The organism is Pseudomonas fluorescens, assembly GCF_902497855.1.
GTDB lineage: Bacteria > Pseudomonadota > Gammaproteobacteria > Pseudomonadales > Pseudomonadaceae > Aquipseudomonas > Aquipseudomonas fluorescens_BI.
In genome coordinates, this window is sequence record NZ_CABVHU010000001.1 from 667,961 (window position 1) to 725,631 (window position 57,671).

Below are 57,671 nucleotides of genomic sequence, written 5' to 3' on the forward strand. Positions count from 1 at the left end.
ATAGGCGCAAACTTGAGCTATTCATCGGATCCACAGGAACATTCCTTGCTTAGTTGTCCGTAGCCGCTAATAGTTAGTAGTTAGAGTGGCTCGACGGTGAACTCGAAGAGGACGTGAAGATGGCCTTGAGATTCGGAGTTGTTCCTGCATTACCCACGGAGACGGAATCCATGCGCAACGGAATGCGCTCTTACTGTAAAACCGCAACCGAAGGTTTTAACCTCTACGACAACGAGAAAAAGCTGCGGCTGCAGACCACTTATCAAACCCGGGCAGAGGCGGAGTATGAGTGCCAGCAGCGCAACATGGAACGGCTGCAAATCGTCCATTCGGAAGGGGAGGCGCAGCTCGGTCGATAGACGCCTGCTCTTCTGCCTGTGGGGCAGGTGGCGCTTGAGTCGATCATCGCGACTATGGTCACTTCGACGGTGAGCGAAGAGTCGCAGGTGGTTCGGTTAAGCACGACGGATCTGTAGGACGACAACAAAATTTCGCCATTACCCAAACCTCACCGACGGGCCGGCGTTTCATTTCTGCGCCAGTAAAACCCTGCAGGCCGCTCCGCAGAGCGGTCCATGGGCTATTCCGGCCATTCAAATCCGCGCCGTGATCCACATCCTCCCTACCAAAAAAATCGCACATGGCGAAATTTTGATACTACACGTCGAGTTGGCGGGAGCGACGAAGCACTGACGACGATTATTGTTTTCGCACAAAAGCAGGAAACAATAATCATGCTGCCGTCGACCAAAAGAACAGACAGTCACGTTCATTTTTATACTTCGCAAGATCTGCGTCGGGTGGCCGGTTCGCTTCCCTATACGTTGCCTGAGCCGCACCCGCTGACGGCTTACCTGGATACATTGATCGATGCCGGAATCACCCCGACGCTCATCAATAACGTCCATCTCAGTATCCTGCCGGATTCGGAAAACGTGTTCGCGTCCTTCGAGGAACTGAAGAACCTCCAGGCAACAGACCCTTTGCGCTATGGGGACGTCAAACTGGTGGGTACGATCAAGGCGGAACCTGCTTACGCCACACAGGCACGTCTCTGGCACCCGCAGGTTATTGGCGCCCGAATCGTCCTGCACGATGCAAGGCCTGAAACGGTCTCTGATACCCAGTTCAGCGATGGGCAATGGTCGGCGCTTTATGCCCGCCTGCTGCCGCATCAGCACCTGCACATCTACGCGAAAGAAGCCGAGACCAATCTGCGCGTGTTGCGCCAGATTCCACGGAATGTGCGGGTCATCATCGATCACCTGGGCACCTGTCACCACGAGCGGGACATCACTGAGCCGGCTTACATCGCGCTACTCACCGAAGCGAGGGAGCGGGGCAACGTCTGGTTCAAAGGCCCCGGCTATCGCACCTCTGTTCACCCCGAGGAAACCGCTCGATTCGTGATGCAGATTGTTTGCGCAGTCGGCGCAGACAAGATTCTTCTGGAAGCAACGGATGCCCCTCATGTCGGCACTGACAACAAGGGTGTGCCGTATTCCGCCCTCTTTAATCCAAACAACGCTTTTAGCTTTGTTGATGCCGTTGCACAGCATGTTTCAACAGAAACCCGAATCCCTGTTGGCCAACTTCTCCGAGGAGCCTCTGGCCAATGGGTACGTTGATCTACGCCCACGCTCCAACTTCGAGATATCCAGCGATGACGAACATTACAACAAAAGAAATCAACTTTACCGTTAAGTACGGCGACGAAACCCTGAGCCTCAAAGGCACAGTATTCCAGCCAGAACAACCAGACGCTGCGTCGAAAAAACTGCCACCGGTCATTTTCAACTCTGGCTTCACCGGCGGGGTCACGATGTACGGCCAGCTGTTCGGTCGCGCCCTGGCAGCCCGCGGTTATCGCGTCATGACCTACGATGTGGCGGGTTTCTTTTCCAACAAGCACATCCGCAATACGATCCAGGCGGGAGACATCGAGATCACCAACGTCATCCTCGAAGACCAGAAAGATGAAGTCCTCGGTGCCGTAGACTGGGCACGCGAGCATTTCGGTGAGATGCCGGTGGTCGCCTCGTGGGCGATGGGCTCGGTCGCAAGCCTCGGTGCAGTGGCTGAGCTGGCCGCGGCCGGCGGTGAACAGATCCGCTTCTGGGTGCCGATGAGCTACACCAATATTCGTAAGCTGCAAGCCTTGCGCGCTGATCAGGGTGCTGCTGACGCCGCCATCCAGCAACTCGCGGATGACGCACCCATCCCGCCGTTCGACACCGGGACTGACGGGACCCGCCTTGGCTACTATCCGCTGGACCCTGAGACCCAGGCTTATGTTGATCAGCAACTGGGCGGCTACACCGAAGCGGGCGGCGCGGACCGTTGGCCGGGCTGCACCCACGTGACCGCGAAGTCCTACAAGTCCTATGTGGCGTATGACCCGGAGCAGTCCATCGAAGGTGCAAAAGGCTTCCCGCCGGCACTGATCATCCACGGCGCCGACAACACCCTGCACATGCCCTCGGAATCCGTGCGTCTGCACCAGAACTATCCGGGCGATGCCGGCCCGAGCGCGCTGATCATTTCGCACATGCAACATGGCCAGCAGAATCAGGTCGACAGCCCTGTGTTCCAGTCGATGATCCAGAGCATCGATGAGGCTATCCGCGCGCGCGGCTGATCCTTTGGGCAATAGCCTGAGAGACCTCGTGCACCGAGGTCTCTCAGCGACTTTTAGCGTCGCGGTACATTCCCCGAGCGACGTTCCCCGGTCACTCCGATCCGTCGCCATGCGTAGGGATTGTCCTTCGCTTTCCAAATCTGGCTGAATGCGTACCCAGGCCTTAACATAGCGTGTCCAAAGCCACTCCCTCGGGCTGGCCTGAGCTGTTCACTTGAACGGCTGGAACCACCCATGACAAGGATCTGGCGATGACGGCCCCCAGAGAATCAGCGACGTCTGTGACTAGCTACGCAACCAAGCGAATCGGGCTGCTTATTCTCCCTCAGTTCTCCATGATGGCCCTGGCCGGAGCCAGCGAGCCTTTGCGGGCGGCGAACAGACTGTCCGGCAAAACACTGTACGAGTGGACCCTGCTCACGGAATCCGGTGGGCCGGTCAGCTCCAGCAGCGGTATCGAAATCCAGTCCGTGCCGGTTGATCAGGCCCCGGAGCTGGATCGCGTTTTTGTCCTGGCAAGCCTCGACATCGAACATCAGAAACCGCCGAAAATCCTGCGCTTCCTGCAGCGCGCAGCGGCTCGCGGGATCACCGTAGGTGCATTGAGCACCGGTACGTTCATCCTCGCACGCGCCGGGTTACTGGAAGGAAAGCGCTGCACCTTGCACTGGGAGTCCATCGGTCAATTTTCGGAGGAATTCCCCACGATCGAAGTGACCAAAGAACTGTACGTCAACCATGGCAACCGCTGGACCTGTGCCGGCGGGACAGCGGCCATCGACCTCATGCTGGCGCAAATCGCGCTTGATTTCGGCAATCAGCTGGCCGCAAACATCGCCGAGCAATTTCTGCACGCCAGGATAAGAGCCCCGGAAGAACATCAGCGGATGTCGATTCAGTGGCGGTTCGGGATTCACGATCGCAGGCTGACGGCCGCCATCGGCTTCATGGAAGACAATCTGGAGAACATTGTCGGCATCGAAGAAATCGCCGACCGCTGCAATCTGTCCCATCGTCAACTGGAGCGGCTGTGGCATCAGCACTTCGGCATGACGCCGAAGAAATTTTATCTGGAGCTCAGGCTGAACGAAGCGCGGCGCTTGCTGCGTGAAAGCACCCAGCCCATTGCTTCCATCGCCTACAGCTGCGGATTTGTCTCGGCGTCGCATCTGGGCGCTGCCTACCGTCGGGTGTGGGGATGCACGCCCGGTGAAGAGCGGCGGAAATTTGATGATGCTCATTCCTGATTGCAGTCGTTGAACAGGCGGGTCAATTAACCCTAAGCCCCTGAAAAATCACTGAGCCGATCCTGCCTGTAAAACCGCATAGCTAGCTAATGACTCGGCCCGACAGGCGGAACGCTCCGGCTGGCCTTGGGGATTTGGCGATCCTGCATACTTCCTTCTTCTATCAACGATTGCACGCTGGCGTGCCACGTGACGTCGATTTTTTGATAGAAATCGTCGAGCTCAAAGCTCAGGCTGACTACGGTAGCGCGGTAATGTTTCCTATAGATCCGGCGTTCACTTCCAGATGCACGACCGACAAAAACAACAATGACGTACAGAAGGCATATCAACCATGGAAACCTTGAGTTTCATTCTGGAAAACGGCGGGCTGATCAGTCTGTTGCTCGGGCAGCACCTGCTCATCGTGGGGTTGGCGGTGGGGCTGGCGATCCTGACCGGCGTGCCTGTCGGAATCGCGATATCCCAGCACCCCAGAACGCGCCGTTGGGTCCTGGCGTTCGCCGCTGTCCTGATGACCATTCCTTCTGCCGCGCTGTTCGGGCTGATGATTCCGGCCCTGTCGCTGATCGGCTATGGGATCGGCGTTGTACCCGCGGTGATTGCGCTGTTTCTCTACTCCCAATTACCCATCATTCGAAACACCACCACCGCGATCTCCAACATCGATCCCGCCTTGCGCGAAGCGGCGATCGGCATGGGCATGTCCACCTGGCAGCGCCTGCGCAAGGTTGAGTTGCCGATTGCGGTGCCGCTGATCATGGCGGGCGTCAGGATGGCGACCGTCATCAACATCGGCATCGCGGCCATCGCGGCCTACATCGGTGCCGGCGGCCTGGGCAGCCTCATCATTCGCGGCATCGCTCAATCGGATACCCGACAGCTGTTGGCCGGCGCGATCGTCATCAGTGTGATTGCCATTGCGGCCGATTACGCACTGTACGGCTTGCAGCGCCTCCTGACGCCAAAAGGCTTGAACAAGAACAAAGTGGCCACTGGCCGAATGAAGGAAGCTACGACGTGATCCAGATCGAAAACCTGAACAAGCAATTCGGCTCAATCACTGCAGTAGAAGATGTCTCATTCAATGTTGAAGAGGGGCAGATCTGCGTACTGCTTGGGCCGTCGGGCTGCGGTAAAACCACGACGCTGAAAATGATCAACCGACTGATCACGCCCACCTCCGGCACGATCCGGATCGGTGGTCGCGACACGTCCGAACTGGACAGCGTCACCCTCAAGCGCTCGATCGGCTATGTGATCCAGCAAGTCGGGTTGTTCCCGAACATGACCGTCGAGGAAAACATCTGCGTCGTCCCCAATCTGTTGGGATGGGACAAAACCAGGAGCCGCAAGCGCGCCGCGGAGTTGCTGGAAGTGGTCGCGCTGGACCCGTCCAAATTCCTCAAGCGCTACCCCTGCGAACTGTCGGGTGGCCAGCAGCAGCGAGTAGGGGTGGCCCGGGCCTTGGCAGCGGATCCGCCGGTCATGTTGATGGATGAGCCTTTTGGCGCGATCGACCCGATCAACCGGGAAGTGATCCAGGACGAGTTCATGCGCATCCAGCGCCTCGTCAACAAGACCGTGCTGTTTGTCAGTCACGACATCGATGAAGCGGTGAAGATGGCGGACTGTGTCGCGCTGTTCCACAACGGAAAAATCCAGCAGTTCGGCACCTCGGATGATCTGCTGGCCCGGCCCAACAGCGAGTTCGTGGCGAACTTCATGGGCGGCGACCGGATCATGAAACGCTTGCGTCTGCTGCGCGCGGCTGACGTGGCCAGCAAGGTCCCACCACGGGAACACATGCAGATCGTGGGCGGCAACAGCGGTGTTACTTCGCACACGCACCTGATCGTCAAGCCCGGGGATGACCTGCGCCAGGTGCTATCGCAACTGCTGGGACGCGGCCAGGACTGGGCACTGTGCAACGACAGCAACGGACGCTTTATCGGCTATGTCCACCAGGCCGACATTCTGGCGCGACTTGTTGAAAACATTACTCCGGTGGTGCACTGACAATGTCTGACTTACTGAGCAGATTGTGGGAAGGGCTGCAGTTTTACTGGGGCGACATCAGCTACCTGACGGTCCAGCATCTGCAGCTTGTGGCGATCAGCGGGGCGCTGGCCCTGGCCATCGCGCTGCCGTTGGGCGTGTGGATGAGCCGTCCGGCGAACCAGCGTTATGCCATGGCCAGCATGCAGGTGCTCAACGTCGGGCAGGCAATCCCCAAGCTCGCGTTGCTGGCGTTGGCCATGAGCTTTATCGGCGTCGGCAGCGGCGCGGCCATCATCGGCTTGTTTGTCGCGACCTTGTTACCCGTGGCGGTCAACACCTATGAAGGCTTGCGCGCCGTGCCGCAGCACTTGGTCGAAGCGGCCGAGGCCATGGGCATGACACCCCGCGAAACGCTGTGGAAGGTCGAAATTCCGAATGCGATGAACGTGATTTTCGCAGGCATCCGCACGGCGCTGGCGATCAACGTCGGTACCGCACCGCTGGCCTTCCTGGTCGGTGGCGGCGGGCTGGGCGAGTTGATCTTTACCGGCATCGACCTGAACGACTTCGGCATGATGCTGGCCGGCGCCATAGCGACTGCGCTGTTGGCGATTGCAGTCGATCTGGGCTGCGGCTTGATTCAAAACATTGCAGTGTCACGGGGCTTGAGGTTGGCCGGGCGCGAATGAATCTGAAGACCATAGACAAAAATCAATAATATGAGGTGCACGATGATTTATCGAATGCTAGCCAGTCTGATCTTTACCCTGAGTCTTGTTTCAGGCGTTGTGGGCAGTGCTTCTGCCAACAGCACGATTGTGGTCGGCGGCAAGAAATTTACCGAGCAGCAATTGGTTGCCGAGATGACCACTCAACTCCTGCGCGCCAATGGCTACAGCGTCGATAAACGCCCGGACCTGGGCTCCTCCGTCTTGCGCGCGGCGCAAGAGAATGGGCAGGTCGATGTGTATTGGGAATACACCGGCACTTCGCTGATTACTTACAATAAAGTCACGGACAAACTCGACGCTGAACAGACATACAAGAAGATCAGCGAGCTTGACGCGCAAAAGGGCATCACCTGGTTGAACCCTTCCAAGGCCAATAACACCTACGCCTTTGCCATGCGCAAGGACGAGGCCGAGAAGGATGGCATCGTCTCCATCAGCGATCTTGCGAAGAAGATTGAAACAGGCAAGTCCTATAAATTCGCCTCCAACGCTGAGTTCTTTTCGCGACCCGATGGCTTGCGTCCTCTGCAAGAGACGTACAAGTTTGAATTCGAGCGCAAGAACATCGTTCGCATGGACGGCGGGCTGACCTACCAGGCGCTCAGGGATGGGCAGGTCGACCTGGCCTTGGTCCTGTCGACGGATGGGCGAATCCCGGCCTTCGGCTTCGTGGTGCTGAAGGACGATAAAGGCTTCTTCCCCAGCTACGCGCTGACGCCAGTGATTCGCACTGAAGTGTTCAAGGAGAATCCAAAGATCGGCGAGTTGCTTAACGCCCTGTCGTCCAAGCTGGACGACGACACCATTGCGGGGCTCAATTCCCGGGTCGACGTCGGCCGTGAGTCCATCGAGAGCGTGTCCAAGGAATTTCTTCAGAAGAATAAGCTGCTCTAGTGAGTTCGCGGTGGCGTTGAAGTCACCCGGTTCGATCATGACTGTCCGGGCCAGCTGAATATCGCTGGCCTCTTTTTATCCTGCCTATTTGTATCGCTCACCCCATTAGCCCGGGGCATGAGCTCATTTCGTTCGTCTGTACTTATTAGGTGACTACCCATGCAGTTGAATAAGAAGTTCGTGGCGTGTTCGTTTTTGCTGGTGGCGGCAAGTGCTCAGGCAGATGGCGGTATCGAGCGCATGACCCTTGCCGATATGCGTCATGCGTTGAATAACGGGACCCTCAGTTCCGAGCAGCTGGTCCGGCACTATCTGGATAACATTCAGGCGAACAATCATCAGGGCCAAAACATCAATGCGTTGGTGACCGTCAATGAACAGGCGATCGATCAGGCCCGCCAGTGGGATGCTGAACGGGCGAAAAATCCCAATGCCCGGTACGCACCACTGGCCGGTATTCCGTTCGTGGTGAAGGACAACTTCGACACCGCCGGTATGGTCACCTCCGGCGGGTCCTACGTGCTGCGTTCTTCTGTGCCGAGCCAGGATGCCTTCGCCGTCAAGAAGCTGATCGACGGGCAAGCCATTCTGCTCGGCAAGGCCAACCTGTCGGAACTGGCCGCGTCGTTTGGCTGGTTTGGCTACAGCTCGTTTGGCGGCCAGACGCTGAACCCGAGAAACACCAAGCGTGATGCGTCGGGCTCCAGCAGCGGTTCTGCCGCGTCGGTAGCGGCGGCGTTTGCACCCTTTGCCCTGGGCTCGGACACCAGCGGCTCGATCCGCGCGCCGGCCAGCGTCACCGGCACGGTGGGTTTGCGACCTTCGCTGGGGCTGATCAGCCGTAGCGGCATTATCCCGCTGTCGCTTGCGTTCGATACCGGTGGTGTCATCACCAACAGTGTGCTGGACCAGGCCATCGTGCTGGACGCGATCAAGGGTCAGGACAAAACCGACCCGGCGACCCTGGATATTGCCGCAGACAAAATACAGTTCGAACCCGCGCTGAGCGCTACCTCGTTGCAAGGCAAGACCATCGGGGTGATCACCAACTTCACAGGCGCCAACCCGGAGGTGGATGCGGTCTTTAAAACCGCCCGGGAAACCCTCGGCAAACGCGGTGCGAAGGTCGTCTCCATCGAATTGCCAAAAGCCTTTGAAACCCTATGGGGCGACGTGCTCGGCCCTGTGGGGGAGAGCGAATTCAAACCGCAATTCGAACGCTATCTGGCTACCCTCAACCCGAGCCAACCCCGAACGCTGGCGCAGTTTCTCGACCTGGCGAAGAAAAATCAGGCGCAAAACGGTGCGCATGGCATGAACCCGGCACGCTTGGCCGGCCTGGAAACAGTAGCGAATGCCACGAGCACCGATTCGCCGCAGTACATCTCCATCCTTTCCCGGAAGATTCCGCAGCTGCGTGCGGAGCTGATGGGCATCATGAAGAAGAATAACGTGGACAGCCTGTTCTTCGCGACCATCAACTGCCCGGCTTCGGTGGTCCAGGGCGTGACCGATGACAGTTACGTGTGCACATCCGGCGATACCTACGCTGCGTCGTACATTGCCTCCGCGACTGGATTCCCCGAGATCACCGTTCCGGCAGGCACGATCAAGGGCAACCTGCCGGTCGGTGTTTCGTTCCTCGGCGGCTACGGCGAAGACGCCAAGGTGGTCGGTTTTGGTTACGCGTTCCTCGGGCGGTAGTTCCACAGATTCAGCGCAGCCCTGTAGGAGCCGAGCTTGCTCGCGATGGACGCGAACGATAACGCGGGGCACCAGAATGCCCGCGTCGGCTGAACGTTTTTTCGCGGGCAAGCCACGCTCCCACAGGTTCTGCGCGGTTCAGGCGGCATCGTTCAGATCTGTTCCAGCAACCAGGTACGGAACGCGACGAGCGACGGCAGCATTTCGTTGCGCGGCGGGTAGGCCAGGTAGTAACTGCGCTGGCTGGCGAAGGGCTGGTCGAGGCTGATCAGCTCGGCGTTGGCCAGCTCGTCGGCCACCAGAATACGCGGCACCAGGCCGATGCCGATACCGGCCCTGACGGCCTGGATCAAATGCGAGGTCAGTTCGAAACTCGGCCCCAGCCGCATCATTCGATGGGGCAGGCCGTGGTGGCTGAACCACTCACCCCAGACGTTGGCGTTGCTTGCGACGTTGAGTAGCGTCTGGCTGCCAATACGCTCCGCGGTCCATACGTCATGCAGCTCGGCCGCTTCTGGAGAAATAATCACCATCAGTTCTTCGGTGTGCAGGCGATGGCTGATCAACCCCGGCAAGTCGGCGCTGCCAACGACGATTGCGGCATCGATGCCGCTGGTTTCGAAGTCGATGGCGTCGATCCGCGAGTTGATGTGCACCAGCATGCCGGGATGGGTCTTGTAGAAGTCATGCAGGCGTGGCAACAACCACTTCGAGCCGAAGGTTGGCAACGTGGCCAGGCGCAAGGTGCCGCTGCCGGACTGATAGGCCATCGCCTGCAAGGTGGCACTGCGGATGCGTCCGAGCGCTTCAGTCATCTCCCGCTGGTACAGGCGACCGACATCGGTCAATTGCACTTGCCGGCCTTCACGGCGAAACAGCGTCAGGCCCAGTTGTTGTTCCAGCGCCTGGACTTGGCGGCTCACGGCGCTTTGGGTCAGTGACAGTTCCAGCGCGGCGCGGGTGTAGCTCTCATGGCGGGCGGCGGCTTCAAAGGCCAGCAGCAACGACATCGAAGGGGTGAGGTGACGGTAATTCATTCGTAAAAGTCATCGATAGCGGCAGGATTATCCGTTTGTCCCACGCCAGAGCCTGCAGGATCATTGGCGTAGCCGAAAACCTGAGGCTGAGCCATTAATGCTCAGACGACAAGTGTTTTGAATTTTTCCATGATTAGACCGACAAGAGAACAGCCTGCGATGATCGCCCAGTTGCCCACCGTTGCACTCGCGGCAGACTACCCGCAATTCCTGCAAGCCCTGCGGGCCAGCGGTTTTCGCGGTCAGCTCAGCGCCGACTACGCCACCCGCACCGTGCTGGCCACCGACAACTCGATTTACCAGCGTCTGCCGCAAGCGGCGGTATTCCCTCTGGACGCGGACGACATCGCGCGCATTGCGACCTTGATGGCCGAACCACGCTTTCGCCAGATCAAACTGACCCCGCGCGGAGGTGGCACCGGCACCAACGGCCAGTCATTGACCGATGGCATCGTGGTCGACCTGTCGCGGCACATGAACACCATCCTCGAAATCAACGTCGCCGAGCGCTGGGTGCGGGTGCAGGCGGGCGTGGTCAAGGATCAGCTCAATGCCGCGCTCAAGCCTCATGGGCTGTTTTTCGCCCCGGAGTTGTCGACATCCAATCGCGCCACTGTCGGCGGCATGATTAACACCGACGCCAGCGGCCAGGGCAGTTGCACCTACGGCAAGACCCGCGATCACGTCCTGGAACTGCATAGCGTACTGCTCGGCGGTGAGCGCCTGCACAGCCAGCCGCTGTCCGACGCGGAACTGCAAGCAGCGTGCACCCAGCCCGGCCGAATCGGCGAAGTGTACCGGGTGGCGCGGCATATTCAGGAAACCCAGGCTCACCTGATCGAAGCCGTGTTCCCCAAGCTCAATCGTTGCCTGACCGGCTATGACCTGGCGCACCTGCGCGATGAGCACGGGCGTTTCAACCTCAACAGCGTGCTGTGCGGCGCGGAAGGCTCGTTGGGCTACATCGTCGAAGCCAAACTCAACGTGCTGCCGATCCCGAAATATTCGGTGCTGGTGAACGTGCGCTACGGCAGCTTCATGGATGCGTTGCGTGACGCCAATGCCTTGTTGGCGCACAAGCCGTTGTCCATCGAAACCGTGGACTCCAAGGTGTTGCTGCTGGCGATGAAAGACATCGTCTGGCACAGCGTTGCCGAGTATTTCCCGGCCGACGCCGGGCGCGCGACGCTGGGCATCAATCTGGTGGAGTTCAGCGGCGATGACGTGGCGCAAGTGAACGCTCGGGTGGCGTCGTTTGTGCAGCACCTGCAATCAGACACCAGGATCGAGCGCCTGGGCCATACGTTGGCCGAAGGCGCCGAAGCCGTAAGCCGTGTCTACACCATGCGCAAACGCTCGGTTGGCCTGTTGGGCAACGTCGACGGCGAGGTTCGTGCGCAGCCTTTCGTTGAAGATACCGCTGTGCCGCCAGAAAAACTGGCCGACTACATCGCCGAGTTTCGTGCGTTGCTGGACAGCTATAACCTGGCGTACGGCATGTTCGGTCACGTCGATGCGGGCGTGTTGCACGTGCGCCCGGCGCTGGACATGAAAGACCCGGCCCAGGCCGCGCTGGTCAAGCCGATTTCCGATGCCGTGGCCGAGTTGACCCGGCGTTACGGTGGGCTGCTGTGGGGCGAGCATGGCAAGGGATTGCGTTCGGAATATGTGCCCGGGTTTTTTGGCGAGTTGTATCCGTCGCTGCAATTGCTCAAGGGCGCGTTCGACCCGCACAATCAGCTCAATCCCGGCAAGATCTGCACCCCGCCGGATGCCGCCCAGGGCTTGCTCAAGGTCAACGAAGTGACGTTGCGCGGTGATCTGGATCGGCAGATCGACGAGCGCGTCTGGCAAAGCTTCGGTACCGCCATGCACTGCAACGGTAACGGCGCCTGCTACAACTACGACCCCGACGATGCGATGTGCCCGTCGTGGAAAGCCACCCGTGAACGCCAGCATTCGCCGAAGGGCAGGGCGTCATTGATTCGCGAGTGGTTGCGCCTGCAAGGCGCGGCCAATATCGATGTATTGCAAGCGGCCCGAGGCAAGTTGTCGTGGTTGAGCGGGTTGCCGACACGGTTGCGCAATAACCTGGCGCGCTCCCGTGGCGAGGCGGATTTCTCCCACGAAGTCTACGACGCGATGGCCGGTTGCCTGGCCTGTAAATCCTGTGCCGGACAATGCCCGGTCAAGGTCAATGTCCCGGAATTCCGCTCGCGTTTTCTCGAGCTGTACCACGGTCGTTATCAGCGCCCGCTCCGTGATTACCTGATCGGCTCGCTGGAGTTCACCATTCCTTACATGGCTTACGCGCCGGGCCTGTACAACGCGGTGATGGGCTCGAGATGGGTGAGCCGTCTGCTTGAGCGACAGGTCGGCATGCTGGACAGTCCGCTGATCCACCGCCATGACTTGCAGGCCACCTTGACCCGTTGCAAGGTCGCTGTCGCCAGCGTGCCAGCCCTGCGCGAACTGACTGCAGCACAACGTGAGCGCAGCGTGGTGCTGGTGCAGGACGCCTTCACCCGTTACTTCGAAACCCCGTTGCTGGCGAGCTTTATCCAGTTGGCGCATGCGATGGGCTTTCGGGTGTTTTTGGCGCCCTATAGCGCCAACGGCAAGCCTTTGCACGTGCAGGGTTTCCTCGGCGCCTTCGCCAAGGCAGCGATCCGCAACGCCACTCAGCTCAAGGCGCTCGCCGATTGCGGCGTGTCGCTGGTAGGACTGGACCCGGCGATGACGCTGGTCTACCGCCAGGAATATCAGAAAGTACCAGGACTCAACGATTGCCCGAAGGTCTTGCTGCCTCAGGAATGGCTCGTCGACGCGCTACCCGAAAACCCGCACACCGCGACCGGGACCTTCCGTTTGTTGGCGCACTGCACCGAGAAAACCAATGTCCCGGCCAGTTCTGCGCAATGGGAAACCGTGTTCGCCCGGCTAGGGCTCAAGCTGATGACGGAGGCAAGCGGCTGCTGCGGCATGTCCGGAACCTATGGCCACGAATCCCGGAACCAGGACACCTCGCGGACCATTTTCGAGCAGTCATGGGCCGGCAAGCTGGACAAAAAAGGTGAGGCGCTCGCTACGGGGTATTCCTGCCGCAGCCAGGTGAAGCGTCTGGCCGACAGGCAGCTGCGTCATCCGCTGGAGGTGGTGTTGGAGCATTATTCGGGATGAGGGCGACGGCCCCGTCACTGCCCATCTGCCCACCCCGGCTGCCGCCCGAATTCCTCGAACAGCTCGAAAATGGTCGATTTGACCTTCTGCACGGCATTGCTCTCTACAACCGTGTCATGCCAGCACAGCGACAGATCCCGCTTGAACAGTCGATGATCGATCCTGGCCAGCTTAAGCCTGTGCTGCCCAAGCTCAACATGGGCAGCAGCCCACGGCAGGATCGTGACACCGAGCCGCGCCTTGACGGCTGAGAACAACAGGTCGGTGGAATTGGCTTCGAATTCAACCTCGCATTTCAGGCCGGCCTCCTGCAGTGCAAATTCGACCCGACTGCGAATGGTGTTCGGGGCACAGGGCAGCACCAGCGGCATCTTCGCCAATGCCTCAATCGATACCGGTTCATCCGCTAATGCAAATTCCGGCCACGCCACCAGGTACAGCGTTTCGGTTAACAGCTTGCGCAAAGCCATGCCCCGGGTTTCGACCGCATCGACATTCACCGCCAATGCCACTCGTCCTACCGTGATCAGGCGTCCGAGTTCGGCGCTCGGGGCATCGATCAATTCCAGCTTGATCCCCGGATAACGGCTACGAATCGTGCGCGCGAGCGGAATTGCCAACAGGCGCGCCGTACTCGACGGCATGCCGACCGAGACTTTGCCTTGCGGGAAATCGGCGTCCTGGCGCAGCAATTCCTGGGTGCCGTCGGCCTGGCGCAGCAGCTCGATGGCATGCCGATAAAGCGTTTGCCCTGCCGCCGTGGGAACAACGCCATGCACGCTGCGCTCGAGCAGTTGCATGCCCATGTCCTGCTCCAGGTTGCGCATCTGCTGGCTGATGGCTGGCTGCGCGATATGCAGCGCTTCACTGGCGCGGGTGATGTTCCCGTGCTCGACCACCTTGATGAAATACCGCAACTGGCGCAGGTCCATGTGTCCCCCTTTCAAGCCATATGATTTTACGATGAATACAGAGGAATATCATATTTGAAGGATATGAGATACGACGCCTAGACTCGCTTCACAACAAACGAAGCGCTAACGGCCGTCAAAGGCAATCAGCGCCTCAACAGGCCTTGGCGCCCGTATTCAACCCTTCACTGGAGAACCCTATGCAAGCTTTGCAAGGCGTGAAAATCGTCGATCTGAGTCGCGCATTGTCGGGGCCGTTCTGCACCATGGTGCTGGCAGACCTCGGTGCCGATGTAATCAAGATCGAGCCCGGCCCGAATGGCGACATGAGCCGCACCTGGGGTCCCTTCGACCGGGGCGTGAGCACCTACTATTTATCCTGTAACCGCAACAAACGCGGCATGTGCATTGACTTGCGCAATCGCGAAGGGTTGGCCACCATCGAGCAACTGATCGATGACGCCGACGTCGTCATCGAGAACTTCAAACCCGGCACGCTGGAAAGCATGGGCCTCGGTTATGAGGTGCTCAGCGCCCGCAATCCGCGACTGGTAATGGGCAGCATCAACGCCTTTGGCGCCGACGGGCCGATGAGCGGTTGGCCGGGCTTCGACCAGATCGCCCAAGGCTACTCGGGGCTGATGAGCCTGACCGGTTTCGTCGATGGCGACCCGACACGCACCGGCACCGCCATCGGCGATTTGACCTCGGGCATGTGGTTGGTTACAGCGGTGCTGGCCGCGCTGCTCGAGCGCGAGCGCACCGGGCGCGGCCAGCATGTCAGCACGTCGCTGCTGGCCAGTCTGGTCGGGCTGTTGAGTGTGCACGGCCAACGCTACCTCAGCCTGGGGGATGTGCCGCGTCGCACCGGCAACGCCCATTCGGTGATTGCGCCTTACGGCGTGTTCCAGACCAAGGATGGCCCGCTCAATCTGGCGCCGATCACCTCGGCCATGTGGGGGCGCTTGTGCGTACTGCTCGATTTGCCCGAGCTGCCGGACGATCCGCGCTTCGCCACCAATGAAGCGAGGGTCGAACGTCGTGACCAATTGAGAGAGATTCTGGAGAGTCGGTTGAAAACCCGCAGCAAACGCGAGTGGACCTCGCTGTTCGTCGACGCAGGATTACCCGCCGGCCCGATCAACACACTCGATGAGGTCTTCGACGACCCGCAGGTGTTGCACAGCCAACTGACCGAGACACTTGCGCACCCAACACTCGGTGCACTGCGGCAGGTAGTGACCCCGGTGTTCGGCGCCACTGCCAGCGTGGTCAGCCGTCCACCGCCACTGCTGGGCGAACACACCGTCGAAGTATTGCGCGAAGCCGGTTTCGACGCTGCATCGATCAACGCACTGCTCGCCGCTAACATAGTGTTCCAGAACACCGATGACATGACCGGCGCGCAATCGACAGGAACCGCACAATGAATCCAGCCTCTTCCACCACCGTGACCGTCAACCACGTCGATGAACGCATCGCGCGGCTGGTCTTCAGCAACCCCACACACCGCAATGCACTCAGCGCGCAACTGCTGACGGCGCTCGACGAAAGTCTCGTCGCCCTGGCGTCACAACGCGTCCCGGTGGTGATCCTCGGCAGCGAAGTCGGCCAATCCGTGTGGAGTGCCGGCCACGATATCCGCGAACTGCAACACGACCGCGACCCGATTGCCTATGGCAAACCGCTCGAACAGGTATTGCGCCGCATCCGCGCCTATCCCGGCGTGGTGATTGCCCTGGTGTCCGGCTCGGTGTGGGGCGGCGCGGTGGACCTGGTCATGAGCTGCGACATGGTCGTCGCGGACCACAGCGCAAGCTTTGCCATGACGCCAGTGAACATTGGATTGCCGTACACCACCAGTGGACTGCTGCGCTTCTTCAACAATTTGCCGATTCATGTGTTGAAGGAGATGTTTTTCACTGCACAGAAGCTCGATGCGCAGCGGGCGGAACGGTTTGGCCTGGTCAACAGGCTGGTCGACACTGATGTACTGGAAGCCACCGCGCTGGAACTGGCACACGGCATCGCCAGCAAAGCGCCGTTGGCCGTTGCGGCGGTCAAGGAACAGCTGCGTATTCTCGAAGACCTGCAACCGATTCCGGTGCAGGCGATGGAGCAGATTGCCGAACTGCGCCGACAAGCCTGCAAAAGTGCTGACTTTAGCGAAGGGCTGGCAGCCTTTGCCGAACGCCGGCCGCCGGTGTTCAGTGGCAATTAGCACGACAGATTCCTATCGCAATCGTTTCGGCACGCCCGGCCTGACGCAAATCGGTTGCTAAACATCCCGGAAAAATAACAACAAGGACGGTACCTGCGGGACCGTCCGAATGCGGGGAGTCAGATTGAAATGAATAATGAGATTCTGTCGATTTTAGTACTGGTGGTCATTTTCGGCATCGCCAGCGTGTTGCCCATCAACATGGGCGCGCTGGCGTTCGCGGCGGCGTTCATCGTCGGTTCGGTGATCATGGACCTGACATCGGCGACCATCTTTGCCGGCTTTCCCAGTGACCTGTTCCTGACGTTGGTCGGTGTCACCTATTTGTTCGGCATCGCCCAGAACAACGGCACCATCGACTGGCTGATCGAACGGGCCGTGTTGATGGTGCGTGGCCATGTCGCCTGGATACCCTGGGTGATGTTCGTGGTGGCGGCGCTGCTCACCGGTTTCGGTGCGCTGAGCCCTGCAGTGGCAGCGATCCTTGCGCCTATTGCGCTCAACTTCGCCGTGCAGTACCGCATCAACCCGGTACTCATGGGACTGATGGTGATTCACGGTGCCCAGGGCGGCAGCTTCTCGCCCGTGAGTATTTTCGGTGGCATCACCAATCAGATCGTTGCGTCCTCCGGGCTGCCTTATGCACCGCTCACGCTGTTCATCACCAGCCTGCTGTTCAACCTGGGGATTGCCATGGTGGTATTCGTAGTCTTCGGTGGTTTACGCAGCGCTCGCCTGTCGCTGGTGCCGGTCTCGCCCGGTCCAGCGTTGCATGCTGGCGGTGCATCGCTGGCCATTCTTGGCCACGGCGGTACGCCGGCGTCCCCGGCGTATCACCGCGCTGACCTGACGGGCGCCGGTGCGCCGCTGCAGACCGTCAGCGGCCTGGACGGGGCCAAGCTGTCGACACTGGTCGGACTGTTGGCCCTGGCGATCTCGGCATTAGTGTTCAAGTTCAATATCGGGTTGGTGGCCATGACGGTCGCGGTAGTCCTGGCCATGTTCGCGCCTAAGGCGCAGAAGGCGGCCATCGACAAGGTCAGTTGGTCGACCGTTCTGCTGATCACCGGGATCATCACTTACATCGGCGTGATGCAAACCATCGGTACCATCGACTATGTCGCCCATGGCATCTCCGGCTTGGGTGAACCGCTGCTGGTGGCCTTGCTGCTGTGCTTCACCGCCGCAATCATCTCGTCCTTCGCCTCGTCCACGGCGTTGCTGGGGGTGATCATTCCCCTGGCCGTGCCATTCCTGAGCCAGGGCCACATCAGTGCGGTCGGCGTGGTCGCGGCCATCGCCATTTCCACCACCATCGTCGACACCAGCCCGTTCTCCACCAATGGTGCGCTGGTGGTTGCCAATACACCCCAGCAGGAGCGGGAAAAAGTGTTGCGCAGCCTGCTGATCTACAGCGCGGTGATAGCCCTGGTGGGACCCTGTGTCGCCTGGTTGACCCTGGTGGTGCCCGGGGTGCTTTGAACTATCGGATCAGGCCTGATCAGCCTGATCCTGATGAGGGACGAAACCTGCGGATTGCCAGCAGACCTGAGGATACTTCAGGCCTTCAAGATTTTTCGCCCGCCCGCCCTGGATAGTTCAGCACAAACTGGACATGGGCCTTCACCCCTGTGGCCAGGGTCGCATCGTCCGCGGTGAAGTAGGGGCTGTGATTGTTCGGGACCTTTTGCATGTCCTGGTCTGCAGGCGTTGCCCCAAGGAACACGAACAGCCCCGGCACCTTTTCTGCGTAAAAGGAAAAGTCCTCGCTCGGTGACAGCGATGATTCCAGCCGCTCGACCTTGCCCGGCGCAGCCAGCTCCAGCGCGGGCACCATGGCTTCGGTCAACGCAGGGTTATTGGTGGTCACCGGGGCAATGTTCACCAGCAACAGGTTGGCCTTGGTCTCATAGGCACTGGCAATGCCGTTCACCAGCGGCGGCATCTTCTGCAGGATGGTGTCGCGGATCGAGGCGTTATTGGTGCGAATGGTGCCGGTCAGTTCGGCAGTCTCGGGAATGATATTGCTCGCCGAGCCGGCGTTGACCGTGCCGACACTGATGACGCCCATGCCCTTGGTCATGTCTATCCGCCGACTGACCAGGGTCTGCAGGCCGCCGATGATGTTCTCGCCGGCGATGATCGGGTCCACGCCGCTCCACGGCGCCGAGCCGTGGGTCTGCTGGCCTGTGAGGGTGATGCGGAAGGAGTCGTTGCTGTTGAGGACAGTCCCGGATTTGTAATACAGGTGGCCGGTCGGGTAACCGGCCATGACATGCACCCCGAATATGGCTTCGACCTTCGGCGAGTCCAGTGCCCCGTCGCGGATCATCGCCTGCGCGCCGATCACCGCGTCTGCCTGGAACTCATCCACGTCGGCGGCGCCTTCTTCAGCCGGCTGGAACAGAAAAACCACGGTTCCGGCAACCTCGTTGCGATGCTGCGCAAGCACCTTGGCCGCGCCCAGGAGCATCGCCGTGTGGGTGTCATGCCCACAGGCATGCATGACCGGCACCGTTTTGCCCCGGCGTACGCCGGTTGCCGTGCTGGCGAACGGCAAGCCGGTCATTTCCTTGACGGGGAGGGCATCCATGTCGGCGCGCAAGGCCACCACAGGGCCGGGTTTGCCACCCTTGAGTACGCCGACCACGCCCGTCTTGCCGATGTGGGTGCGCACCTCCAGTCCCAGTGCCTTGAGCTGCTGCGCCACCAGTTCCGAGGTTTTGACCTCCATATTTCCCAGCTCGGGGTTCTGGTGAATGGTATGGCGCAGCTCGATGACTTCTTGATTGACGGAGGCGACGGCCGGGTCGACCCAACTGAAATCGGAAGCCTGGCAGAGGGCTGCCGAAAAAGTACTCAAGAGAGCAATAGCGAAAGGCAGTGAGGGTGTGCGCATGGTTGTGACTATGCTCTTTGGGTATGAGATTGGTTGAAGGGAGTTTGCTATAGCTGGATTAGGTCGTCTAATAGCTAGCAAGTATTGAGTGATACTTACAAGGTATGCCCGGCGGCACGCCGGGAACACGTCTGTCAACGAGGTGGGACCCGCCAGAACAGCGGGTCCGAAAGGGGATCAGAGTTTCGGCAGCTGCCCGATGCGCCCCAGCATTTCGGTCACGATCTGCAGGTCCAGCAGGAACTGGTCGACGGTCTTGAACTCGTTGTCGGTGTGGCCGGTGTACTTGAGCTCGGGCCGGGCCAGGCCGAATTGCACGCCGTTGGGCAGTTCATGGACCGAGGTGGCGCCGGCCGAGGTGCCGAACTCGTGTTTCATGCCCAGGTTTTCGCTGGCCACGGCCAGCAGGGCCTTGACCCATTCACCCTCGGGGTTGCGGTACATCGGCTCGGCGATCGAGTAGTCGAAGGCCGGCGCAATACCGGACTTCTTGCTCCAGGCGTCCAGCTTGTCGGCGATTTCAGCCTTGAGCACTGCTGGCGACTTGCCCTTCGGCACCCGCAGGTTGATCGCGAGCTTGAAGGCTTTTTCATCCATCCCGACATAGGTCAGGGAGGCCGTCAGCGGTCCCATGAAGGCATCGGAAAAGCCCACGCCCAATTTGCTGCCGAGGTAATCCAGTCCCCAGTTGTCGGCGGCGTAGCGAGCGGCGTCGGTGATGTGGTTGTGCTTGAGCGCGACCTTGCCGTCGAGGCTGTTGATCAACTCCAGCATCCTGGCCACCGGGTTGACGCCGGATTCGGGTTCGGAGGAGTGGGCGGAAACGCCGGTGACCGTCAGCTGGACGTCCTTGCCGACCACCTTGGCAGTCACCTCGAAGTTGCCGTCATTGCGCCGGGCATAATCGGCACCGGCTTTCTGCAGGCTGGCGGCCAGTTCCGCGGCTTGGTCCGTCACGAGTGTGGCGACCGAAGTCGACGGAATCTGGTTGGTGGCCAGCCCGCCCGTCATTGAAGTGATTTCGGCGCCTTTGCCTTCGGCGGCACGCCGGGTAAAACTGGCCATGACGGTGCCGTAGCCTTTTTCGGCGATCACTACCGGGTAGCTGCCATCGAGTGCCAGGTTGTAGTTGGGCGTGGGGTTGCGTTCGAAGTAGTAGGGGATGGCGTCGCCGGTGGTTTCCTCTGTGGTGTCTACCAGCAGCTTGAAATTCCTCGCCAGCGGCAGCTTTTCTTCCTTGATCACCTTCATCGCATAGAGCGCCACGACGATGCCGTTCTTGTCATCCTCGGTGCCCCGACCATACATACGGTCGCCGATCAGGGTGACCTTGAACGGATCGAGGCGGGTACCATCTTTCAGGACCCAGTTTTCCGGGGTCACGGGCACCACATCGGCATGGGCGTGAATGCCCACGACTTCGTCGCCACTGCCCTCGAGGGCTATTTCATAGACGCGGTTATCGATGTTGCGAAAGTTCAGGTCGAAGGCCTGGGCAAGGCCCTTGAGTTTGTCGGCGATCTTGATGAATTCGGGGTTCTCGTGCTGGGCAACGCCGTCCACGCGGAAGGTCGGGATGGCGACCAGTTCGCGCAGGGTCTCGTTGGCCGCGTTGCCGTATTTCACCCGTGCATAAAGCCCCAGCAGGCGATGGATCTCGTTCTGCTGTTCAGGGGCAAGGGTCTTGTTGCCCAGGAAGGCACTGATGGCCGCGCCGAGGTCGGCGGTTTTAACAAGGTCGCTTTTGGCCAGGTCTCCCAGGAACTGCCTGAAATCCGTAACAGATGCGTTATCGAAGCGCTTGAGGATCGCCGCGCTCTGCTGCGGGGTGATGTTGGCGTACGCTGGCGTGGTGATCGACGAAAGGCCGGCCAGTATCAGGGTGGCTGCGGCCAGGTGCTTGAGTGAGTAATTCATTGCTGGGGCATTCCTTTGCAGGCTGGTGGTGGGAGTGTCTGATCGAAGTAACAGAACATTTCCAAAATTAACACCATTCGTCAGCCCGAGGGCACCCAGCGCTGCATTTTCGATTCAATCAGCCGGGTAGCAGCCACCCGACAATCGGCAAACTGCGCATTCTGCTCTTTCGATATGGAATAAGTGAAGGCACAATGCGCATCCTTTTTTGGCTGGCCTTGCCGGAGGCGCCTCGAAATGATCAAAACGCCGTATTACCTCATCGATAAACAGAAGCTGCTGGCGAACATGCAGAAGATCGCCTACGTGCGCGAACAGTCCGGGGCCAAGGCCCTGCTGGCGCTCAAGTGCTTCGCCACCTGGTCGGTGTTCGACCTGATGCAGCAGTACATGGACGGCACCACGTCGTCGTCGCTTTACGAACTCAAGCTCGGTCGACAGAAGTTCGCCGGCGAGACCCACGCCTACAGCGTGGCCTGGGCCGACGACGAGATCGAGGAGATGCTCGAGAACTGCGACAAGATCATCTTCAACTCCATCGGTCAGCTGCAGCGCTACACCGAAGCTTCAGCGGGCAAGGTCCGCGGCCTGCGGGTGAATCCGCAGGTGAGCAGCTCGGATTACCTGCTGGCCGACCCGGCGCGCCCGTTCAGCCGCCTGGGCGAATGGGACCCGGTGAAGATCGAACAGGTCATCGGGCAGATCTCCGGTTTCATGTTCCACAACAACTGCGAGAACGGCGACTTCGGCCTGTTCGACCAGATGCTGTGCACCATCGAAGAACGCTTCGGTGATCTGCTGCACAAGGTCGAGTGGGTCAGCCTCGGTGGCGGCATTCACTTCACCGGTGAAGGCTATGCGCTGGACGAATTCTGCGCGCGCCTCAAGGCCTTCTCGCAGAAGTACGGCGTGCAGGTCTACCTGGAACCGGGCGAAGCCGCCATCACCCAGAGTGCGTCGCTGGAAGTCAGCGTGCTCGACACCCTCTACAACGGCAAGCACCTGGCGGTCGTGGACAGCTCCATCGAAGCGCACATGCTCGACCTGCTGATCTACCGCCTGAACGCCAAGCTGGCACCCAGCGACGGCGAGCACACCTACATGGTGTGCGGCAAATCCTGCCTGGCCGGGGACATTTTCGGCGAGTATCAATTTGCTCGGCCGCTGGCCATCGGCGATCGACTGTCGTTCGTCGACGCAGCGGGTTACACCATGGTCAAGAAGAACTGGTTCAATGGCTTGAAAATGCCGTCCATCGTAGTGAAACAACTCGACGGTAGTATCGAGGTGGTTCGCGAATTTGGTTACAACGACTACATGTCCAGCCTTTCGTAAGCTGGCGCAGAGGAGAGTTAGATAAATTGAAGAAGAACGTACTTATCATTGGTGCAGGAGGTGTCGCCAAGGTGGTGGCCCACAAGTGCGCGCAGCACAACGATGAACTCGGTCGTATTGCTATCGCGTCGCGCAACATCTCCAAATGCCAGGCCATCATCGACAGCGTCAAGGCCAAGGGCAGCCTCAAAGTGCCCGCTGAAATCACGGCCTTTGCGCTGGACGCCATGGATGTCGAGGCAACCAAGGCGCTGATCCGCGAGACCGGCTCGCAGATCGTCATCAACGTCGGCTCCAGCTTCCTCAACATGTCGGTGCTGCGTGCCTGCATCGATACCGGCGTGGCCTACCTGGACACCGCCATCCACGAAGAACCGGGCAAAATCTGCGAGACGCCGCCCTGGTACGGCAACTACGAGTGGAACCACCTCGAGGAATGCAAAGCGAAGAACATCACCGCCATTCTCGGCGTGGGCTTCGACCCGGGTGTGGTCAATGCCTATGCGGCCCTGGCCCAACAACAGTATTTCGACCGCATTGATTCGATCGACATTCTCGACGTCAATGCCGGTTCCCATGGCAAGTATTTCGCCACCAATTTCGACCCGGAAATCAACTTCCGTGAGTTCACCGGACAGGTGTGGAGCTGGCAGGACAGCCAGTGGACCAGCAACACCATGTTCGAAGTCAAGCGCACCGACGACCTGCCGGTGGTTGGAGAGCAGAACCTGTACCTGACCGGTCACGACGAGGTGCACTCGCTGTCGAAGAACCTCGACGTGCCCAACGTGCGTTTCTGGATGAGCTTCGGCGAGCACTACATCAATGTGTTCACCGTTCTGCGCAACCTCGGCCTGTTGTCCGAGCAACCGGTCACGACCGCCGAAGGCCTGGAAGTGGTGCCGCTGAAAGTGGTCAAGGCCGTGCTGCCTGACCCGAGCTCGCTGGCGCCGGGCTATACCGGCAAGACCTGCATCGGCGATCTGGTCAAGGGCACCAAGGATGGCCAGCCGCGCGAGGTGTTCATCTACAACGTGGCCGATCATGAAGAGGCCTACGCCGAAACCGACAGCCAGGGCATTTCCTATACCGCTGGCGTGCCACCCGTGGCAGCAGCCCTGCTGGTCGCCCGCGGCGAGTGGGACGTGCAGCGCATGGCCAACGTCGAAGAGCTGCCGGCCGAGCCGTTCCTCAAGGCGCTGGACGTGATGGGCCTGCCGACCCGCATCAAGGACGAGCATGGCGATCGTCCCCTGGAGCTGTAACGCCTGACACTCCCCCCGATACAAGGTGCGCCAGGGCAGGTGCACCTTGCTGTTTCGTTCAACTCCCCCCTGCAAGAACTTCTGTTTTGCTGAGCCTCTGCCACCCTCCCGGATCTACTCGTGGCACGGGTTGACCTTGCGCGATATAGATATCGCCGGGTCGCTGGAAGTTTGTATTTACAGGGCATGCCGCCGACGACTGGCGGGATTTCCAAGCATCGGCAGCTGTTCAATACCGCCTGTCGCGACTCAAAAATCTTTTTAAAATTTTCAATCGGGCAAGTGCTTCAGATGACTGTGGGCGGCGCATTCGGTCGATACCGGGTGAGTAGCGACGCCTTTAGACCTGAGGAGATTTGTCATGTTTCTACATAACAAACGACTGCAATACACCGTGCGCGTCGCCCAACCCAACCCTGGATTGGCCAACCTGCTGCTCGAGCAATTCGGCGGGGCACAAGGCGAGCTGGCAGCGGCGTCCAGATATTTCACCCAGGCGCTGGCCGAAGACGATCCGGGAAGAAAGGATCTGCTGATGGACATTGCCACCGAAGAACTCAGCCACCTCGAGATCGTCGGGTCGATCATCGTGATGCTCAACAAGGGCGCCAAAGGCCAGATGGCCGAAGGCGTGGAAGAGGAGGGCGAGCTGTATCGCGCAATCAACGGAGCCGGTAACGACTCGCACATCACCAGCCTGTTGTACGGCGCCGGTGCGCCCCTCACCAACTCCGCCGGCGTGCCGTGGTCGGCCGCCTATGTCGACACCATCGGCGAGCCCACGGCAGACATGCGCTCGAACATCGCTGCCGAGGCGCGGGCGAAAATCGTCTACGAGCGCTTGATGAATGTCACCGATGATCCCGGCGTGAAGGAAGCCCTGGGGTTTCTCATGACGCGCGAGATCGCCCACCAGCTGTCCTTTGAAAAAGCCCTGCACTCGATCCAGCCGAACTTCCCGCAGGGCAAACTGCCCGGCATGCCGGAGTTCACCAACGTCTACTTCAACATGTCCCAGGGTGAGGAGAGCACGCGCGGCCCGTGGAACCAGGGTGAGGATTGGGAGTACGTGGAAGAACCGATGCCAGCGGTGGATGGCGGCGATGGCACCGCCAGTGTTGAGTTGAGTGCCGAGGACGATGCGCTGCTGATGGACATGAAAGCGCGCACGATGTCTGACCCCGACAGCGATCCGCTGACGGGCGCTGACCTGGGCGCCGGTGTCCAGTTAAAGCAGGAAGCATGACGATGTTCACCGCACGCTGTTGAGGCGTGCGGTGACTTTCTGTGACTAAGATGACTACGGGGTGAATGACATGGCTTCGAATTTCAATAGAGGATCCGGGAACAACTCCCTGGACCTATCCGGTTTGTTCAGCGCCACGGCGAAGGCGTTCGAACGGGACGCACAGCGCATATCAAGGCAGTTGCTGCCGATGACTTCAGGGGCAGGCCGCAAGCGGGCGAACAGTCGATAGGAGGTTGTATGGCAGATCCAGTGTCGTCTGGTCCAAGTGCATCACGCTCATGGCTTGAACTGGCTCGCAGCAGCGGTTGGCAGGGCGCGTGCTTCTGGTTGACCCTGACCATCGTCACTTTCCTGTTGCTGTTCAGCGGCTACAGCGCGCTGATCGGGGCAGACCCGAACGTACTGCATTACGCGATGCTGGGAGGTACTGCCGGTTTCGCAGCGACAGCCCTGGGCGCCGTGATGGCCCTGGTGCTGCGTGAAGTGGCGGTACGCACCCAGGACATGATGCTCGGCTTTGCCGCCGGGATGATGCTGGCCGCCAGTTCCTTTTCGCTGATCCTGCCCGGCATCGACGCGGCGCAGTCCATCACGGGCAACCAGATGGCGGCTGCCGCCGTCGTGGTGTTCGGGATGGGCTTGGGTGCCGCGCTGATGGTCGGGCTGGATCGCTTCGTGCCCCATGAACACCAGAAAAGCGGAAGGCGAGGGCCCGAAGTGCAACGGATCAACCGGGTCTGGCTGTTCGTCCTCGCCATCACCCTGCACAACCTGCCCGAAGGCATGGCCATCGGCGTCAGCTTCGCCGACGGTGACATGACTGTGGGGCTGCCACTGACCACCGCAATCGCACTGCAGGACATCCCTGAAGGCCTTGCCATCGCCCTGGCGTTGCGGGTAACCGGCATCTCGGCACTGCGTGCGGCTATGGTGGCGATCGGTTCCGGCCTGATGGAACCCCTGGGCGCGGTGATCGGCCTCGGGGTGTCTTCCGGGTTTGCCTTGGGGTATCCGATCGCCCTGGGGCTCGCGGCGGGTGCGATGATCTTCGTGGTCTCCCATGAAGTGATTCCCGAAACGCACCGCAACGGGCATGAAACGCCTGCCACGTTGGGGCTGATGTTGGGGTTTGGGGTGATGATGTTTCTGGATACGGCGTTGGGTTAGCGGCTCGGACAGCTATACGCGGATGTAGCCCGGCCAGTCGTAATGCAGACTCAGTCAGCTAAGAGATAGAACGAGTGATGAATACCTGTGGCGAGGGAGTTTGCTCCCGCTGGACCGCGAAGCGGTCCCAAAAAAGGTTCTTTACGCAATCGCGGGAATCACAGATAACGCAATACCTGTAGGAGCCGGCTTGCTGGCGATGGACTCAGGTGCGCCGCGTTTAACCAGATCGCACGCGTTATCGTTAACGATTATCGCCAGCAAGCCGGCTCCTACAAGGGACCGTGCCCAAGCTGGAAAATGAAGTGGCCTCCAAAAGAGTGAACGCCCGCCAAAAAAGGACTGCTGCGCAGCCCAGCGGGAGCAAGCTCCCTCGCCACAGGCTACTGATCGCCTTGGGGCTGGCAATCGGCGCGATGATTTTCGTGGGCTCCCCCATGGCTCATCCCCAACAATGGCAACCCCAAAAGCGTCAGTCCCACGCCCACCAATGCACTGCTGGCCAACGGATCGCCGAACTGCAGCCATGCCCAGGTCATGGTCACCGGCGGGGTCAGGAACAGTGCGCCACTGATGCGCTGGATGCTGAACCGCTGCAGGCACAGCCAGTAAAAACCGTAGCCACCCAGCGTCGCAAAGACCACCAGCCACACCACGCCCACTGCAAAGCCTGTACTCACCGGCGGCGTTATTTCACCTTCAAGGCCCGCCAGCACGGCAAACACCGGGATCACCGCACAGACCTGAATGAACAGCGCAGTCAGGGCGGACATCGACGCCCCGGGCAGTGCTTTCTGATACAGCGTAGCCGCCGCCAGGGACAGGACTGCCAGCAGTGGCAAGCTATACACCCACAGATCAGTGGCGTCCCATTCGACACTGGCAGCGCTGGCCACCAGCATGCCGCTCAGGCACAGCGCCAAGCCCAGCCACTGCCAACCGCGGGTGCGCTGCCCGGGCACGCTACCGGCCAACACCACAATCGTCAGTGGCAACAGATTGGCGATCAGTGACGCCGTGCCTGGCGCTACACCCAGCTGAATGGCGGCGGCGATCGGTCCGATATAGCCACCGATGGCGAACAGCCCCAGCAGCCCTTGATGCACCAGGTCGCGGCCGCGCAAGGCACGCAAACCGGTCCAGGCGAAGGGCAGCAACACAACGGCCGCCAGGATGAAGCGCCATAGCGTGGCCAGGTAGACGCTGCCCTGATCGGCCACATACCGGTAGCCAATGAAACCGGAGCTCCAGCTGACGACCATGGCCAACAGCAACAAGCCGCTGGCCATCAGCGATAAGCGGGTGTGGATGACGTTCATCGAATGGCACCTGACAGTGGGCTGGTTTCGATGGTATGAATGAAGCGGTGATGCAATCAAACGATACGATCAGCACCATTGATGCAGGATTTCTCAAGCATGGCCGAGACTATCGATATTGAACTGCTGCGCACCTTCCATGCCATCGTGCGCTTTGGGCAATTCCTGGCGGCCTCGAGTTTTTTGAATAAAAGCCCGTCGGCGGTCAGTCTGCATGTGCGACGCCTGGAAGCCCTGGCCGGGGGACGCTTGCTGGAGCGTGACAACCAGACTGTCAACCTGACTCCGCTGGGCCGTCGTTTCGCCCTGCAAAGCGCCGAGCTCCTGCTGCTGCACGACCGGATGCTCGCCAGCTTCAGCCCGCCGGTGGCCAGTGGCCGGGTCAGGCTGGGCATTTCCGAGGAGTACGCAGGTGCTGTACTGGGTTGTACGCTGCCGCACCTGAGCGCGGATTTTCCTTACATTGAACTGGAGGTCGAAACCGGTTCCAGCGGGCGCTTGAACACCCGCCTGCAGCGCGGGCAACTGGATCTGGCGCTGCTGGTGGAGCCGGTTGAGGTGACTGCGCCCGATGCGCGCTGCATCAAGACCCTGGGCATCACCCAACCCGTCTGGGTCGCCGCCCACGACTACCGGCTGGACCTCGCCAGGCCGATACCCCTTGCTTTGCACGGCAAGGGCTGCCCGTATCGAAGTGTGGCAGTCGACGCGCTTACCCGACTGGGCCGGCGCTGGCGGGTGGTCATCATGAGCGCCGGGGTTACCGCACTGGAAACCGCCATCGAGGCCGGACTGGCCGTCGGCATCGTCGACCGCGCTCAAGTGCGGCCGGGCATGCGCGTTTTGACAACGGCAGACGGGTTGCCAGAACTGCCGGTGCATGAACTGCGACTGATGCTTGCCCCGGGGACATTGAGTGAAGCGGGGGAGGTGCTGGTGGGGTTGATCGGGCACGGCTTCCAGCTCTGACGCGCTTTTATGCGCACGCAAAAATCCAGATTCGCCATGGCATCCCTGTGGGAGCGGCGGTGCGGCGATCCGACTTGCCCGCGATGGAGGTGTGGCAGGTCATCAAATGGGTATATGCGGCGTCGACAGGACCTGACGCAACCCCATGAACGAGCGGATCTGCCGAACCCCGGGCAGGTACAGCAACTGCTCGGCATGCAGCCGGTTGAAGCTATGGCTGTCCTTGGTGCGCAGTAACATGAAGTAGTCGAACTCTCCCGTCACGACGTGGCATTCCATGCAGCCGGAGACCTTTTGCGCGGCCGCCTCGAAAGCGGCGAAGGATTCCGGTGTGGAGCGGTCCAGCACCACGCCGATCAAGACCACCATTCCCGCATCCAGCGCTTCATTGTCCAACAACGCGACGATGCCCTTGATCAGGCCGACCTGCTTGAGTCGTTCGACGCGCCTGAGACAAGCCGGTGCACTCAGTTTTACCTTCTCTGCGAGCGCCACGTTGGAGATGGAGGCGTCTCGCTGCAGGGTCTTGAGAATGGCGCGGTCGGTTCGATCAAGCGGCTGCGGCTGCTGAGCCGTTTCGCCAGACTTCTTGTGATTATTTGTTGCGTTCATATTGATTACTACGCAATGGAAGTATGTTTAACGGTGTTGTTGATAAATAATGTTTCTTTAACTGTTGAAAACTTGCAACACATATTTTTTGAATTCTTCTTAATATTGAATCCATCGAAGCGCCGCTGAAAGAGCCTGGGATGCAGCTTTTGCCTTTTGGTCTGGCGCTTGGATATCCAATAACAAGGAGCACAGTCATGAACCTGAATCGTTTTAAACGTTATCCGTTGACCTTCGGTCCATCGCCCATCACCCCTCTGAAACGCCTCAGCGAACACCTGGGCGGCAAGGTCGAGCTGTATGCCAAGCGTGAAGACTGCAACAGTGGCCTGGCCTTCGGCGGGAACAAAACACGCAAGCTCGAATACCTGATTCCCGAAGCGATCGAGCAAGGCTGCGATACCCTGGTTTCCATCGGTGGCATCCAGTCGAACCAGACTCGCCAGGTCGCCGCCGTTGCCGCTCACCTGGGCATGAAGTGTGTGCTGGTGCAGGAAAACTGGGTGAACTACTCCGACGCCGTGTATGACCGGGTAGGCAATATCGAGATGTCGCGCATCATGGGGGCGGATGTTCGACTGGACGCCGCGGGGTTCGACATCGGCATTCGACCTAGCTGGGAGAAGGCCATGAGCGACGTCGTGGAGCGGGGCGGCAAGCCGTTCCCGATCCCTGCGGGGTGTTCCGAGCACCCTTACGGCGGCCTCGGGTTCGTCGGTTTTGCCGAGGAAGTACGGGAGCAGGAACAACAACTTGGGTTCAAGTTCGACTACATCGTGGTTTGCTCCGTGACCGGCAGTACCCAGGCCGGCATGGTGGTCGGGTTCGCCGCAGACGGCCGCTCGAAGAACGTCATCGGTATCGATGCCTCGGCCAAACCGGAGCAGACCCGGGCACAGATTCTGCGCATTGCCCGACACACCGCGGAACTGGTGGACCTGGGTCGCGAGATCACCGAAGAAGATGTGGTGCTCGATACCCGCTTTGCCTACCCGGAATATGGTTTGCCCAACGACGGCACGCTGGAAGCGATCCGCTTGTGCGGTCGCCTGGAAGGGGTGCTGACGGACCCGGTGTATGAGGGCAAATCCATGCACGGCATGATTGAAATGGTGCGTCGCGGCGAATTTCCCGACGGTTCAAAAGTGCTTTATGCGCACCTGGGGGGCGTGCCTGCGCTGAATGCCTACAGCTTCCTGTTCCGTAACGGCTGAGCATCAGTCGCAAGGTGAATTAACTGTGGGGCCGGGCTGACTGACATCAGGATCGGACCGTTCAATCCGCCGGGAGTACCGCCATGCATGCGATATCGCAGTCCGCAGTCTGGGTCAAGGAACCTTCGGCGGATGCCGGGGTTGTCATCGTTACCAGTGCCGCGCTGCCCAAATACATCATCGACAAGCTGCACGTGGCAATCGATGACTGGGACCAGGTGGCTTATCTGGTGGTCGAGCACTCCACCGAGTTAATGCTCGACTGGTTGCGTGTCGGGTCCAATTCTTTGGAAACGCCTCCAGGCCCCCCGTGTGATGCCACCCAATTGCTGCGTTGTGTGTCCAAAAGCTGCTTTTTACTGGATATCGAAGTGAGCCCGATCCCTGGCCTTACCTGGCTGGGATCGGTCTGCGGCCACAAGCTGCGCGTCGTCGAACTGGGAACAGTAGCGTCATCCAACGCGGCAATGGATCAACAGGTGGAAGCGATTTTATCGGTGATCCGGACCCTGGCAAAAAGCGTGCTTCATGAGCGCTGCGTCATCTAGCGAAGTCCATGTCTGCTCAATCAACTACTCAAACAAGAAAGGCAAAGCCTATGAGCCAAACTGCCGCCGGTCGTAATAAAGTCATGAAGTGGATGCGTGAGCCTTCGAGTTGTACACGAATTGTTGTCATCGCGTCTGGACTGGATAGCGATCATATTGACTTGATCCATCAGGGCTTCAGCTGCTTTGACAATATTGCACTTATCCAGGTTGATACGTCGAATACAGGGTCCTGCGTCCTGGACGCGGTAGAACAGGTCAAAAGCCTCGCCCGAGCGAGCCATTCGCGCCACCTTGAAGTGTTACCCGACACCTGCAGGAGTTGCCCATGAACCCGTCCGATACCCACGCCCAATTGTCGGGCCAGACTGCCGAAGACGCACAGGAAATTGCCGAGTGGCGTGAGGCTTTGCTATCGGTCATTACCCACGGCGGTACGGCCCAGGCAAAACAGATCCTCGACATGCTGGTGGCCGTGGCCAGCGCTGCAGACATTGGCTGGCGGCCCAGCCATGGCACTCCATACATCAATACCATCAGCGTTGACCGGCAACCGGTGTTCCCGGGGGACCTGGCCATCGAAGAGCGCCTGGCATCGATCATGCGCTGGAATGCCCTGGCGATGGTGGCCAGGGCCAATCACGCCTATGGCGAACTGGGCGGACACATCGCCAGCTATGCAAGCGCCGCAGACCTGTTTGAAGTCGGCTTCAACCACTTCTTCAAGGCCCGGACCGAAACGTCTGGCGGCGATCTGGTGTTCTACCAGCCGCACTCGGCACCAGGCGTCTATGCCCGGGCCTTTCTCGAGGGACGCCTGCAGGAACAGGATCTTCACCACTATCGACAAGAGATCGGCGCGCGCATCAATGGCGCCCGGGGGTTGTCGAGTTATCCGCACCCCTGGTTGATGCCGGACTTCTGGCAGTTCCCGACCGGCTCCATGGGCATCGGTCCGATCAGCTCGATCTACCAGGCGCGCTTCATGCGATACCTGGAGCACCGCGGCCTGCAAGACACCCGTGGGCGCACCGTCTGGGGGGTGTTTGGCGACGGTGAAATGGATGAGCCGGAAAGCATGTCGGCACTGACCCTGGCGGCGCGTGAAGGGCTGGATAATCTGGTCTGGGTGATCAACTGCAACCTTCAGCGCCTGGACGGTCCGGTCCGGGGCAACGGGCGCATCATCGATGAGCTGGAGGCGCTGTTCGGCGGTGCGGGCTGGAATGTGATCAAACTGGTCTGGGGCTCCGACTGGGACGGACTGTTTGCCCGGGATAAAGACGGCGCGCTGGTCCGGGCATTGTCCAGCACTGTCGATGGTCAGTTTCAAACATTCGCGGCCAAGGACGGGCGCTTCAATCGCGATTATTTCTTCGGCCAGAACGAGGCGTTGGCGCATTTGGCCCAAGGCCTGAGCGACGAGCAGATCGACCGCCTCAAGCGCGGCGGGCACGACATGGTCAAGATCTATGCCGCGTATCAAAGCGCAATGCTTGAGGGCAACAAGCCCACGGTGATCCTGGCGCAAACCAAGAAAGGCTTCGGCATGGGGGACGCCGGGCAAGGCAGGATGACCGTCCACCAGCAGAAAAAACTCGATCACGAGGCATTGCTCGCGTTCCGCAACCGTTTCAACCTGCCGTTGACCGATGAGCAGGCGATCTCGTTGAGTTTTTTCAAACCCGAGCAAGACAGTTCCGAAATGCGCTACCTGCATGAACGCCGCCGTGCACTGGGCGGGTACATGCCTTCGCGGCCTGCCACCTCAGCGTCATTGGCTGTGCCCGATGTACACGGCTACGCCGGGTTTGCCATCGCCGCCGAAGGCAAGGAAATGTCCACCACCATGGCCTTCGTGCGAATGCTCAGCGGTTTGCTGCGGGACAAGCAACTGGGGCCGCGAATCGTGCCAATTGTGGCGGATGAGGCGCGCACATTCGGCATGGCCAGCCTGTTCAAGCAGATCGGTATCTATTCCAGCGTCGGGCAGCGCTATGAACCGGAGGACATCGGTTCGATCCTCAGTTATCGCGAAGCACTGGATGGCCAGATTCTCGAAGAGGGCATCAGCGAGGCCGGTGCCATCAGTTCCTGGGTGTCCGCCGCGACCAGCTATTCGGTGCATGGCCTGCCGATGCTGCCGTTCTACATCTACTACTCGATGTTCGGCTTCCAGCGCATCGGCGATCTGATCTGGGCGGCGGCGGACCAACGAGCCCGCGGCTTTCTGCTTGGCGCCACTGCGGGACGCACGACGCTGGGTGGCGAAGGGCTGCAGCACCAGGACGGCAACAGTCATTTGATGGCTTCGATGGTGCCCAACTGCCGCGCCTACGATCCCGCGTTCGCCGGCGAGTTTGCGGTGATTCTGGATCACGGCATGCGCCAGATGCTGGAGCGTCAGGTCGACGAGTTTTATTACGTCACCTTGATGAACGAAAACTACCCGCAGCCCAACCTCCCGGAAGGTGTCGAACAGGCGATCATCAAGGGCATGTACCTGTTTGCCCGGCATGAGGTCGAGGATGCACGCGGCACCGTCCGGCTGTTGGGTTCCGGCACCATCTTGCGCGAAGTGATTGCCGCCGCCGAGGTGCTGGCCAGCGATTGGGAAATCGACAGCCAGGTCTGGAGCGTTACCAGCTTCACCGAGTTGGCCCGTGATGCCCGTGAAGTGGAACGCTGGAATCGTCTGCATCCTGGACAGCCCGCGCACTGCAGCCATGTACAGGCGTCGCTTGAAGGGGCGGCGCCGATCATTGCCTGCACCGACTACGTTCGCGCCTTGCCGCAGTTGATCTCGAGTTATCTCGAGGCCCCTTGCACCGTACTCGGCACCGACGGTTTTGGCCGCAGCGATACCCGCAACCAACTGCGCAGGTTCTTCGAAGTGGACCGCCATCAGATCGTCTTGAGTGCGCTGACTTCACTGGTACACGAGGGACGCCTCGACGTCAGCGTCTGTGCCGAGGCCATTGCGCGGTATGCCATTGACGTTGATGCAGTGGCACCTTGGGACGCTTGAAAGCCGGACTTCTGGCCGGTCGCCCCGCGTCGCCCGGCATAACCGCGCGGATATCACTCCCCGGCGATGCAACGAATACCACACCAGGGCCTCATATGAAGACGAGCGGAGCCATTGGTACCGATGCAATGGCCGATTGCGGTTTCACCCCGACAATAGGTAATTGTTTATATGACGGCTGCTGAAAAGACCCAAGTGACCTGGTTGGTCGAGCAATCCATGCTACATGCCGCAAGGCAGCGGGCCCGGCTTTACTCCGGGCAAGGTCGATTGTGGCAACAGCCCTATGCCCATACGCGGCCCCGGGATGCTTCCGCCCTGGCGTCAGTGTGGTTCACCGCGTACCCGGCTTCCATCATCACCCGGGAAGAGGGTACCGTGCTTGAAGCGCTCGGCGACGAAACCTTGTGGCACGCGCTGTCGAAAATCGGCATCCAGGGTATTCACAATGGCCCGCTGAAACGCTCTGGTGGCCTGAGAAACGGCGAATTCACCCCGACGATCGACGGCAATTTCGACCGGATCAGCTTCGACATCGACCCACAACTGGGCACCGACGCCCAACTTCACGCGCTGACCCGCATGGCCGCCGCACACAACGCAGTGATCATCGATGACGTCATCCCCTCGCATACCGGCAAAGGTGCGGATTTTCGCCTGGCCGAGATGGCGTATGAGGACTATCCGGGGCTCTACCACATGGTGGAAATCCGCGAAGAGGACTGGCCGCTGCTGCCGGAAATCGCCGAGGGGCGCGATGCGCAGAACCTCACTCCGCCGCAGGTGGACGTGCTGCGGGACAAGCATTACATCGTCGGCCAGTTGCAGCGGGTGATCTTCTTCGAACCGGGAGTCAAGGAAACCGACTGGAGCGCGACATCGGTGGTGATGGGCGTCGATGGCAAGCCGCGGCGCTGGGTCTACCTGCATTACTTCAAGGAGGGGCAACCGTCGTTGAACTGGCTGGACCCGACCTTCGCCGCGCAGCAGATGATCATCGGCGACGCGTTGCACGCGATCGATGTCATGGGCGCGAAGATCCTGCGCCTGGACGCCAACGGCTTCCTCGGCGTCGAACGCAAGCTGGATGGCACCGCCTGGTCCGAAAGCCACCCGCTTTCGATCACCGGCAACCAGTTGCTGGGCGGCGCGATTCGCAAGGCTGGCGGCTTCAGTTTCCAGGAATTGAACCTGACGGTCGACGACATCGCCTCCATGTCCCACGGTGGGGCCGACCTCTCGTATGACTTCATCACCCGACCGGCCTACCAGCATGCGTTGCTGATGGGCGACACCGAATTTTTGCGCCTGATGCTGCGTCAGATGCACAACCTCGGCATCGATCCGGGCTCGTTGATCCATGCCTTGCAGAACCATGACGAACTGACCCTGGAACTGGTGCATTTCTGGACCCTGCACGCCCACGACACCTTCCTCTATCAGGGCCAGACCTTTCCCGGCAACATCTTGCGCGAGCACATCCGCGAGCAGATGTACGAACGCCTGGCCGGAGAGCATGCCCCCTATAACCTGAAATTCGTCACCAACGGCGTGTCCTGCACCACCGCCAGCATCATCACCGCGGCGCTCGGCATTCGCGACCTCGATGCGATCACCCCGGCGGATATCCAGCAGATCCGCCAGGTCCATCTGCTGCTGGTGATGTACAACGCCATGCAGCCCGGCGTGTTCGCCCTGTCGGGCTGGGATTTGGTGGGTGCGTTGCCGTTGCCGGCGGAGCAGGTCGCCGATTTGATGCTCGACGGCGATACCCGCTGGATTCATCGCGGAGCCTACGACCTGGTCGATCTGAATCCCGATGCACCGCTGTCGGCGGGCCAGATGCCGCGGGCGAAAACCTTGTACGGCAGCCTGAGCAGTCAATTGGACGACCCGGATTCGTTCGCCTCGCAGCTGCAGAAGATTCTCGCGGCGCGCCGCGCCTATGACATCGCCGCCAGCCGCCAGATCCTGGTGCCGGACGTCGAGCATCCGGGGTTGCTGGTCATGGTCCATGAATTGCCGGCCGGCAAAGGTACGCAAATCACCGCGCTGAACTTCGGCTCGACACCGATCACCGAAACCCTGCACCTGCCCAATATTGCCCCCGGGCCGGTGGTCGACATCATCAATGAACGGGTGGAAGGCGATCTCACCCCGGAGGGCGATTTCACCATCACCCTGGATGCCTATGAAGGACTGGCGCTGCGGGTGGTCAGTAGTTCGCCGATGATCTAGGGCTGCATGCCCTGAATAAAAAGATCGAAGTTCAAATGTAGGAGCTGGCTTGCCAGCGAAGAGGCCGGTACATCCAGCATCGATGTCGCCTGTCACGCCGCCTTCGCTGGCAAGCCAGCTCCTACAGGGGATCGGGGCCGTACACAAATACTGTGCCCGCGGGGTCAGAGCAGCGGCAGGCTGTAGCTGACAAACAACCGGTTCTGATCCTGATCCCGGGACGCTTCACTGTTGGTCTCGCCGTTACGCCAGCCGACGCCGACGCCCTTGAGCGCGCCGGACTGAATCGTGTAGTCCAGGCTGATATCCCGTTCCCATTCCTTCTGGTCGTCCCCCGAGGCCGTCTTGATATGGTCGCCGCTCAAGTACATGACCGAGGCTTTGAGGCCGGGCATGCCGAGGGCGGCGAAGTCGTAGGCGTACTGGCCGAAGGCGGTGCGTTCGCCCGCGCGGGTGAAGGTCTGGATCAGGCGATCGGTATACAGGTACAGACTGGCGCCACCGGCGCCCTTGTCGGGCAGGTTGCCCTGGCTGAGCTGGGTGAAGTTGCTGCCGCTGGAAACGCTTTGGTAGCCTGCGGTAAGGCCGTGGCCACCCAGGGTGTACACCAGCGCGGCACTCCAGGTGCGGTTGTCGATCTCGCCGTCATTGTCTTCTGTGTAACCACTGATTCGATAACCTGAGGTCCCCGAACCGTTGGCCCCGGAAGAATCGGTCTTGAAGTAGCGCAGGTCGGTTTTCAGGGATTGACCGTCGCCGATGGCCAGGGTGTGGATCAGGCCGACAAACTGCTGGGTGTAGTAGTTGTCGAGGTTGGCATAGTAATACTGGGCGGTCAGGTCCCTGGTGACTTTCCAGTCGCCACCGGCGAAGTCGAATGCGTTGCTCTCACGGGTGCCACCGGTGGCGGCCAACCCGGTCCGGTCGCTTGAACCCCGTCCCGTGGCATGTTCGATTCGACCTCCGACGAGGGTCAGGTCCTTGAACTCGCCCGAAGTGATCTGGCCACCTTCGAAGGTCTGCGGCAGCAGGCGGCCGTCGTTGGAGACCAGGATCGGCAGCTTCGGCATCAGCGTGCCCAGGCGCAGTTCGCTGTTCGACACCTTGACCTTGCCGGTCAGTCCCAGTCGGCTCCACTGGTCGACCGCGCTGTTGTCGCTGTCGGAAGGAATCATCGAGCTGCCGACGTGCCGCCCCATGCCGCTGTCCAGGGTAACGCCCATCAACCCCAGGGCGTCGACGCCAACACCGATGGTGCCGTCGGTATAACCCGACTTGTAGTCGAGCATGAAACCCTGGGCCCACTCTTCGGTTTTCGAAGGCGCGGCCGTGCCGTCGCGGTTGTCGTTATTGAAGTAGAAGTTGCGCATCCCCAAAGTAGCTTTGCTGTCACTCAGGAAGTCCGCGTGGGCCTGGCTGCCGAGTGCAATAGCGCCCAGTGCAACCGTTAGCGCCGTTTTCTTGTTGCTCATGTATATCGCCCCTTTTTTTGTAGTTTGAAGTTGGGAGCGGACGAGTCCGCGCATGCTATCGGTCAGATGCAAGGTTCAATGGATGTCAGGGTTGCTCCCGCCATGGCGGGTGTCGGCAAAGTGCGCTGCCTGCGGGAGCGATGTTGTTGAGTCGCAGGGTCTTGGGTTAAATACTCAGCACATTGGCGCCGATGCACGGGTCGATCCCGCGCTCCAGGCGACGCGGGTGGACGATCAGGGTGATCTCCATCGAGCCGGTGGTAACCTCGAAGTCGAGTATGTGGCCGCCATAGGCCTGGAAGCTGGCGTCGCCGGCAACACCGTGCATGTGGATCGACGGCTGGTCGTTCTTCCAGGCCACGGAGCCGGTAATGCTGGCCATTTCAACGTTGCTGAAAGTCTTGGCGTCGAAGTCCTTTTTGTCCTTGTTCCAGAACCCGAACTTGACGTTGCCAAAGCCGATGCCGCTGATGGAGGCGCTCGGGATCTTTTCGGCGATGGCCAGCTTGCTCAGTTCCTTGAAGGCGTTGTCGCCCATACGCAGGACCATGAGATAACCGGTAGGAGTCTTGGTGTAGCGAGGTGTCGCTTCGGTTGCACATTGCATCGGCGCGGTGGTCGCTGTCGTCGCGGTGGTCGGGGTTTCGGCAATGGCCAGTTGAGTGTTCGCCGTGTTGAACATCACGGCGGCAGTCACGGCCAACATCAATTTGCAAAAGCGCTGTTTCGGCTGAAGTTGAACTTGCATGGGGCTTCCTCTGTTTTTGTTGTTGTGGATACTGCGGTTTTTCTGGACGAGAGCGTCCGTCACCTGTTTTTCAACAGGTGTCAGAGTGGTGGTTAACAAGGGGTGTCAGTTGATGTCGTGGCTGGGTGAGTTACAGCGCGTCGCGGCTGCTGACCCCATTAATCAAGCGCGCAATACCCAGCGGATTGCTGTTCCTCAACGCGTCCGGCAACAAGCTGTCGGGACAATTCTGGTAACACACCGGACGCAGGAAGCGATCGATCGCCAGCGTCCCCACCGACGTACCGCGTGCATCCGAAGTCGCCGGGTACGGTCCACCGTGGACCATGGCATCGCAGACCTCGACCCCGGTGGGGTAACCGTTGAACAGCACGCGTCCGACTTTCTGTTCCAGCAGGGCCAGAACGCCGCCCAAGGTGTCGATTTCGGCATCTTCGACGATCAGGGTGGCGGTCAATTGACCGCGCAAACCGTTCAACGCCTCGAGCAACCCGGCCTGGTCGGCGACTTCGACCACGATGGTGGTCGGGCCAAAGACTTCTTCCTGCAGTAACTCATCGCCCTCGATCAACAGTCTGGCGTCGGCCTTGAACACTTGTGGCCGCGCTTGGTTGCCCTGTTGCTCGGCGCCCGCCAGGTGGGTGATGCCGGGGTGGGCGCGAAGGTTGTCCAGGCCGTGGCAATAGCTTTTCAACGCGCCGGCGTTGAGCATCGTTTGCGCCGGTTGCTCGCCCATCAGCCCGGTAAAACGTTCGAGGAATGCGCAGAACTCCGGCGAGCGAATGCCCAGCACCAGACCAGGGTTGGTGCAGAACTGCCCCGCGCCCAACACCACGGAAGCGGCCAGGTCGCTGGCGATTTTCTCACCCCGGACTTTCAGCGCCTGGGGCATCAGCACCACCGGGTTGATGCTGCTCATCTCGGCGAACACCGGGATCGGTTGCGGGCGCGCCGCCGCCATGTCACACAACGCACGCCCGCCGCGCAACGAGCCGGTGAAGCCCACCGCCTGGATCGACGGGTGTTTGACCAGGGCCTCGCCGACGCTGCCGTAGAGCATGTTGAACACGCCATCAGGCATGCCGGTCTTGCGCGCCGCGCGAGTGATCGCATCGGCGACGTAATCGGCGGTGGCCATATGACCGCTATGGGCCTTGAACACTACCGGGCATCCGGCGGCGAGGGCCGAGGCGGTGTCCCCGCCGGCAGTGGAGAAGGCCAGCGGGAAATTGCTGGCGCCGAACACGGCGACAGGACCGAGCCCGGTGCGGTACTGACGCAGGTCCGGCCGGGGCAGTGGTTGGCGGTCCGGTAAAGCACGGTCGATGCGCGCGCCATAAAAATCGCCGCGGCGCAGCATCGTGGCGAACAGGCGCATCTGCCCGCTGGTGCGGGCCCGCTCGCCCTGGATGCGGCCGACGGGCAGGGCGGTTTCCCGGCACACCAGGGCAATGAACGAATCGTCCAGCGCCTCGAGCTCGGTGGCGATGGCGTCGAGGAACCCGGCGCGGCGTTCGGCCGAAAGATTGCGAAAGACCGGGAAGGCCGAGGCCGCTGCTTCGGCGGCCGCATTCACTTCGTTGGCTGTCGCCTGATGGAATTGATACGGCAGGGCTTCACCCGTGCTGGCATCGTAGCTCTGCAAGGTGTTCGAGCCTTGTGCCGAACGAGTGCCTGCGATGTAGTTGTGGCCTGAAACTTCAAACATGGGACCTCCTGAAGGGCTGTAAAAATCGGAATCAAGTGAGTCGATAAATTCGTCGGGCGTTGTCATGAAACAGGGCAAGCCGATCGGCGAGGGAACGGACGCGGACGATGGTCTTGAAGCCGTCGAGCACTTCGCCGAGGCTGTTTACCACTCCGTCGACCGGGTAATTGCTGGCAAAGGCACAGCGACTGACGTCGAAAATCGAGATGGCATCGTTGACCACCACGCGGTTCGACTCCACGGGCCATGCCTTGCCGGGAATGCAGATGCCGGAAATCTTCAGCGCGACGTTCGGCTCCCGGGCGAGCAACGCGAGGTTGTCGCGCCAGCCGGCCAGACCTTGCTCCGAACGATCCGCCGGCAACGCCGTGTGATTGACCACGATGGTCACCTCGGGAAAGTCCCTGGCCAGTTCGGCGGCTTCCGGCAGATGCCACCAGGGCGCCTGCAATTCGAAGTGCAGGCCGTTTTCCGCCAGTCGGGCGTAACCCTCGCGCCACCGGGGATCGCGCATGGAGCCTGGCGCCGCGAAATCTTCACGCCATGCCTCACGGCTGGTCACCACGGGTTTGTGGCGTACGCCGCGCACCAATGGGTGATCGCCGTAAAGGCGAAGCAGATCCGCCGAGTCGTCACGATCGAGCCAGACCTGCGCCACCATTGCGGCCAGGGTGGGTTCGTCCTTGGCCAATGACTCGACAAAACGAACCTCATCAAAGGGCGTCGCAGGGTCCCATTCACCCTCGATGACCACCGTCTGCACGATGCGATGGTTTCCCGCCAGCCGCCGATAGTCTTCAGGCAGAAAGTTACGGCAGATCGACGAGTAATCGCCATAACGAAAGGGCCGCAACGGGCGATCGTTCAGCCACGGGTAGTAATGCTTCTCGATGTCGAAATAGTGTTGGTGCGCGTCGACGATCGGCAAGTCCGCGTCTTCGCCGCTGGCCAGGAAACGCGCGCGCCAGTCGAAGGGGGAGACGTCATTCATGGGATTGCTCCAGACGATAAAAGCGCCGGGCATTACCGGCAAACACCGCTTCCTGTACCGCCCGACCCAGGGGCGCGAGCATCGCCGACATGCCATCGGCAATCGTGTCGTAGGAGGCGCGCAAACCGGCAACCGGGAAGTTGCTGGCAAACATGCAGCGCTCGGGCCCGAAGATCTCCAGCGCCGTCAGGACCACCACCCGGTTGTCGTCGTAGTTCCAGGGCGAATCTTTCAGGCCGAACTCCGACAGCTTGATCTGCACGTTGGGCTGCAAGGCCAGTGCTTCCAGGCCTTTGCGCCAGCGCGCCATGCCTTGCGGGCTGCGATCCCAGGCGAACCCGGTGTGGTTCAGGGCGATCTGGATCCGCGGGAACATCGCCGCCACTTCAGCCGCCTCGACCAGGTGCCAGGGCGGTACGCGCAGGTCCCACGACAGGCCGTGTTCAGCCAGCCGCGAAAAGCCCTCCAGCCATTTCGGGTCCTGCATGGTTCCCTTGGCGCCGGCAATCGACACGTCCGGCGACGCCGAAGTGACCGGCTTCGAACGTATGCCTTTGACCAATGGCCGGGCCGCCTGGGCCGCGAGAATCTCGGCGCTGTCTTCGCGGTCGAACCAGGCATGGGCGACGATGGCGTTCGGAAAGCCATAACGTGCGTGCACCTGTTCCAGCCAGCGGGTCTCGGCGACCTGCTCGTCGCGGGCGCGCTCGGCCTCGACGTGCACCGTGCCCACCAGGCGTTGTTTCTCGGTGAGGGCGAGGAAGTGTTCCGGCAGGAAATCACGGCACAGGCTGTGATAGTCACCGAGAAAGAATTGCTCGTGATACTCGTCCTGCAGCCAGGGGTAGCGACCGTTGCCCAGGTCCCACAGGTGATGGTGGGCGTCGACAATCGGCAATGCATCCTCGGCTGCCAGGTTCGGCAGGCCGTTGCGTTCATGCAGGGTGATCATGGGCTCGTCCCTTGCTCAGCGCGACGCGGCGAATTGGGAAGGGCTGAGCACGCCGTCTTCGACTTCGCCGGCGGCCGCCGCTTCGGCCTTGGCCTGCACGCGGCTGCGCAGTTTGGCCACGTTCACCACCACCCGGGTGTGGGCGGCGGTCGCCACCAGCTCGACGTCATCGCGCACTTCGACATTGAAGGTCACGCTGCGACCCTCGACCCGGGTGACCGTGGCGACGATGCTCACCGACATGCCCAACAGCGTGGCGCCGACATGCCGGATATCGACTGCCGCACCGACGGTGTTCTCCCCCTCGTCGAGAAAGGTGAGCAGGTAGTCCAGGCAGGTTTGTTCGATGTCGTTCACCAGGCGTGGCGTGGCATAGATGCGCAAGTCCTCACCCAGGAACGAGATAGTGCGTTGCTTGTCGACGATCAGGTGGCGTTCGGTGGCGGCAATACCGGCTTCCAGCGTGGAAAAATTCATGGGCAACCTCGTGGTTGAAAGTGCCGACAGTCGCAACGGCGACCGTCGGCCGGGATGGCAAAGGATGATTTATTTAGTGGGCAGGAAACCGATGGAGATCCATGGCACGGCGATCAGCACGCCCAGGGCGACGACCAGTGCCCCGAGGTACGGCCAGACCCGGCGCATGGCGCCGCTGGGGTCGACTTTGGCGATGGCGCAGGCGGCGTAGAAGCCCACGCCAAAGGGCGGGGCGAACAGGCCCAGGCCCATGGCGAAGATCGCGACCATGGCGTAATGCACGTCGTGGATGCCCATGGCCTTGGCAATCGGGAACAGCAGCGGCCCGAACAGCACGATGGCCGGGATGCCTTCCAGAAAACTGCCCAGCAGGATGAACGCCACGGCGGAAATGATCAGGAAACCCAGCGCACCCCCCGGCACCGTCGACATCACTTGCGCCAGTTGATGGGAGAAGCCCGACTGGGTCAGGGCCCAGGCCATGGCGGTCGCGCTGCCGATGATGATCAGGATCGCGCCGGACAATGACGCGGTGCTGACCAGGATCGGATACAGGCGGCGCCAGTCGAAGCAGCGGTAGCACAGCAGGCCTACGATAAAGGTGTAGGCGACGCCGATGGCAGCGACTTCGGTAGCGGTGGCGACGCCTTCGACCACCGCGGTGCGGATCACGAACGGCAGCGCCAGGGCTGGCACCGCGACCAGCAGCGAGTGCACGATCTCCTTGCCCGAAGCGCGTTTGCCGGTAGAGGCCTCGCCTTTGCGGTTCTTCCACCAGATCACCGCCGCCATGGCGATCGCGCCCACCACCGCCGGCATGAAGCCACCGGTGAACAGAGCAGAGATCGACACGCCGGTCACCGAGCCGATGGTGATCAACACCAGGCTTGGCGGAATGGTTTCCGACATCGCCCCGGAAGCGTTAAGCATCGCCACCAGTTCGTTTTCATCCTCGCCACGCTTCTTCATCTCCGGAAACAGCGCCGGGGCGATGGCGGCCATGTCGGCAGCCTTCGAGCCGGAAATACCGGAAATCAGGTAGATGGCACCGATGAGCACGTAGGACAGGCCGCCACGCACATGGCCGATCAACGAACACAGGAAACTGATCATCGCCCGGGCCATGCCCATGGCCTCGATCAATGCGCCCAAGAATACAAACAGCGGGATTGCCAGCAGGATCAGACTGGCCATGCCTTCGTCCATCCGGCCCACCACCAGGCTCAGGGGCGTGCCGGTCATGGTCGACAGGTACGCCACGGTGGCCAGGCCGAACGCGACCATGATCGGCACGCCGATGATGATCATCGCCATCACGCCGATCATGAAGAAGATCACCAGGTTCCAGTTGCCCATCAGCAGCAGCGGGCCTTCCGCCACCCACAGCAATCCGCCGAGGGAGGCGAGCATCGCCACCGACACCGAGAAGTCGATCAACCGCGCACTGGTCAGCAGGCGGGCGACACAGGTCATCAGCATCAGGCTCAGGCCGACGGCGATGGCGGATACGCGAAAGGCGTTGGGGATTTCCAGGGCGGCGGTGGTGATGATCCATTCGTCGCTGACGTACTCCCAGGCCGGGGTGAACAGCAACCCGATGAAGGTGATCACGATCACGGCGCCGAGGGTGTCGACGAAGGCGCGTTTTTCCACGGGCAGCCGTGCGATGAACGAGGTGAGGCGCATGTGCTCGCCCCGGCGCATCGCCACTACCGAGCCGAGCATCGCCAGCCAGAGGAACAGCAGCGAGGCCAGTTCGTCGCCCCAGACGATCGGCTGGTTGAGCACGTAGCGCGAGAACACGTTGCAGAACAGCAACACGACTTCGACCACCACCAGCAACGCTGCGCTGCCTTCGGTCAACCAGCGCAGGCCGGTGTCGAGCGCGCGACCGAGACGAAAGGTGGCGGCGCGTGGGCTGAGTCCTTCAGCGGGAGAAACATCCGTCATTGGCAGTTCGTTTTTCATGACCTTGTCTCCGGCTTAGGACAGTTGACCCGCGTACTGCTCGAGCAAGCTCCAGGCTTCGTCGCCGTACTTTTCCTTCCATTGGGTGTAGAAGCCTTTCGATTGCAGGTCGGCCCTGAACAATGAACGGTCGACCTTATTGAAGGTGATGCCATGGGCGGTCAGGGACGGTTCCAGGCTGGCGTTGAGGTCGATCACCTGCTGACGCTGGACCAGTGCCGCGGCGTTGATCTGTCGGGAGACGATTTCCTGCACATCCGCCGGCAGTTTCGGAAAAGTCTTGCCCGAGGCGACGATCCAGAATCCGCCCCAGATGTGGTCGGTCATCGAGCAGTATTTCTGCACTTCGTAGAAGCGCGCGGACTCGACCACCACCAGCGGGTTTTCCTGGCCGTCGACCACTCTGGTCTGCAAGGCCGAGTAGGTTTCGTTGATGCTGATGCCGGTCGGGGAGGCGCCCAGGGCGCTGAACATGGAGGTCCACAGCGGGCTGACCAGCACCCGCAGCTTGAAGCCGGCCAGGTCCTGCGGGGTGAAGATCGGGCGCGTCGAGCTGGTGATCTGGCGGAAGCCGTTGTTCCACACTTTTTCCATCGGGATCAGGCCGACCTTGGCGGTCTTGGCGCGCACGTACTCGCCCAGCTTGCCGTCCAGGGCGGCCCAGACGCTGTCGTAGTCCTTGAAGGCAAACGGCATGCTTTCAATCGACATGGCGGGCACCAGGGTGGAGAGAATCGCGCCGGGCAATGGGATGAAGTCGATCGCCCCGGCGCGCACCTGGGACAGCATGTCGGTGTCGCCGCCCATGGCGCCGTTGGCGTATACCTGCAGGTCCACCGCGCCGTTGGTTTCGGCCTTGATCGCTAGCGACGCGGCCTTCATCTGGATGTTCAACGGATGGGTGTCGGGCAGGCTGCTGGTGTAGCGCAGCACGATGGGTTTGCTCGCGGCGAAGACGCTGGAGGGCAGCAGGTTGGCGGCGAATGCACCGCCGACGGTGATGCCGGCAGACATTAGGAATGATCGGCGGCTGACGGCCTCGGTCAAGATACGGCTCATGATGTTCACCTTTTTATTGTTGTTGTTCTAAAAAACGCGGATTCAATTGATCGAACGCTGCTTGTGTAGGAGCTGGCTTGCCGGCGAAGGCGGCCTCGAGTCTTGCACCGCCTCAGGAGACGCCTTCGCCGGCAAGCCGGCTCCTACAGGGTTTGGTGTTTCCCACCCTCCAACGATGCAGGTCGCTCCTGCACCGGTAGGTGGTTCAGGACGCCAGTGCCACCACCGCCCGGGTTCGAATCAACTCATCGATCTCATCTTGCGCATAACCACTTTCCTTCAGCACTTCGCGGGTGTGTTCGCCGAGCAGCGGTGCGTGGCGGCTGGTTGGCGGCGCGGCGCTGTCCATGTCGGAGAAGTGAATCGGCAGGCCCATGCCGCGTACCCGGCCTTCGGTGGGGTGTTCGGTCTCGACGACCATGCCCCGGGCGATGGTTTGCGGGTGGGCCAGCGCCGCGGCGATGTCCAGGACCGGCCCGGCAGGCAGACCGAGGTCGTCGAACAACACCATCCATTCATCCGTGGTGCGCGCCACGAGCACTTCGTTGAGAATGTCCACCAGGGCCAGGCGGTGTTCCATGCGCAAGGCGTTGCTGGCGAAGCGTGGATCGGCTTTCAGTTGGGGAACGGCCAGGGCCTCGACCAGTCGCTCGTAGTTGGCCTGGTTGGCGGCGCCGATGTTGATCCAGCCGTCGGCGGTGCGGAACACCTGGTACGGCGCGCTGGTGGAGTTGGCCGAGCCCATCTTCGGCAGAATGGTGCCATCGGCGAAGTACGCGGCCGCCGGCCAGTACATCTGTTGCAGGCCGGCTTCGAACAACGAAGTGTCGACCATCTGCCCCAGGCCGGTTTTCTGCTTGGCGGCGTAGGCGGCGCAGATGCCGAGGGCGGCAAGGATGCCGGAGTTGATGTCGGCCACCGGCGAACCGGCCTTGACCGGCTCGCGCCCGGCTTCACCGGTCATGCTCATCATGCCGCTCATGCCCTGGGCGATCAGGTCGAAACCGCCTTTCTCGCCGAACGGCCCGCTGCGCCCGTAACCGGAAATCGCGCAGTAGATCAGCCCGGGGTTGATCACCTTGAGCGCTTCATAGCCCAGGCCGAATTTTTCCATGGTGCCGGCACGGTAGTTTTCCGTGACCACGTCGGCCTCCAGCAACAGGCGGCGCAACACGTCGCGGCCACCCTCGGTCTTCAGGTTCAGGCCGATGCCGCGCTTGTTGCGGTTGACCACCATGAACGAGGCGGACTCGCCGCTGGCCATGATCGGCGAGAAGCGGCGCGAGTCATCGCCGTCCGGGACTTTCTCGACTTTCACCACGTCGGCGCCCATGTCGGCCAGCATCATTCCGCACACCGGGCCGGACATGATGTGAGCCAGTTCTACAACGCGCATGCCTGTCAGCGGTCCCATGTCATTTCCCCTTGAACTGTGGTTTGGCTTTCGCGATGAAAGCGTTCAGGCCGATCTGAAAATCTTCGGTGTCGTAGCAGGCGTAACTGCTGTCGACTTGCTCGGCGGTGGGTGCAACGCCGGCTTCGAGCTGGCGTGCGGCCTGGCGATGCCAGCGGGCGACGAGGGGCGCGCCGTTGGCAATGCGTCTGGCGGTGGCGAGGGTTTCGCCTTCGACCTCGGCATCGGGCACCACGCGGGTCACGAGGTTTTTCGCGTAGGCGTCGTTGGCGTCGAGAATTCGGCCTTCCAACAGAATTTCCAGGGTCGTCGAGCGCCCAGCCAACGCCACCAATCCGGCCATTTCGTCATAAGACATGACCAGGCCCAACTTGCCGACCGGCGCACCGAAGCGACTGGAAGTGCCGCAGATGCGCAGGTCACACAGCGCGGCGATTTCCAGGCCGCCGCCGACGCATACGCCGTGGATCATCGCGATGACCGGGTGCGGGCACTCGACAACGGCGCGCATGGCGGCCGAGGTCACCTCGGCATACAGCCGGGCTTGCGCCTGATCAGCGCGCACGCTCGGGAACTCGCCGACATCGGCACCGGCGGCGAAGGCCTGTTCGCCGGCACCGCGCAACACCACGCAGCGTACAGTGGCGTCAGCGGCCAGCTCGGTCATGACGTCACCCAGGTCCTGCCACATGGACAAGGTCAGGGCGTTCATTTTTCCCGGGTGGCTGAGGGTGACGATGGCAATGGCGTCTTGCCGTTCGATAAGGACAGTGGGGTTCATGATGGTGCCGCTGGCGTCGAAGCGTATTCGACGATGCGGCTGCCTCCTGTTTTATTGTTGTGGGATAGCGGCTGTTTACAGCGACTGCCGGAGCATCGACAGGTAGTCCGCGGACGAGGCTTCGCGGGGGTTGGTCTTGTGGCTGTGATCGTGCAGCGCGCCTTCGACGATCCCGGCAAACAGGCTCTCGTCGACGCCGATGTCACGCAGGCGGGTCGGCAGGCCCAGGCGGCGGGTCATGTCCTCGATCGCGGTACCGATGTTCGCGCCGGCCTCCAGGCCCATGGCGTGGCGCAGGCGTTCGAGTTTGCGTTCATCGCGAACGGTGGGGGCGTTGGCGTTGAAGTCCACGACTGCGGGCAGAAAGATCGCGTTCAAGGTGCCGTGGTGCAGCTTCGGGTTGATCCCGCCCAAGGCGTGGGACAGGCTGTGCACGCAGCCCAGGCCCTTCTGGAACGCGAGGGCGCCCTGCATCGACGCACTCATCATGTTCATCCGCGCTTCGCGGTCACCCGGCTCGGCGGTGGCGCGCTCGATATGTTCCCAGGCGCGCCACAGGCCATCGAGGGCGATGCCGTCCGCGGCGGGGTTGAAGGCCGGCGCCATGAAGGTCTCGATGCAATGGGCGATGGCGTCCATACCGGTGGCGGCGGTGAGCATGGGCGGCAGGCCCAGGGTCAGCTCGGGGTCGCAGATGGCCACGCGTGGCACGACATAAGGTGAGATTACGCCCACTTTGCGACCATCGTCGAGGATCAGGATGGCGCCGCGCCCGACTTCGCTGCCGGTGCCGGCGGTGGTCGGAATCGCGATCAGAGGGGCGGTGGCCGAGGTGATGCGATCCAGCCCGCCTTCGATCACCGCGAAGCTGTGCAGCGGGCCGTCGTGGGTCGCACATACGGCAACGCCCTTGGCCAGGTCGATGGAAGAACCGCCGCCGACGGCGATGATGCCGTTGCACTCGCCGAGGTGGTATTGCGCCACGGCTTGGCGCACCGCGTGCTCGTTAGGGTTGGACGGGGTGGCGTCGAAAATCGTCGGGGTGAGGCTGGCGCCGAGGGCGGCGATGACTTTGTCGACGATACCGGCATTGCGTACACCGACGTCGGTGACGATCAGCGGACGCGTGATGCCGGCGCGTTCGGCTTCCGAGGCCAGTTGCTGCAGGCTGTCATAGCCGAACTGGATCTTGGTGACGTAATTGATGAGGGACATGATTCACCACAAGTTATACAGGATTGTTGTTGTCGCAATCGGCCGGGAGGCAGGAGCGCTCTCGCGCTCTGGTCAAACCCATTGCATTGCCTGGTTGTGGAGTGGACTATAGGGCCGTCGTGGCGAGCCCCGATACTGACAACTTTCGATACCTCTATAACTTCTAGTTAACCCTGATGACGCCCTCACTGAACTCGATCATGTCCCGGCTGCACGTCAAGCAGCTGCGTTTATTGATAGCCCTGGATGAGCACGGCTCCTTGCTGGGCGCGGCCAAGCAGGTCGCACTGACCCAGCCCGGTGCCAGCAAGGCGCTGCAGGAAATCGAAACCACCTTTGGCACCTCGCTGTTCACCCGAACTAACCGCGGGCTAGAGCCAAACGATGCCGGGCGCTCGGTGATCCGTTACGCGCGCCTGATCCAGACCGACCTCGCGCACCTGCGCGAAGAGATCATCGGCATCATGAGCGGTGAGGGTGGACGGGTGGCGGTCGGCACCATCATGGGCGCCGTGCCTTTATTGACCACGGCGATCAGCCGGGTGATTGCCGAACACCCGAAGCTGTCCATCGAGATCGTCGAAGACACCAGCGCCGCGCTGCTCAGCCAGCTGGATTCCGGGCGCCTGGACCTGGCGATCTGCCGCACCACCGTCAGCACCACGCCCTACTTGTATGAGAGCGCGACCTTCGTCGAGGAAACCCTGGCGGTGATCGCCAGCACCCAGCATCCGTTCGCCTATGCGCGGCGGCTGTCCCTTAAGGACCTGGTGGATTACCGCTGGGTGGTCTATCGCGCCAACATGCCCATGCGCCTGCTGCTGGAGCGGGAATTCCACGAGGCCGACCTGCGCTTCCCGGTGCACCTGCTGGAGACGACCTCAGCCTTCGCGACCTTGTCGCTGCTCCAGGAAAACCCGACCCTGGTCGCACTGGTGTCGACTGACGTGGCGAAATTCTGCTCCGGCTACGGCTTTACCACCACGTTGCCGCTGCCCATCACTTCGCGCAGCGAGCCCTATGAGCTGGTGTCGCGCACAGGCGTTCCGGACTCGCCGGCAGCGAGGCTGCTGCGCGAGGCGTTGCTCAATCCCCCGCGTTGAACCATCCGCGCGCCTGCGTGCACTTTTATAAAGCCCCGATGCGTGCCGCTGCACTATGCGAAGGCAAAACCGGCGATATCCCACTGAGCGCCTGTTCATCGCCAAGCGTCTGAAACGCGGGCCGCAAGCGCTGCCTGCAAGATGTGGCACAAACGCTGCATATCACTGATCAGGCCCGCCGCGAATACAGTCGAGTGGGCAGCCCCCTCGGTCAACGACGATCGATTCGTGGGCAACATCGGTGAATCAGGCATAGACGTCTGGTTTCAACACCGCAAAAGAACAGGCAAAGACGCCTGGAACCGCAAGGTTTCAGGCGTTTTTTTTTGCATTTTTGAACCGTGACGGGCTTGAGCCGGGTACTACTTATGAATTCCAATGTTGCCGCGTTGAACAAATTGCAAACGCTGATCGTGATCGGCAACGGCATGGTCGGACATCATTGTGTCGAACAGCTGATCGAGCGCGGTGCCCTCGATCACTATCGGCTGCACGTGTTCAGCGAGGAGCCGATGCGCGCCTACGACCGTGTGCACCTTTCCGAGTACTTCACCGGCCGTGATGCCGAGTCGCTGGCGTTGTCCGACGCAGCGCTGTACCAGACCCCGGGCGTCACCCTGCACCTGGGCGTGCCGGTGCTGGAAATCGACCGCGCCCGTCGCCAGGTGATCACCGCCCAAGGTTGCGTCGCCTACGACAAGCTGGTGCTGGCGACGGGCTCCTATCCTTTCGTGCCGCCGATCGAAGGCGCCGAGGGCGACTCGCGCCTGGTCTACCGCACCCTTGAAGACCTCGACGCGATCCGTGCCGCGGCCGCCAACGCCCGTCGCGGGGTGGTGGTCGGCGGTGGCCTGCTCGGCCTTGAAGCCGCCAACGCCCTGAAAAGCCTCGGCCTGGAAGCCCATGTGGTGGAGTTCGCCCCGCGGTTGATGCCGGTGCAGCTGGACGAGATGGGTGGCCTGGCGCTCAAGTCGCAGATCGAACGGCTGGGCGTCGGTGTGCACCTGTCCCGCGCCACCCAATCGATCAGTGCGGGGCAGGACTACCGCTACCGCATGAACTTCGCCAACGACGAATTCCTCGAAACCGACCTGGTGGTGTTCTCCGCCGGTATCCGTGCGCAAGATGCGCTGGCCCGTCAATGCGCGCTGGACATCGGTCCGCGCGGTGGCGTGGTGATTGACGACCATTGCCTGAGCATCGACCCGAACATCTACGCCATCGGCGAATGCGCCTCCTGGAACGGCAGCCTGTTCGGCCTGGTCGCACCGGGCTACCAGATGGCACGCAGCGTCGCGGCGCGGTTGTGCCAACAGGTCGCGGATCCGTTCACCGGCGCCGACATGTCGACCAAGCTCAAACTGCTGGGGGTCGATGTCGGCTCCATCGGCGACGCCCACGGCAACACGCCCGGCGCGCGAAGCTATCAGTTCATCGACGAAACCAGCGCCAGCTATCGCCGCCTGGTGGTGGATGCCACAGGCAAACACGTGCTCGGTGCGGTGCTGGTCGGCGACAACAGCTACTACGACACCCTGCTGCAATACATGCAGAACGCCATTGTGCTGCCTGCGGAACCGGCCAGCCTGATTCTGCCATCGTCCGAAGGCGCGCCGACCCTGGGCCCGGGCGCTTTGCCCGAGTCGGCCACGGTGTGCTCGTGCCACAACGTGACCAAGGGTTCCATTTGCTCGGCCATAGACCGTGGCTGCACCGACCTCGGCCTGCTCAAGGCGCAGACCAAGGCCTGCACCGGTTGCGGCGGTTGCGCCGGGTTGCTCAAACAGGTGTTCGAGCATGAACTGATTGCCCGTGGCGTCAGCGTCGACAAAAGCCTGTGCGAACACTTCGCCTACACTCGCCAGGAGCTGTACGCACTGGTGCGGGTAGAAGGGGTGATCACCTTCGAAGAACTGCTGGCCAAACACGGCCGTGGCCACACCGGGTGCGATGTGTGCAAGCCGGCGGTGGGTTCGATTCTCGCTTCGTGCTGGAACCAGCCGATCATGGACGCCTCGCTGGTGCCGTTGCAGGACACCAACGACACCTTCATGGCCAACATGCAGAAGAACGGCACCTACTCGGTGGTGCCACGCATTCCCGGTGGCGAAATCAGCGCCGACAAACTGATCGCGATCGGCGTCGTGGCGAAGAAATACGACCTCTACACCAAAATCACCGGCGGCCAACGCATCGACCTGTTTGGCGCGCAGTTGCATGAATTGCCGGACATCTGGGCCGAGCTGATTGAAGCCGGTTTCGAGACCGGGCACGCCTACGGCAAATCGACCCGCACGGTGAAGTCCTGCGTCGGCAGTACCTGGTGCCGTTATGGCGTGCAGGACAGCGTGCAGATGGCCCTGACCATCGAGGACCGCTACAAGGGCCTGCGCTCGCCGCACAAGCTCAAGTTCGCCGTTTCCGGCTGCACCCGTGAATGCGCCGAGGCGCAAAGCAAAGACGTCGGCGTGATCGCCACCGAGAAAGGCTGGAACCTCTACATCGCCGGTAACGGCGGCATGCGTCCGCGCCACGCCGAGCTGTTCGCCACCGACCTCGACGATGCGACCCTCATCCGCTACATCGACCGCTTCCTGATGTTCTACATCCGCACCGCCGACAAACTGCAGCGCACCTCGGTCTGGCGTGAAAGCCTGGAAGGCGGCCTGGACTACCTCAAGGACGTGATCATCAACGACAGCCTCGGCCTGGGCGCCGAACTCGAGTCGCAGATGCAGCTGGTGGTCAATCGCTACGAATGCGAATGGGCCAACGCCCTCAAGGACCCGGAAAAACTCAAGCGCTTTCGCACCTTCGTCAACGATAAACGCCCGGACCCGGACATCCACTTTGTCCAGGAACGCGGCCAGCGGCGCCCGATCATGGCCGCCGAACTCAACCTTATCCCTGTTATCGAGGAGATTGCCTGATGAGCCAGTCCAATACCCAACGCATCGATTCCCTGGAAAACCCCGAGGCCTGGCAAACGGTATGCGAGCAACGGGATCTGGTCAGCAACTCCGGCGTGGTCGTCTGGCTCGACGGCGCGCAAGTGGCGCTGTTCTACCTGCCAAGCGTTCACGGCAAGACCCTGTACGCCATCGACAACCATGACCCGCAATCCGGGGCGAACGTCATCGGTCGCGGCCTGGTCGGCAGCATCAAGGGCGACCTGGTGGTGGCGTCGCCGATCTACAAGCAGCACTTCCGTCTGGAGGACGGCAGCTGCCTGGAGTACCCGCAGCAACGGCTGCGGGTGTGGCCGGTGCGCTTGAATGGCAGCGTGGTGGAGGTGGGGGTGGCTTGATGCCACGCTCCTTCGGGTCAGGGCGCAACAGTATCGGAGACTCTTATGAAAACAGCCGCACAGTTACTCAAGCTGAAGATCGTACAAAACCGCCAGGTGCACAGCGTCGCGCCAGACGTGATGGTCCTTGAAGCGCTGAAGATCATGGCCGAAAAGAATGTCGGCGCGCTGCCGGTCATTGAAGACGGGCAGGTGGTGGGCGTGATCAGCGAGCGCGACTACGCACGCAAGGTGGTGCTGCAGGGACGCTCGTCGGTCGGCACCCCGGTCAGGGCCATCATGAGTGCGCCGGTGGTCACGGCGGACAGCCAGCACAGCATCGAGCGGTGCATGGCGGTCATGACCGACAGCCACCTGCGCCATCTGCCGGTGGTGGAGGGCGGTGAACTGATCGGGCTGTTGTCGATCGGTGACCTGGTCAAGGAAGCCATCGTTGAGCAGGCCGATTTGATCCGGCAACTGGAGCACTATATTCGCGGGCACTGATCGGCCCGGCGCCAGGGTGTGGGGCTTTCTTGATCGGTGTCAACCGGGTGGGGCGTCCGGCTGTGTAGTCTGCAGAGACACCCAGCCAGTGGCGCTCATCATGATCTATCCGCTGATTCTGACCCTGCATCTGTTTGCCGCCCTGATCTTCATCGGCACCGTGTTCTTCGAAGTGCTGTTTCTGGAAAGCATCCGCAAACAGCTGCCGGCCAGAGTGATGCTGCTGGTCGAGCAGGGGATCGGCCGCAGGGCCCGCAGCTTGATGCCGTGGGTGCTGCTGGTGTTGTTCGGCGCGGGGCTGGGCATGGTCTGGCTACGCTACCTGCCAGCCCTCGCGGCACCCCTGGCGTCATCGTTCGGCACCTTGCTGGCGTTGAAAATCGCGGTCGCCGCCAGCGTGCTCCTGCATTTCCTGACAGCCATGTTCCTGTTCAAGAGCGGCCGGATGAATGCGCGCTACTTGCGCTTCATCCACGCCAGCCTGTTCTGCCACATGGTCGTTATCGTGCTGTTGGCTAAAGGTATGTTCTACCTGACATGGTGATCGCCATAGTCACAAATTCGGTGGGCTCCACCGATCCCCTGTAGGAGCCCGGCTTGCCGGCGAAGGCGGTCTGTCAGCCAACAACTCTGCTGCATGTGACGCCGCCTTCGCCGGCAAGCCGGCTCCTACAGGGGATCGGTCTGTGGCCACGAAATCGGTGGACGCCACTGATTCCCTGTAGGAGCCGCCACTTCGCTCAAGCTTGATGCAAGTCAAGGAGCATTGACCCTCAAGCCCGGACACTGTGATTCGCAGCCCGTCACGGAGACCCGTCATGCTCGATTTCTTTCACGACCCAGGCGAGATCGCCCGGTGCGATCAGGGCGTACTCGACCCCAACTGCCATGCCGACACGCAAAAGTTCCATGCCGGCATCGGCTCGCTGGACCTGCTGCGGGCCTTGCGCGTCAGTCGTCAGAAGCGCCGTCCACTGGCCCTGAACGTGCAGCTGCCGTCCAGGCTCAAGCCTGCGTTCTGTTCCCCGCGGGAGATCGCTTGCGAGCACGGCGGCATCGAACAGTATCTTCAGCGCCTGGAAAAGGAAATCGACCTCGTCGGCTGCCACCTGGGGGCAGAGCAGCGGGTCGAGCAGTTTCATCTGGGCGGCGCCACCCCCACCATCGTTCATCTGCAGCGGCTGATGGGGCATCTGCGTGGCCGGTTCAACTTTCTCGAACATGAGTGCGGCGACTACAGCGTCGAGGTGGACCTTCACCATACCGATTGGTCGACCATGGGCGCGTTGCGCGACCAGGGCTTCAATCACGTCAGCATCGGCGTTCCGGATATCGACAGCGACAGCGACATGTCGGTGGCCTGCTACCAGAACCCGGCGCCGATTCACTCACTGATCGATGCCGCGCGCACCTTCGGCTTTCGCTCCATCAACGTCGACCTGGGGTTCGGTCATGCCTGGCAGAGCCCGGACAGCTTCGCCCAGAAACTGGCGACCATTATCGAGCTGGAACCGGACAGGCTGATGGTGTTCGACTATGCCCGGCCACCTCGACGCTACCGGCCGATGCCCGGCGCGAGGGGCAGGGCGCTGTGCAGCCAGGAGGATAAAGGCGCGATGCGCCAGATCTGCTTCGACCAATTGATTGGCGCGGGTTATCACTACATCGGCCTCGGGCAGTTCGTACGGCCCGATGATGACCTGGCGATCGCCCAGGAACGAGGCCGGTTACGGCGCACCTGCGACGGTTTCAGCCGTCACGGCTATTGCGATCATCTCGGGTTCGGCTCGGGCGCCATCAGTCAGATCGACGATCTGTATACGCAAAACGCCGACGCGGTCGAGCCTTACCAGCAGCATCTGGACAGCGGGCAGTTGCCGACGGCCCGGGGCTGGCGCGTTGAGGCGGGGGATCAGATCAGGCATCGGGTCATGGAGCGGCTGGCCTGTGACCTGGAGCTGGATATCCGTGCCATCGAGCGCCGTTACGGCCTGGTCTTTTCCAGGTATTTTTCCTCAATTTGGCCATTGCTCGAACAATTGAGTCATGATGGGTTGATCGAGCTGTCGGATCGTTTCATCAGCATTCTCCCCGCCGGTCGGCCGGACGTGGATGCCATCTGCAACCTGTTTGAAAAGGGGTCAAGCGCAGCATGGCATTGACCCACCTGCGAGTAGATTGATCATGAAGCCTGCATTCGATTTCAATCGAGCCCTGGTCGAAAAGTATGACCGCCCCGGGCCGCGCTATACCTCGTACCCCACCGCGCCACAGTTTCACCAGGCGTTTGCCGTGGACGACTATCAAATGGCCGCGCGGGCCAGCAATCAGGTGGCTGTGCCCAAACCATTGTCGGTGTACATCCACATCCCGTTCTGCAAAAGCCTGTGTTATTACTGCGCCTGCAACAAAATCATCACCCAGAAAACCCATCGCGCCGTCGAGTACCTGAAGTACCTCAAGCGTGAAATCGCGATGCAGGCCGCCTTGTTCGACGGCAGCCGCAAACTCACGCAACTGCACCTGGGCGGCGGCACACCGACCTACCTGACCAGCGAACAGCTGGCGGACCTGATGGACTGCCTGCACCAGGCGTTCAACCTGGACGACAGCGACGACCATGAGTTTTCCATCGAGGTCGATCCGCGCACCATCAGCACCGAACAGATCCAGTCGCTGCGCCAACTGGGCTTCAATCGCCTGAGCTTCGGCGTGCAGGACTTCGACCCGGACGTGCAGGCTGCGGTCAATCGTACCCAAAGCGAAGAACAGATCTATGCGCTGGTCGCCGCCGCTCGCGAGGCGCGATTCAAGTCGGTCAGCGTCGATCTGATCTATGGGCTGCCGTTGCAGACCGTGGCCAGCTTCGATGTGACCCTGGGCAAGATCATTGCCCTGCGCCCGGACCGCATCGCCGCCTACAGCTACGCCCATCTGCCGCAGATGGTGCGTGCGCAACGCTTGATCCGCCAGGAAGACATGCCGCCGCCGGAGCGCAAGCTGGAGTTGCTCGAGCTGACCATTCGCCGGCTGATTGCAGCCGGTTATGTCTATATCGGCATGGACCACTTCGCCTTGCCGGACGACGAACTGGCCCTGGCCCGCGTCAACGGCACCCTGCAACGCAACTTCCAGGGCTATTCGACCCACGCCGACTGCGATTTGATCGGTCTCGGGGTATCGTCGATCGGCAAGGTCGGCGACAGCTACAGCCAGAGCGTCAAGGAGCTTTCGCAGTACTACGCCCGAATCGATCAGGGCCTGTTGCCGGTGCATCGGGGATACCGCTTGAATGACGACGACTTGCTGCGTCGCGAGGTGATCAGCGACCTGATGTGCCACGGCCGGATCGATTTCGCCAAGTTCGAGACGCGTCATGGCATCTGTTTTACCGAGTATTTTGCCGAAGCGCTGGCGCAACTCGACGAGCATGTGCGCGATGGGTTGCTGGAGATCCATCACGATGCCCTGGTGTTATTGCCCCAAGGGCACTTGATGATGCGCAGTGCCGCAATGGCGTTTGACGCCTATCTGGGTGGCGAGCAGAAGGGCCAGTTTTCTCGCACGGTCTGAGGTGTCTGGAGCAGGCCCCGGCACGGACTTTACTCAAGTTGATCTCAATCAAGGGCAGGGGGGGCCACGCTCCCTAACATGACCGGAAGCCCT

Annotated in this window: 46 protein-coding genes; 29 read left to right on the forward strand and 17 right to left on the reverse strand. The window is 61.1% G+C overall.

Annotation, left to right across the window (positions count from 1 at the left end):
* Positions 1-170 precede the first annotated feature (170 nt).
* The 9 genes from F8N96_RS03085 to F8N96_RS03125 all read left to right on the forward strand — a co-directional run bounded on the left by F8N96_RS03085 (position 171) and on the right by F8N96_RS03125 (position 9,215).
* Positions 171-359, forward strand: coding sequence for a hypothetical protein (locus tag F8N96_RS03085; RefSeq protein WP_224789487.1), 189 nt, complete (start codon positions 171-173; stop codon positions 357-359).
* A 216-nt stretch (positions 360-575) separates the two neighbouring features.
* Positions 576-1,628 (forward strand): amidohydrolase, encoded by a 1,053-nt coding sequence (locus F8N96_RS03090; protein WP_224794070.1) that lies wholly within the window; start codon positions 576-578, stop codon positions 1,626-1,628.
* Positions 1,629-1,663: 35 nt separating this feature from the next.
* Positions 1,664-2,638, forward strand: coding sequence for an alpha/beta fold hydrolase (locus F8N96_RS03095; RefSeq protein ID WP_150796508.1), 975 nt, complete (start codon positions 1,664-1,666; stop codon positions 2,636-2,638).
* Between the two features lie 251 nt (positions 2,639-2,889).
* Entirely contained in the window at positions 2,890-3,885 is a 996-nt protein-coding gene (locus F8N96_RS03100) for a GlxA family transcriptional regulator (RefSeq protein WP_150796509.1), read from the forward strand.
* A 334-nt stretch (positions 3,886-4,219) separates the two neighbouring features.
* Entirely contained in the window at positions 4,220-4,909 is a 690-nt protein-coding gene (locus F8N96_RS03105) for an ABC transporter permease (protein ID WP_150796510.1), read from the forward strand.
* Positions 4,906-5,904: an ABC transporter ATP-binding protein gene (locus tag F8N96_RS03110; protein ID WP_150796511.1), complete on the forward strand. Its 999-nt coding sequence runs from the start codon at positions 4,906-4,908 to the stop codon at positions 5,902-5,904. The genes F8N96_RS03105 and F8N96_RS03110 overlap by 4 nt, the downstream gene beginning before the upstream one ends.
* 2 nt (positions 5,905-5,906) lie before the next feature.
* Positions 5,907-6,575: an ABC transporter permease gene (locus tag F8N96_RS03115; protein ID WP_150796512.1), complete on the forward strand. Its 669-nt coding sequence runs from the start codon at positions 5,907-5,909 to the stop codon at positions 6,573-6,575.
* 54 nt (positions 6,576-6,629) lie between these two features.
* A complete protein-coding gene (locus tag F8N96_RS03120) occupies positions 6,630-7,511 on the forward strand; it encodes a glycine betaine ABC transporter substrate-binding protein (protein ID WP_224789481.1) in 882 nt (293 codons plus the stop codon).
* Positions 7,512-7,670: 159 nt separating this feature from the next.
* Positions 7,671-9,215: an amidase family protein gene (locus F8N96_RS03125; RefSeq protein WP_150796514.1), complete on the forward strand. Its 1,545-nt coding sequence runs from the start codon at positions 7,671-7,673 to the stop codon at positions 9,213-9,215.
* 152 nt (positions 9,216-9,367) lie between these two features.
* Here the strand turns inward: F8N96_RS03125 and F8N96_RS03130 are convergent, their stop codons facing one another.
* Positions 9,368-10,252 (reverse strand): LysR substrate-binding domain-containing protein, encoded by an 885-nt coding sequence (locus F8N96_RS03130; protein WP_150796515.1) that lies wholly within the window; start codon positions 10,250-10,252, stop codon positions 9,368-9,370.
* Between the two features lie 159 nt (positions 10,253-10,411).
* Here F8N96_RS03130 and F8N96_RS03135 point away from each other — a divergent pair, with 159 nt between their 5' ends.
* Positions 10,412-13,432 carry an FAD-binding and (Fe-S)-binding domain-containing protein gene (locus F8N96_RS03135; RefSeq protein ID WP_150796516.1) on the forward strand — a complete coding sequence of 1,007 codons (3,021 nt, stop codon included), beginning with the start codon at positions 10,412-10,414 and terminating at the stop codon, positions 13,430-13,432.
* Between the two features lie 14 nt (positions 13,433-13,446).
* On the opposite strand, the gene F8N96_RS03140 is transcribed toward F8N96_RS03135, so the two are convergent.
* The gene (locus tag F8N96_RS03140) at positions 13,447-14,364 is read right to left on the reverse strand and encodes a LysR substrate-binding domain-containing protein (RefSeq protein ID WP_150796517.1); all 918 of its coding nucleotides are present in this window, start codon (positions 14,362-14,364) and stop codon (positions 13,447-13,449) included.
* A 179-nt stretch (positions 14,365-14,543) separates the two neighbouring features.
* Between F8N96_RS03140 and F8N96_RS03145 the strand changes: the two genes are divergently transcribed.
* From F8N96_RS03145 to F8N96_RS03155, 3 genes are all read left to right on the forward strand, one after another.
* Positions 14,544-15,773: a CaiB/BaiF CoA transferase family protein gene (locus F8N96_RS03145; protein WP_150796518.1), complete on the forward strand. Its 1,230-nt coding sequence runs from the start codon at positions 14,544-14,546 to the stop codon at positions 15,771-15,773.
* On the forward strand, positions 15,770-16,564 hold the full coding sequence (gene scpB / locus F8N96_RS03150) for a methylmalonyl-CoA decarboxylase (RefSeq protein WP_150796519.1): 795 nt from the start codon (positions 15,770-15,772) through the stop codon (positions 16,562-16,564). The genes F8N96_RS03145 and scpB overlap by 4 nt, the downstream gene beginning before the upstream one ends.
* A 129-nt stretch (positions 16,565-16,693) precedes the next feature.
* Positions 16,694-18,046 carry an SLC13 family permease gene (locus tag F8N96_RS03155; protein ID WP_150796520.1) on the forward strand — a complete coding sequence of 451 codons (1,353 nt, stop codon included), beginning with the start codon at positions 16,694-16,696 and terminating at the stop codon, positions 18,044-18,046.
* Positions 18,047-18,131: 85 nt separating this feature from the next.
* On the opposite strand, the gene F8N96_RS03160 is transcribed toward F8N96_RS03155, so the two are convergent.
* Positions 18,132-19,463, reverse strand: a complete 1,332-nt coding sequence (locus F8N96_RS03160) for an amidohydrolase (RefSeq protein ID WP_150796521.1) — start codon at positions 19,461-19,463, stop codon at positions 18,132-18,134.
* Positions 19,464-19,640: 177 nt separating this feature from the next.
* Positions 19,641-21,380 (reverse strand): dipeptidase, encoded by a 1,740-nt coding sequence (locus tag F8N96_RS03165; RefSeq protein WP_150796522.1) that lies wholly within the window; start codon positions 21,378-21,380, stop codon positions 19,641-19,643.
* 237 nt (positions 21,381-21,617) lie between these two features.
* Between F8N96_RS03165 and F8N96_RS03170 the strand changes: the two genes are divergently transcribed.
* The 4 genes from F8N96_RS03170 to F8N96_RS03185 all read left to right on the forward strand — a co-directional run bounded on the left by F8N96_RS03170 (position 21,618) and on the right by F8N96_RS03185 (position 26,396).
* Positions 21,618-22,715, forward strand: coding sequence for a carboxynorspermidine decarboxylase (locus tag F8N96_RS03170; RefSeq protein WP_150796523.1), 1,098 nt, complete (start codon positions 21,618-21,620; stop codon positions 22,713-22,715).
* Between the two features lie 26 nt (positions 22,716-22,741).
* The gene (locus F8N96_RS03175) at positions 22,742-23,980 is read left to right on the forward strand and encodes a saccharopine dehydrogenase family protein (protein ID WP_150796524.1); all 1,239 of its coding nucleotides are present in this window, start codon (positions 22,742-22,744) and stop codon (positions 23,978-23,980) included.
* Positions 23,981-24,341: 361 nt separating this feature from the next.
* Positions 24,342-25,226, forward strand: a complete 885-nt coding sequence (locus F8N96_RS03180; RefSeq protein ID WP_150796525.1) for a manganese catalase family protein — start codon at positions 24,342-24,344, stop codon at positions 25,224-25,226.
* A gap of 240 nt (positions 25,227-25,466) precedes the next feature.
* Complete coding sequence (locus tag F8N96_RS03185; RefSeq protein WP_150796526.1) at positions 25,467-26,396, forward strand: ZIP family metal transporter; 930 nt, start codon at positions 25,467-25,469, stop codon at positions 26,394-26,396.
* A 383-nt stretch (positions 26,397-26,779) separates the two neighbouring features.
* Here F8N96_RS03185 and F8N96_RS03190 read toward each other — a convergent pair whose 3' ends face one another.
* Positions 26,780-27,715, reverse strand: coding sequence for a DMT family transporter (locus F8N96_RS03190; protein ID WP_150796527.1), 936 nt, complete (start codon positions 27,713-27,715; stop codon positions 26,780-26,782).
* A gap of 99 nt (positions 27,716-27,814) precedes the next feature.
* Here F8N96_RS03190 and F8N96_RS03195 point away from each other — a divergent pair, with 99 nt between their 5' ends.
* Positions 27,815-28,684: a LysR family transcriptional regulator gene (locus F8N96_RS03195; protein WP_150796528.1), complete on the forward strand. Its 870-nt coding sequence runs from the start codon at positions 27,815-27,817 to the stop codon at positions 28,682-28,684.
* A 102-nt stretch (positions 28,685-28,786) separates the two neighbouring features.
* Here F8N96_RS03195 and F8N96_RS03200 read toward each other — a convergent pair whose 3' ends face one another.
* Positions 28,787-29,296, reverse strand: coding sequence for an Lrp/AsnC family transcriptional regulator (locus F8N96_RS03200; RefSeq protein ID WP_150796529.1), 510 nt, complete (start codon positions 29,294-29,296; stop codon positions 28,787-28,789).
* A 197-nt stretch (positions 29,297-29,493) separates the two neighbouring features.
* Here F8N96_RS03200 and F8N96_RS03205 point away from each other — a divergent pair, with 197 nt between their 5' ends.
* From F8N96_RS03205 to treS, 4 genes are all read left to right on the forward strand, one after another.
* A complete protein-coding gene (locus F8N96_RS03205; protein ID WP_150796530.1) occupies positions 29,494-30,510 on the forward strand; it encodes a 1-aminocyclopropane-1-carboxylate deaminase in 1,017 nt (338 codons plus the stop codon).
* Between the two features lie 83 nt (positions 30,511-30,593).
* Complete coding sequence (locus F8N96_RS03210) at positions 30,594-31,058, forward strand: transketolase (RefSeq protein ID WP_150796531.1); 465 nt, start codon at positions 30,594-30,596, stop codon at positions 31,056-31,058.
* 328 nt (positions 31,059-31,386) lie between these two features.
* Positions 31,387-34,086, forward strand: coding sequence for an alpha-ketoglutarate dehydrogenase (gene mdeB, locus F8N96_RS03220; RefSeq protein ID WP_150796533.1), 2,700 nt, complete (start codon positions 31,387-31,389; stop codon positions 34,084-34,086).
* Positions 34,087-34,257: 171 nt separating this feature from the next.
* Positions 34,258-36,324 carry a maltose alpha-D-glucosyltransferase gene (treS, locus tag F8N96_RS03225; RefSeq protein WP_150796534.1) on the forward strand — a complete coding sequence of 689 codons (2,067 nt, stop codon included), beginning with the start codon at positions 34,258-34,260 and terminating at the stop codon, positions 36,322-36,324.
* Between the two features lie 164 nt (positions 36,325-36,488).
* Here the strand turns inward: treS and F8N96_RS03230 are convergent, their stop codons facing one another.
* From F8N96_RS03230 to F8N96_RS03280, 11 genes are all read right to left on the reverse strand, one after another.
* On the reverse strand, positions 36,489-37,796 hold the full coding sequence (locus F8N96_RS03230) for an OprD family porin (RefSeq protein WP_150796535.1): 1,308 nt from the start codon (positions 37,794-37,796) through the stop codon (positions 36,489-36,491).
* Positions 37,797-37,962: 166 nt separating this feature from the next.
* On the reverse strand, positions 37,963-38,544 hold the full coding sequence (locus F8N96_RS03235; RefSeq protein ID WP_150796536.1) for a PPC domain-containing DNA-binding protein: 582 nt from the start codon (positions 38,542-38,544) through the stop codon (positions 37,963-37,965).
* Positions 38,545-38,674: 130 nt separating this feature from the next.
* The gene (locus F8N96_RS03240; protein WP_150796537.1) at positions 38,675-40,252 is read right to left on the reverse strand and encodes an aldehyde dehydrogenase (NADP(+)); all 1,578 of its coding nucleotides are present in this window, start codon (positions 40,250-40,252) and stop codon (positions 38,675-38,677) included.
* A gap of 31 nt (positions 40,253-40,283) precedes the next feature.
* Positions 40,284-41,243 (reverse strand): amidohydrolase family protein, encoded by a 960-nt coding sequence (locus F8N96_RS03245; RefSeq protein ID WP_150796538.1) that lies wholly within the window; start codon positions 41,241-41,243, stop codon positions 40,284-40,286.
* Positions 41,236-42,195: an amidohydrolase family protein gene (locus tag F8N96_RS03250; RefSeq protein WP_150796539.1), complete on the reverse strand. Its 960-nt coding sequence runs from the start codon at positions 42,193-42,195 to the stop codon at positions 41,236-41,238. The genes F8N96_RS03245 and F8N96_RS03250 overlap by 8 nt, the downstream gene beginning before the upstream one ends.
* A 15-nt stretch (positions 42,196-42,210) precedes the next feature.
* Positions 42,211-42,672 carry a thioesterase family protein gene (locus F8N96_RS03255; RefSeq protein WP_150796540.1) on the reverse strand — a complete coding sequence of 154 codons (462 nt, stop codon included), beginning with the start codon at positions 42,670-42,672 and terminating at the stop codon, positions 42,211-42,213.
* Positions 42,673-42,741: 69 nt separating this feature from the next.
* The gene (locus F8N96_RS03260; protein ID WP_150796541.1) at positions 42,742-44,640 is read right to left on the reverse strand and encodes a TRAP transporter large permease subunit; all 1,899 of its coding nucleotides are present in this window, start codon (positions 44,638-44,640) and stop codon (positions 42,742-42,744) included.
* Positions 44,641-44,655: 15 nt separating this feature from the next.
* Positions 44,656-45,699 (reverse strand): TRAP transporter substrate-binding protein, encoded by a 1,044-nt coding sequence (locus F8N96_RS03265; protein WP_150796542.1) that lies wholly within the window; start codon positions 45,697-45,699, stop codon positions 44,656-44,658.
* 205 nt (positions 45,700-45,904) lie between these two features.
* Complete coding sequence (locus F8N96_RS03270; RefSeq protein ID WP_150796543.1) at positions 45,905-47,113, reverse strand: CaiB/BaiF CoA transferase family protein; 1,209 nt, start codon at positions 47,111-47,113, stop codon at positions 45,905-45,907.
* Position 47,114: 1 nt separating this feature from the next.
* Positions 47,115-47,894 carry an enoyl-CoA hydratase-related protein gene (locus F8N96_RS03275; protein ID WP_150796544.1) on the reverse strand — a complete coding sequence of 260 codons (780 nt, stop codon included), beginning with the start codon at positions 47,892-47,894 and terminating at the stop codon, positions 47,115-47,117.
* 75 nt (positions 47,895-47,969) lie between these two features.
* Positions 47,970-49,109: an iron-containing alcohol dehydrogenase gene (locus tag F8N96_RS03280; protein WP_150796545.1), complete on the reverse strand. Its 1,140-nt coding sequence runs from the start codon at positions 49,107-49,109 to the stop codon at positions 47,970-47,972.
* Between the two features lie 176 nt (positions 49,110-49,285).
* On the opposite strand from F8N96_RS03280, the gene F8N96_RS03285 reads away from it, so the two are divergent.
* The 7 genes from F8N96_RS03285 (at position 49,286) to hemN (ending at position 57,578) form a co-directional block, all read left to right on the forward strand.
* Positions 49,286-50,212, forward strand: a complete 927-nt coding sequence (locus tag F8N96_RS03285) for a LysR family transcriptional regulator (RefSeq protein WP_150796546.1) — start codon at positions 49,286-49,288, stop codon at positions 50,210-50,212.
* A gap of 368 nt (positions 50,213-50,580) precedes the next feature.
* Complete coding sequence (gene nirB, locus F8N96_RS03290; RefSeq protein ID WP_150796547.1) at positions 50,581-53,142, forward strand: nitrite reductase large subunit NirB; 2,562 nt, start codon at positions 50,581-50,583, stop codon at positions 53,140-53,142.
* Complete coding sequence (gene nirD, locus F8N96_RS03295; RefSeq protein WP_150796548.1) at positions 53,142-53,519, forward strand: nitrite reductase small subunit NirD; 378 nt, start codon at positions 53,142-53,144, stop codon at positions 53,517-53,519. The genes nirB and nirD overlap by 1 nt, the downstream gene beginning before the upstream one ends.
* Positions 53,520-53,564: 45 nt before the next feature.
* Positions 53,565-54,005, forward strand: a complete 441-nt coding sequence (locus F8N96_RS03300) for a CBS domain-containing protein (protein ID WP_150796549.1) — start codon at positions 53,565-53,567, stop codon at positions 54,003-54,005.
* A gap of 100 nt (positions 54,006-54,105) precedes the next feature.
* On the forward strand, positions 54,106-54,549 hold the full coding sequence (locus F8N96_RS03305; RefSeq protein ID WP_138967133.1) for a CopD family copper resistance protein: 444 nt from the start codon (positions 54,106-54,108) through the stop codon (positions 54,547-54,549).
* A 274-nt stretch (positions 54,550-54,823) separates the two neighbouring features.
* Complete coding sequence (locus F8N96_RS03310) at positions 54,824-56,167, forward strand: coproporphyrinogen III oxidase (protein ID WP_150796550.1); 1,344 nt, start codon at positions 54,824-54,826, stop codon at positions 56,165-56,167.
* Positions 56,168-56,189: 22 nt separating this feature from the next.
* Complete coding sequence (hemN, locus tag F8N96_RS03315; RefSeq protein WP_150796551.1) at positions 56,190-57,578, forward strand: oxygen-independent coproporphyrinogen III oxidase; 1,389 nt, start codon at positions 56,190-56,192, stop codon at positions 57,576-57,578.
* The last annotated feature ends 93 nt before the right edge of the window (positions 57,579-57,671 follow it).

What these genes read in the sequence shown, in the direction of transcription:
- F8N96_RS03170 (WP_150796523.1), top strand. Translation starts at nt 21,618, where the DNA reads ATGATCAAAACGCCGTATTACCTCATCGATAAACAGAAGCTGCTGGCG.
- F8N96_RS03275 (WP_150796544.1), bottom strand. Translation starts at nt 47,894, where the DNA reads ATGAACCCCACTGTCCTTATCGAACGGCAAGACGCCATTGCCATCGTC.
- F8N96_RS03200 (WP_150796529.1), bottom strand. Translation starts at nt 29,296, where the DNA reads ATGAACGCAACAAATAATCACAAGAAGTCTGGCGAAACGGCTCAGCAG.
- F8N96_RS03210 (WP_150796531.1), top strand. Translation starts at nt 30,594, where the DNA reads ATGCATGCGATATCGCAGTCCGCAGTCTGGGTCAAGGAACCTTCGGCG.
- hemN (WP_150796551.1), top strand. Translation starts at nt 56,190, where the DNA reads ATGAAGCCTGCATTCGATTTCAATCGAGCCCTGGTCGAAAAGTATGAC.
- F8N96_RS03190 (WP_150796527.1), bottom strand. Translation starts at nt 27,715, where the DNA reads ATGAACGTCATCCACACCCGCTTATCGCTGATGGCCAGCGGCTTGTTG.
- F8N96_RS03145 (WP_150796518.1), top strand. Translation starts at nt 14,544, where the DNA reads ATGCAAGCTTTGCAAGGCGTGAAAATCGTCGATCTGAGTCGCGCATTG.
- F8N96_RS03265 (WP_150796542.1), bottom strand. Translation starts at nt 45,699, where the DNA reads ATGAGCCGTATCTTGACCGAGGCCGTCAGCCGCCGATCATTCCTAATG.
- F8N96_RS03135 (WP_150796516.1), top strand. Translation starts at nt 10,412, where the DNA reads ATGATCGCCCAGTTGCCCACCGTTGCACTCGCGGCAGACTACCCGCAA.
- F8N96_RS03270 (WP_150796543.1), bottom strand. Translation starts at nt 47,113, where the DNA reads ATGGGACCGCTGACAGGCATGCGCGTTGTAGAACTGGCTCACATCATG.
- F8N96_RS03180 (WP_150796525.1), top strand. Translation starts at nt 24,342, where the DNA reads ATGTTTCTACATAACAAACGACTGCAATACACCGTGCGCGTCGCCCAA.
- F8N96_RS03155 (WP_150796520.1), top strand. Translation starts at nt 16,694, where the DNA reads ATGAATAATGAGATTCTGTCGATTTTAGTACTGGTGGTCATTTTCGGC.
- F8N96_RS03125 (WP_150796514.1), top strand. Translation starts at nt 7,671, where the DNA reads ATGCAGTTGAATAAGAAGTTCGTGGCGTGTTCGTTTTTGCTGGTGGCG.
- F8N96_RS03120 (WP_224789481.1), top strand. Translation starts at nt 6,630, where the DNA reads ATGCTAGCCAGTCTGATCTTTACCCTGAGTCTTGTTTCAGGCGTTGTG.
- F8N96_RS03085 (WP_224789487.1), top strand. Translation starts at nt 171, where the DNA reads ATGCGCAACGGAATGCGCTCTTACTGTAAAACCGCAACCGAAGGTTTT.
- F8N96_RS03185 (WP_150796526.1), top strand. Translation starts at nt 25,467, where the DNA reads ATGGCAGATCCAGTGTCGTCTGGTCCAAGTGCATCACGCTCATGGCTT.
- F8N96_RS03160 (WP_150796521.1), bottom strand. Translation starts at nt 19,463, where the DNA reads ATGCGCACACCCTCACTGCCTTTCGCTATTGCTCTCTTGAGTACTTTT.
- F8N96_RS03245 (WP_150796538.1), bottom strand. Translation starts at nt 41,243, where the DNA reads ATGAATGACGTCTCCCCCTTCGACTGGCGCGCGCGTTTCCTGGCCAGC.
- F8N96_RS03105 (WP_150796510.1), top strand. Translation starts at nt 4,220, where the DNA reads ATGGAAACCTTGAGTTTCATTCTGGAAAACGGCGGGCTGATCAGTCTG.
- F8N96_RS03305 (WP_138967133.1), top strand. Translation starts at nt 54,106, where the DNA reads ATGATCTATCCGCTGATTCTGACCCTGCATCTGTTTGCCGCCCTGATC.
- F8N96_RS03205 (WP_150796530.1), top strand. Translation starts at nt 29,494, where the DNA reads ATGAACCTGAATCGTTTTAAACGTTATCCGTTGACCTTCGGTCCATCG.
- F8N96_RS03195 (WP_150796528.1), top strand. Translation starts at nt 27,815, where the DNA reads ATGGCCGAGACTATCGATATTGAACTGCTGCGCACCTTCCATGCCATC.
- F8N96_RS03255 (WP_150796540.1), bottom strand. Translation starts at nt 42,672, where the DNA reads ATGAATTTTTCCACGCTGGAAGCCGGTATTGCCGCCACCGAACGCCAC.
- F8N96_RS03310 (WP_150796550.1), top strand. Translation starts at nt 54,824, where the DNA reads ATGCTCGATTTCTTTCACGACCCAGGCGAGATCGCCCGGTGCGATCAG.
- F8N96_RS03240 (WP_150796537.1), bottom strand. Translation starts at nt 40,252, where the DNA reads ATGTTTGAAGTTTCAGGCCACAACTACATCGCAGGCACTCGTTCGGCA.
- F8N96_RS03280 (WP_150796545.1), bottom strand. Translation starts at nt 49,109, where the DNA reads ATGTCCCTCATCAATTACGTCACCAAGATCCAGTTCGGCTATGACAGC.
- F8N96_RS03090 (WP_224794070.1), top strand. Translation starts at nt 576, where the DNA reads ATGGGCTATTCCGGCCATTCAAATCCGCGCCGTGATCCACATCCTCCC.
- scpB (WP_150796519.1), top strand. Translation starts at nt 15,770, where the DNA reads ATGAATCCAGCCTCTTCCACCACCGTGACCGTCAACCACGTCGATGAA.
- nirD (WP_150796548.1), top strand. Translation starts at nt 53,142, where the DNA reads ATGAGCCAGTCCAATACCCAACGCATCGATTCCCTGGAAAACCCCGAG.
- treS (WP_150796534.1), top strand. Translation starts at nt 34,258, where the DNA reads ATGACGGCTGCTGAAAAGACCCAAGTGACCTGGTTGGTCGAGCAATCC.
- nirB (WP_150796547.1), top strand. Translation starts at nt 50,581, where the DNA reads ATGAATTCCAATGTTGCCGCGTTGAACAAATTGCAAACGCTGATCGTG.
- F8N96_RS03165 (WP_150796522.1), bottom strand. Translation starts at nt 21,380, where the DNA reads ATGAATTACTCACTCAAGCACCTGGCCGCAGCCACCCTGATACTGGCC.
- F8N96_RS03250 (WP_150796539.1), bottom strand. Translation starts at nt 42,195, where the DNA reads ATGATCACCCTGCATGAACGCAACGGCCTGCCGAACCTGGCAGCCGAG.
- F8N96_RS03285 (WP_150796546.1), top strand. Translation starts at nt 49,286, where the DNA reads ATGACGCCCTCACTGAACTCGATCATGTCCCGGCTGCACGTCAAGCAG.
- F8N96_RS03115 (WP_150796512.1), top strand. Translation starts at nt 5,907, where the DNA reads ATGTCTGACTTACTGAGCAGATTGTGGGAAGGGCTGCAGTTTTACTGG.
- F8N96_RS03130 (WP_150796515.1), bottom strand. Translation starts at nt 10,252, where the DNA reads ATGAATTACCGTCACCTCACCCCTTCGATGTCGTTGCTGCTGGCCTTT.
- F8N96_RS03230 (WP_150796535.1), bottom strand. Translation starts at nt 37,796, where the DNA reads ATGAGCAACAAGAAAACGGCGCTAACGGTTGCACTGGGCGCTATTGCA.
- F8N96_RS03300 (WP_150796549.1), top strand. Translation starts at nt 53,565, where the DNA reads ATGAAAACAGCCGCACAGTTACTCAAGCTGAAGATCGTACAAAACCGC.
- mdeB (WP_150796533.1), top strand. Translation starts at nt 31,387, where the DNA reads ATGAACCCGTCCGATACCCACGCCCAATTGTCGGGCCAGACTGCCGAA.
- F8N96_RS03140 (WP_150796517.1), bottom strand. Translation starts at nt 14,364, where the DNA reads ATGGACCTGCGCCAGTTGCGGTATTTCATCAAGGTGGTCGAGCACGGG.
- F8N96_RS03095 (WP_150796508.1), top strand. Translation starts at nt 1,664, where the DNA reads ATGACGAACATTACAACAAAAGAAATCAACTTTACCGTTAAGTACGGC.
- F8N96_RS03235 (WP_150796536.1), bottom strand. Translation starts at nt 38,544, where the DNA reads ATGCAAGTTCAACTTCAGCCGAAACAGCGCTTTTGCAAATTGATGTTG.
- F8N96_RS03100 (WP_150796509.1), top strand. Translation starts at nt 2,890, where the DNA reads ATGACGGCCCCCAGAGAATCAGCGACGTCTGTGACTAGCTACGCAACC.
- F8N96_RS03260 (WP_150796541.1), bottom strand. Translation starts at nt 44,640, where the DNA reads ATGAAAAACGAACTGCCAATGACGGATGTTTCTCCCGCTGAAGGACTC.